Source organism: Pseudoalteromonas sp. SR45-6, assembly GCF_014163545.1.
Classification (GTDB): domain Bacteria; phylum Pseudomonadota; class Gammaproteobacteria; order Enterobacterales; family Alteromonadaceae; genus Pseudoalteromonas; species Pseudoalteromonas rhizosphaerae.
Genome location: NZ_JACJDM010000020.1, coordinates 1 through 57,671, shown reverse-complemented (window position 1 = coordinate 57,671; position 57,671 = coordinate 1). Strand labels below are relative to the sequence as shown.

The 57,671-nt window shown below is 41.0% G+C and carries 45 protein-coding genes and 1 pseudogene (1 of these 46 running past the window's edge); 30 read left to right on the top strand and 16 right to left on the bottom strand.

The window, feature by feature from the left end; genetic code table 11:
• Positions 1 to 467: the 3' portion of a uracil-DNA glycosylase family protein gene (locus tag H5158_RS10655; protein WP_182718232.1), read on the top strand. The gene continues 124 nt to the left of window position 1, outside the view; 467 of the gene's 591 nt are visible here — the last part of the coding sequence; its start codon lies off the left edge, out of view; its stop codon occupies positions 465 to 467.
• 4 nt (positions 468 to 471) lie between these two features.
• Positions 472 to 1,227 (top strand): phytanoyl-CoA dioxygenase family protein, encoded by a 756-nt coding sequence (locus H5158_RS10650; RefSeq protein WP_145239853.1) that lies wholly within the window; start codon positions 472 to 474, stop codon positions 1,225 to 1,227.
• 71 nt (positions 1,228 to 1,298) lie between these two features.
• Here the strand turns inward: H5158_RS10650 and H5158_RS10645 are convergent, their stop codons facing one another.
• Positions 1,299 to 5,360, bottom strand: coding sequence for a DEAD/DEAH box helicase (locus H5158_RS10645; RefSeq protein WP_182739994.1), 4,062 nt, complete (start codon positions 5,358 to 5,360; stop codon positions 1,299 to 1,301).
• A 104-nt stretch (positions 5,361 to 5,464) separates the two neighbouring features.
• Entirely contained in the window at positions 5,465 to 6,025 is a 561-nt protein-coding gene (locus tag H5158_RS10640) for a short-chain dehydrogenase (protein ID WP_182739993.1), read from the bottom strand.
• Positions 6,026 to 6,156: 131 nt separating this feature from the next.
• On the opposite strand from H5158_RS10640, the gene arfB reads away from it, so the two are divergent.
• Positions 6,157 to 6,570, top strand: a complete 414-nt coding sequence (gene arfB / locus H5158_RS10635) for an alternative ribosome rescue aminoacyl-tRNA hydrolase ArfB (protein WP_145239847.1) — start codon at positions 6,157 to 6,159, stop codon at positions 6,568 to 6,570.
• Position 6,571: 1 nt separating this feature from the next.
• Here arfB and hemH read toward each other — a convergent pair whose 3' ends face one another.
• Positions 6,572 to 7,591, bottom strand: a complete 1,020-nt coding sequence (gene hemH / locus H5158_RS10630) for a ferrochelatase (protein ID WP_182739992.1) — start codon at positions 7,589 to 7,591, stop codon at positions 6,572 to 6,574.
• Between the two features lie 96 nt (positions 7,592 to 7,687).
• Complete coding sequence (locus H5158_RS10625; protein WP_182740004.1) at positions 7,688 to 8,974, bottom strand: HD domain-containing phosphohydrolase; 1,287 nt, start codon at positions 8,972 to 8,974, stop codon at positions 7,688 to 7,690.
• Between the two features lie 162 nt (positions 8,975 to 9,136).
• Here H5158_RS10625 and H5158_RS10620 point away from each other — a divergent pair, with 162 nt between their 5' ends.
• The 8 genes from H5158_RS10620 (at position 9,137) to H5158_RS10585 (ending at position 22,855) form a co-directional block, all read left to right on the top strand.
• Positions 9,137 to 10,096, top strand: a complete 960-nt coding sequence (locus tag H5158_RS10620) for a sensor histidine kinase (protein WP_182718235.1) — start codon at positions 9,137 to 9,139, stop codon at positions 10,094 to 10,096.
• Between the two features lie 110 nt (positions 10,097 to 10,206).
• Entirely contained in the window at positions 10,207 to 10,857 is a 651-nt protein-coding gene (locus H5158_RS10615) for a hypothetical protein (protein WP_182718236.1), read from the top strand.
• Between the two features lie 286 nt (positions 10,858 to 11,143).
• The gene (locus H5158_RS10610) at positions 11,144 to 13,681 is read left to right on the top strand and encodes a TonB-dependent siderophore receptor (RefSeq protein WP_149981959.1); all 2,538 of its coding nucleotides are present in this window, start codon (positions 11,144 to 11,146) and stop codon (positions 13,679 to 13,681) included.
• A 109-nt stretch (positions 13,682 to 13,790) separates the two neighbouring features.
• Positions 13,791 to 13,991 carry an alternative ribosome rescue factor ArfA gene (arfA, locus tag H5158_RS10605; protein ID WP_182718237.1) on the top strand — a complete coding sequence of 67 codons (201 nt, stop codon included), beginning with the start codon at positions 13,791 to 13,793 and terminating at the stop codon, positions 13,989 to 13,991.
• 458 nt (positions 13,992 to 14,449) lie between these two features.
• Positions 14,450 to 17,620 carry a glycosyl hydrolase family 18 protein gene (locus H5158_RS10600; protein ID WP_182739991.1) on the top strand — a complete coding sequence of 1,057 codons (3,171 nt, stop codon included), beginning with the start codon at positions 14,450 to 14,452 and terminating at the stop codon, positions 17,618 to 17,620.
• 58 nt (positions 17,621 to 17,678) lie between these two features.
• Positions 17,679 to 19,274 (top strand): lytic polysaccharide monooxygenase, encoded by a 1,596-nt coding sequence (locus H5158_RS10595; protein ID WP_182739990.1) that lies wholly within the window; start codon positions 17,679 to 17,681, stop codon positions 19,272 to 19,274.
• A 67-nt stretch (positions 19,275 to 19,341) separates the two neighbouring features.
• Positions 19,342 to 21,969 (top strand): glycosyl hydrolase family 18 protein, encoded by a 2,628-nt coding sequence (locus H5158_RS10590; protein WP_182739989.1) that lies wholly within the window; start codon positions 19,342 to 19,344, stop codon positions 21,967 to 21,969.
• Positions 21,970 to 22,144: 175 nt separating this feature from the next.
• Positions 22,145 to 22,855, top strand: a complete 711-nt coding sequence (locus tag H5158_RS10585; protein ID WP_182718241.1) for an ABC transporter substrate-binding protein — start codon at positions 22,145 to 22,147, stop codon at positions 22,853 to 22,855.
• Positions 22,856 to 22,878: 23 nt separating this feature from the next.
• Here H5158_RS10585 and H5158_RS10580 read toward each other — a convergent pair whose 3' ends face one another.
• Entirely contained in the window at positions 22,879 to 23,829 is a 951-nt protein-coding gene (locus H5158_RS10580; RefSeq protein WP_182739988.1) for a helix-turn-helix domain-containing protein, read from the bottom strand.
• Between the two features lie 246 nt (positions 23,830 to 24,075).
• Here H5158_RS10580 and H5158_RS10575 point away from each other — a divergent pair, with 246 nt between their 5' ends.
• From H5158_RS10575 to eat, 3 genes are read left to right on the top strand one after another with little or no spacing between them, the layout of a single operon-like run.
• Positions 24,076 to 25,482: an ethanolamine ammonia-lyase subunit EutB gene (locus tag H5158_RS10575; protein ID WP_182739987.1), complete on the top strand. Its 1,407-nt coding sequence runs from the start codon at positions 24,076 to 24,078 to the stop codon at positions 25,480 to 25,482.
• On the top strand, positions 25,479 to 26,348 hold the full coding sequence (gene eutC / locus H5158_RS10570; protein WP_182718244.1) for an ethanolamine ammonia-lyase subunit EutC: 870 nt from the start codon (positions 25,479 to 25,481) through the stop codon (positions 26,346 to 26,348). The genes H5158_RS10575 and eutC overlap by 4 nt, the downstream gene beginning before the upstream one ends.
• A 51-nt stretch (positions 26,349 to 26,399) precedes the next feature.
• Positions 26,400 to 27,797 carry an ethanolamine permease gene (gene eat, locus H5158_RS10565; RefSeq protein ID WP_220491282.1) on the top strand — a complete coding sequence of 466 codons (1,398 nt, stop codon included), beginning with the start codon at positions 26,400 to 26,402 and terminating at the stop codon, positions 27,795 to 27,797.
• 52 nt (positions 27,798 to 27,849) lie between these two features.
• Here eat and H5158_RS10560 read toward each other — a convergent pair whose 3' ends face one another.
• Positions 27,850 to 29,355 (bottom strand): DUF2235 domain-containing protein, encoded by a 1,506-nt coding sequence (locus H5158_RS10560; RefSeq protein ID WP_182739986.1) that lies wholly within the window; start codon positions 29,353 to 29,355, stop codon positions 27,850 to 27,852.
• A gap of 362 nt (positions 29,356 to 29,717) precedes the next feature.
• Between H5158_RS10560 and H5158_RS23750 the strand changes: the two genes are divergently transcribed.
• The 3 genes from H5158_RS23750 (at position 29,718) to H5158_RS10545 (ending at position 31,522) form a co-directional block, all read left to right on the top strand.
• Positions 29,718 to 30,080: a transporter substrate-binding domain-containing protein gene (locus H5158_RS23750; RefSeq protein WP_182740002.1), complete on the top strand. Its 363-nt coding sequence runs from the start codon at positions 29,718 to 29,720 to the stop codon at positions 30,078 to 30,080.
• A gap of 27 nt (positions 30,081 to 30,107) precedes the next feature.
• Positions 30,108 to 30,404 carry a transporter substrate-binding domain-containing protein gene (locus H5158_RS23745; RefSeq protein ID WP_182718247.1) on the top strand — a complete coding sequence of 99 codons (297 nt, stop codon included), beginning with the start codon at positions 30,108 to 30,110 and terminating at the stop codon, positions 30,402 to 30,404.
• A gap of 143 nt (positions 30,405 to 30,547) precedes the next feature.
• Positions 30,548 to 31,522, top strand: coding sequence for a transposase (locus H5158_RS10545; protein WP_182718248.1), 975 nt, complete (start codon positions 30,548 to 30,550; stop codon positions 31,520 to 31,522).
• Positions 31,523 to 31,926: 404 nt separating this feature from the next.
• Here H5158_RS10545 and H5158_RS10540 read toward each other — a convergent pair whose 3' ends face one another.
• Positions 31,927 to 33,231, bottom strand: a complete 1,305-nt coding sequence (locus tag H5158_RS10540; protein WP_182739985.1) for an NAD(P)/FAD-dependent oxidoreductase — start codon at positions 33,229 to 33,231, stop codon at positions 31,927 to 31,929.
• Positions 33,232 to 33,498: 267 nt separating this feature from the next.
• Between H5158_RS10540 and H5158_RS10535 the strand changes: the two genes are divergently transcribed.
• The 3 genes from H5158_RS10535 to H5158_RS10525 all read left to right on the top strand — a co-directional run bounded on the left by H5158_RS10535 (position 33,499) and on the right by H5158_RS10525 (position 36,291).
• Positions 33,499 to 35,448, top strand: a complete 1,950-nt coding sequence (locus H5158_RS10535) for an ATP-dependent DNA helicase RecQ (RefSeq protein ID WP_182739984.1) — start codon at positions 33,499 to 33,501, stop codon at positions 35,446 to 35,448.
• Between the two features lie 47 nt (positions 35,449 to 35,495).
• Positions 35,496 to 35,822 carry a YkgJ family cysteine cluster protein gene (locus H5158_RS10530; protein ID WP_182718251.1) on the top strand — a complete coding sequence of 109 codons (327 nt, stop codon included), beginning with the start codon at positions 35,496 to 35,498 and terminating at the stop codon, positions 35,820 to 35,822.
• Between the two features lie 88 nt (positions 35,823 to 35,910).
• Positions 35,911 to 36,291, top strand: a complete 381-nt coding sequence (locus H5158_RS10525) for a VanZ family protein (protein ID WP_149981943.1) — start codon at positions 35,911 to 35,913, stop codon at positions 36,289 to 36,291.
• A 553-nt stretch (positions 36,292 to 36,844) separates the two neighbouring features.
• Here H5158_RS10525 and H5158_RS10520 read toward each other — a convergent pair.
• From H5158_RS10520 to H5158_RS10510, 3 genes are read right to left on the bottom strand one after another with little or no spacing between them, the layout of a single operon-like run.
• Positions 36,845 to 38,209: a TrkH family potassium uptake protein gene (locus tag H5158_RS10520; RefSeq protein WP_182739983.1), complete on the bottom strand. Its 1,365-nt coding sequence runs from the start codon at positions 38,207 to 38,209 to the stop codon at positions 36,845 to 36,847.
• Between the two features lie 2 nt (positions 38,210 to 38,211).
• On the bottom strand, positions 38,212 to 38,865 hold the full coding sequence (locus H5158_RS10515) for a TrkA family potassium uptake protein (RefSeq protein ID WP_182718253.1): 654 nt from the start codon (positions 38,863 to 38,865) through the stop codon (positions 38,212 to 38,214).
• Between the two features lie 12 nt (positions 38,866 to 38,877).
• Positions 38,878 to 40,332 carry a TrkH family potassium uptake protein gene (locus H5158_RS10510; RefSeq protein WP_182739982.1) on the bottom strand — a complete coding sequence of 485 codons (1,455 nt, stop codon included), beginning with the start codon at positions 40,330 to 40,332 and terminating at the stop codon, positions 38,878 to 38,880.
• Positions 40,333 to 40,537: 205 nt separating this feature from the next.
• Here H5158_RS10510 and H5158_RS10505 point away from each other — a divergent pair, with 205 nt between their 5' ends.
• Both H5158_RS10505 and H5158_RS10500 read left to right on the top strand, forming a co-directional pair.
• Positions 40,538 to 41,869 (top strand): DUF4118 domain-containing protein, encoded by a 1,332-nt coding sequence (locus tag H5158_RS10505; protein ID WP_182739981.1) that lies wholly within the window; start codon positions 40,538 to 40,540, stop codon positions 41,867 to 41,869.
• A complete protein-coding gene (locus tag H5158_RS10500; protein WP_149981938.1) occupies positions 41,862 to 42,530 on the top strand; it encodes a response regulator in 669 nt (222 codons plus the stop codon). Before H5158_RS10505 ends, H5158_RS10500 begins: the two co-directional genes overlap by 8 nt.
• Positions 42,531 to 42,546: 16 nt before the next feature.
• Here the strand turns inward: H5158_RS10500 and H5158_RS10495 are convergent, their stop codons facing one another.
• The 4 genes from H5158_RS10495 to H5158_RS10480 form a co-directional block, all read right to left on the bottom strand.
• On the bottom strand, positions 42,547 to 44,169 hold the full coding sequence (locus tag H5158_RS10495; protein ID WP_182739980.1) for a methyl-accepting chemotaxis protein: 1,623 nt from the start codon (positions 44,167 to 44,169) through the stop codon (positions 42,547 to 42,549).
• A gap of 277 nt (positions 44,170 to 44,446) precedes the next feature.
• Complete coding sequence (locus tag H5158_RS10490; RefSeq protein ID WP_182739979.1) at positions 44,447 to 45,064, bottom strand: glutathione S-transferase family protein; 618 nt, start codon at positions 45,062 to 45,064, stop codon at positions 44,447 to 44,449.
• 41 nt (positions 45,065 to 45,105) lie between these two features.
• Positions 45,106 to 46,137, bottom strand: coding sequence for an NADP-dependent oxidoreductase (locus tag H5158_RS10485; protein ID WP_182718258.1), 1,032 nt, complete (start codon positions 46,135 to 46,137; stop codon positions 45,106 to 45,108).
• 352 nt (positions 46,138 to 46,489) lie between these two features.
• Positions 46,490 to 47,617, bottom strand: coding sequence for a zinc-binding dehydrogenase (locus tag H5158_RS10480; protein WP_182739978.1), 1,128 nt, complete (start codon positions 47,615 to 47,617; stop codon positions 46,490 to 46,492).
• Between the two features lie 242 nt (positions 47,618 to 47,859).
• Between H5158_RS10480 and H5158_RS10475 the strand changes: the two genes are divergently transcribed.
• The 3 genes from H5158_RS10475 to H5158_RS10465 all read left to right on the top strand — a co-directional run bounded on the left by H5158_RS10475 (position 47,860) and on the right by H5158_RS10465 (position 50,200).
• The gene (locus H5158_RS10475; protein ID WP_149981934.1) at positions 47,860 to 48,768 is read left to right on the top strand and encodes a LysR family transcriptional regulator; all 909 of its coding nucleotides are present in this window, start codon (positions 47,860 to 47,862) and stop codon (positions 48,766 to 48,768) included.
• A 147-nt stretch (positions 48,769 to 48,915) separates the two neighbouring features.
• Positions 48,916 to 49,341 (top strand): hypothetical protein, encoded by a 426-nt coding sequence (locus H5158_RS10470; protein WP_149981933.1) that lies wholly within the window; start codon positions 48,916 to 48,918, stop codon positions 49,339 to 49,341.
• A 13-nt stretch (positions 49,342 to 49,354) separates the two neighbouring features.
• Positions 49,355 to 50,200, top strand: coding sequence for an SMP-30/gluconolactonase/LRE family protein (locus H5158_RS10465; RefSeq protein ID WP_182739977.1), 846 nt, complete (start codon positions 49,355 to 49,357; stop codon positions 50,198 to 50,200).
• A gap of 355 nt (positions 50,201 to 50,555) precedes the next feature.
• Here the strand turns inward: H5158_RS10465 and H5158_RS10460 are convergent, their stop codons facing one another.
• Positions 50,556 to 53,300, bottom strand: a complete 2,745-nt coding sequence (locus tag H5158_RS10460) for a TonB-dependent receptor domain-containing protein (protein WP_182739976.1) — start codon at positions 53,298 to 53,300, stop codon at positions 50,556 to 50,558.
• Positions 53,301 to 53,501: 201 nt separating this feature from the next.
• Here H5158_RS10460 and H5158_RS10455 point away from each other — a divergent pair, with 201 nt between their 5' ends.
• Complete coding sequence (locus tag H5158_RS10455; RefSeq protein ID WP_182739975.1) at positions 53,502 to 54,707, top strand: anhydro-N-acetylmuramic acid kinase; 1,206 nt, start codon at positions 53,502 to 53,504, stop codon at positions 54,705 to 54,707.
• On the opposite strand, the gene H5158_RS10450 is transcribed toward H5158_RS10455, so the two are convergent.
• A complete protein-coding gene (locus H5158_RS10450) occupies positions 54,704 to 55,198 on the bottom strand; it encodes a hypothetical protein (RefSeq protein WP_182739974.1) in 495 nt (164 codons plus the stop codon). The genes H5158_RS10455 and H5158_RS10450 overlap by 4 nt on opposite strands.
• Before the next feature lie 302 nt (positions 55,199 to 55,500).
• Between H5158_RS10450 and H5158_RS10445 the strand changes: the two genes are divergently transcribed.
• From H5158_RS10445 to H5158_RS10430, 4 genes and pseudogenes are all read left to right on the top strand, one after another.
• Entirely contained in the window at positions 55,501 to 55,977 is a 477-nt protein-coding gene (locus tag H5158_RS10445; RefSeq protein WP_182739973.1) for a thioredoxin family protein, read from the top strand.
• A gap of 4 nt (positions 55,978 to 55,981) precedes the next feature.
• The gene (locus H5158_RS10440; RefSeq protein WP_182739972.1) at positions 55,982 to 56,446 is read left to right on the top strand and encodes a mechanosensitive ion channel family protein; all 465 of its coding nucleotides are present in this window, start codon (positions 55,982 to 55,984) and stop codon (positions 56,444 to 56,446) included.
• Positions 56,447 to 56,517: 71 nt separating this feature from the next.
• Positions 56,518 to 57,111, top strand: a complete 594-nt coding sequence (locus H5158_RS10435) for a DUF4202 domain-containing protein (RefSeq protein WP_182740001.1) — start codon at positions 56,518 to 56,520, stop codon at positions 57,109 to 57,111.
• A gap of 41 nt (positions 57,112 to 57,152) precedes the next feature.
• Positions 57,153 to 57,557, top strand: a pseudogene (locus H5158_RS10430) (zf-TFIIB domain-containing protein); the annotation flags it as partial.
• Positions 57,558 to 57,671 lie beyond the last annotated feature (114 nt).

The following is a 57,671-nucleotide window of genomic DNA, read 5'->3' as shown; positions in this document are numbered from 1 at the left end:
CGCCGGGGCTTAAAGTACACCAAAGTGGCATTCCATTTGATGATGCCAGTGGTAAGCGGCTGCGCGAGTGGTTAGGGCTTAAGCCATGCGATTTTTATGATGCAACTAAGGTTGCTATTTTGCCGATGGGCTTTTGTTACCCAGGTAAAGGTAAGTCAGGCGATTTAGCGCCGCGTAAAGAATGCGCACCTGCATGGCGTTCCCAGTTTTTAGCGGCACTGCCCAATATTAAGTTAACCATAGTGCTGGGTAAATATGCCCAAGCGTACCATTTACCACACACAAAACATTTACCCCTCACTGAGTTAGTAAAATCATGGCGTGAGTATTGGCCAGATGTTTTGCCATTGCCACACCCGAGTCCGCGTAATAATATTTGGCTAACTAAAAACCCTTGGTTTGAGCGTGATGTGGTGCCACAGTTGGCGCAAACTATTCAAGCAATTTTGCAATGTGAGGATGATTAGTTTGATGATCAATACCCAATTTGAGCAGCATGGCTTTTTTCATGTAAAAGGTTTTTACACTGAACGTGAACTTGTGCATGAGCGCGAAGTGATCAATTGTTTTCATCAGCAATGGATCGCAGATAATCAACAGTTTTATCAAACCAAGGCGGTTAATAGTGCCTATTTAACTGCAAATACCTATTTAGATGAGGCCCAGCGCTTAGTATTATTTAAGTTTATTGCCAGCCATAAGTTAATGGCTCAAGTTGATTCGATACTTGAATCAGCGGCCTTTATGAATACCCAGTTGTTTTTTAATCCGGTTAATCCTGAGCAAGAAAATTATTGGCATCGTGATATGCAGTACCATTTAAGCTTGGCGGAGCAGCAAGCTGCGCTATCGGGTCCTGAAGTGATACATTGTCGGGTTGCGCTTGAGGATGAGCCAGGTATTGAGTTAGTACCAGGTACCCATCGACGTTGGGATACCCCTGATGAGCTGGCAACTCGGTTGGCTATTGATCACAACAACACCAGCGATGATTTAGCCACCGGCCATGTGATAGAAATGCAAGCAGGGGATTTATTAATTTTCTCGGCAAATATGATCCACCGTGGTTTATACGGTAAAGACCGCTTAGCGCTGGATATTCTTTTTGGTGAGCCACAGCCCCATGTACTGCATTTTGTTCAGGATATCTGTTTGCCTACTCCAGCGATGCTTTCGACATTAGAAGATGCCAGTGCCTTTGCGGTTACTTTGGCACACCAAGAATAACCGCGCTACATAGACCTGCCTAAAAACCACATGGGCTGCTGTAATAATCTCGAAAGATAAACAGGTCTGAGCTACATTTCGCTGTTACTTAACAGCGCCAGTAGTTGATCTTTAGACATTTGCCCAGCATCACCACTGCCGGCGAGTACTTTATCTGCGAGTGCTTGTTTATGTTCGTGCAATTGCAGGATTTTTTCTTCAATGGTATTTTGTGCTATCAGTCGGTACACAGTAACGGGGCGTGTTTGCCCTAGGCGATGCGCGCGATCTGATGCTTGTTGTTCAACCGCAGGATTCCACCACGGATCGAGATGCAGTACATAATCAGCCGCCGTTAAATTAAGCCCCGTGCCGCCTGCTTTTAAGCTGATCAAAAACAGTGGTGCATGACCTGCTTGAAATTTATCAACTTGTTGTTTGCGTTTGTTAGTACTCATGCTGCCGTCAAGATAACAATAATCGATGCCGCGTTTTTGTAAGCGCTTTTCAACCAGTTTTAACACATCGACAAATTGGCTGAAGATCAGCGCTTGGTGGTTGTTTTCTAGTAATTCTTCAATAATCGCTTCTGCGGTGTCGAGTTTACTCGATGGCAACTTACTATTTTCTAATAACAACTGCGGGGCAATACAAGCGCGGCGTAATTTAGTTAATGACGCCAAGATAGTAATGTATTGGCTATCTTCCTGATTTGCTTGTTCAAGTGCGTTTAAACGGGTTGCTTCGTACAGTGCTTGCTCTTTTTCACTTAATGCGAAGGTTAAGTTTATTTCGGTTTTTTCTGGTAACTCGGTCAATACCGTTTGTTTGGTACGGCGAAGTATAAACGGTGCAATGAGAGTTTTTAGGGTATCGGCTTGTTGTTGGTTTTTATCGGCGTTACCAAAGCGCTTTTTAAATACTGGCAGGGTGTGTAAAAAGCCCGGCATTAAAAAGTTGAATAGACTCCACAGTTCCCCTAAATGGTTTTCGATTGGCGTGCCTGATAGGGCAATTTTAAATTGACCATTGAGTGCAAACGCGGCTTTCGCCCTTAAGCTCAAGGGGTTTTTAATTGCCTGTGCTTCGTCAAAGACAATATTAGCAAAAGAAAATTGCGCCAGTTGTTCACCAATTAGTGGCAGTAAACCATAACTGACGATCACTAAATCGTGTTTACCAGCCGTTGCCAGAATATCAGCGCATGCAGTGGCGTTTTCAATGATTTTTACATGCAAAGCCGGCGCGAATCGCTCGGTTTCGACTTGCCAGTTATGACACACAGATTTTGGCGCAACCACTACACTGGCACCTAAACTACTGCGCATTTGTAACACGGTTAAGGTTTGTAAGGTTTTACCCAGCCCCATGTCATCGGCTAAACAAGCATTGAGTCCCCAGTTGGCCAGTTGCATTAGCCATTTAACCCCGACTACTTGATAGTCTCGTAAAATATGGACTAAATGTGCAGGTAAGGTAGGGTCGATAGTTTGCTCAAATTTAGCTAAACGCGTTTTCCAGCTGTCACCAAATGTGACATCACCTAAGTCGGCAATGCTTTGGTGTAAAGGCAATGCACGCGCGTTGGCAATCCGTAGTTCATCACTTGGGTTGTGCTTATCAATATTTTGCATCCCTTCTAAGCGATTTAATAAGTTAGTTAAACGCTGATCCAATAATAATGAATTGCCTTCCGAAAACTCTAAAATGCTGCCACGGCGCGGGGCTTTAAGCAGGGTTTGTAATTCGTATATTTGGCCGCTAGGGAGTGAGATTTTACCACTGACGCTTAACCAATCGTTATCATCATTTAAGTTAAGAGAAAGGTGCTGGCTTTTGGCAACTCTCATGCCTTGGCTCGTTTCGTCCCAACTTAATACCAGAGACTGTGCTTTTTGCGCAGCTTCAAGTAACTCAATTGCTTGGCTAATATCTTCAGGTAAATAAAACTGCTGTTGAATTTGATTATGTTGCGGTGATTGCCGATCAGCAAATAATCCGGCCAGACTTTTCAGTAATTTTCTAAACGCTTTTTGCTCTGCTTTTAAATCACGTTTAATAACAATGCTGTCGGTTTGATCATCATCAGTATGTGCCAGTGTCAAAGCACCAATGCCGGGCTCAACCCAAGGGCCATCTACGCCATTTGGCATGGCATAAAAGTTAATGTTGATACCTAATTGGGTAAGAGCGATCACTGCGGCAAATTCACACAAGCCTTGGCGTACGTTGTTGATATGAGCAAACTCGGTACGCTGGCTGCTAATATGATGCTCGTTAGCCAGTACTTGTAATGCGGCATTTAGTTGTGGCAGTTTTTCTTCGGTTAAATTATTGGGTTGTTGCTCAAATAGTTGCAGTAATTTGAGCTGTTTGTCATCAATGGCGAATACTTGGTAACAATTTGCGTGACTGTGGATAAGTAAAAAGTCACAGTCCGGATCGCTGATACTCGGTTGCATTACCAGGCGATAGCAATCATTGCTGTCTTGTGCAATTTCAATGACAAACTCGCCTTTGATCAGCGTAAGTGGCTGTCCATTGTGATCTTCAAGCCCTTTAAACCCTATTAGTGCTTGTAATACCGCGGCCGTTGCATGTATTTCGTGATAACCAAATCCGGCATGGTTGTTGAGCACTTGTACTAAGTTATGATCGGCGCTGGTTAATGCATCTTGATACTGGTTATAAGCAAGTTCTTGGGCGTTTACTTTACGACCTTTGGTCCATTCGCCTTTGGCATTGAGTTGCTGTACTTTGGCTTGTATGAGCGGTAAATCTAAATGGGTTAAATCCAGTTGCCATACAATTCGTTGCTGCGCAGTGGGCGTATCAATTTGGCTAATATCATTAAGCCAACGCTGCCATTGTGGGACGCGGGTAAAGTGCTGTAATAAACCAGTATTGGGTAATGGTGTGTCATCGCTAAGCCAATTAACTAAGTGCTGGCATTGCTCAGCTAACCAGTGTTGATGCGCACTAATTGCGCTATTGAGCTGTTCTAACAGTTCAGTATCACCCCTTAGATGATTTACCTGTTCGTCTGTGGCGTTTTTAATAATTGCCAGTAATAAGCAAAATAATGGCGCTAATGCATTCGGGTTACCAAGTAGATGACTTAAGCTGTTGCTTAAACGATGGTTTTGATAGTTAGCTAAATCCTCTTCCAGCAAATAATCAATCGCTTGGCTTGGGTGGCTTAATTCCCCAAGATTTTTTTGATACCATTTTCGACAGGTATTTAGTTGTTTAATATCTGCAGCGGTTGCACTGATAAATAGGCATATAGTGTAAAGTAATCCGGTGATCTCGGTCGGATAGATGCCTTTGCCAAAGTTTTTTCTAAACGCTGTTAAAGCGCTTTTATACTGTATCAAAGCAATATCAATAAACTCACCCTTGATGGCATTGGTATTTGCTTCATAAAAAGTGGCTAAAACACGGTCTCTTTTATCATCTAACAATTCAGCAAAATTATCTTCTTGTAATAATATGGCTAAATTCTCATTCAGATAAATGCGTTTTCTCAGCTCTGTTGTTGGGAGCGCTTTGGCAATCAGAGTCGGCCATGCACGCTCACTGGTGAGGTTGAAAAATTGACCGCGGATAAAGTTATCCAAGCAAAGCTGTTGCCATTGCTCAGGAAGGCATTGCCACAGTTGCTCGCTGTATGGTGATTGCGCGAGCAAATTAACAAAAGCGCTATCAAGCTCAAGTGATAAATCACTAGGGAGCGGTTTTTTTCCGCTTTTTGCGCGGTCAAGATCATTAAATAGCAGGTGCAGAAAGTGCACGGCTTGATCGTGGTAATAATAGCTTTTTGTAGCTTCGGTTAAAAAAGCATGCAATAAAACTGGCTGATGTTTTATAGCATTAATAGCTACATAAGCAACTGCGCTAACTGATATACGAAAGTTTGGTCCGTAGGGGAGCTTCCAAATTAAATCTTTAGATTCGAGTTGTTTAGTGTATTTAGCGACTTCAGCTTGAGAAAACGAATAGCCATTTTTAATGTGACTATAAAGACGTTTAGTGAGCTGCTGGACAGAGTTCTCATAGCCATGCGATGAGCCACTTATTATCAGTGCAAGTAATACACACAGTTGTTTTTGGTCGTTATCAGTTGTGGCGGGCGAAAAAGTACTTAATGGCATAAAATCAATAATTAAAGTCGCTAATGATTGCAGCCAGTATAAGTTTCAGCTGGGGGAGTTACAACTATAAAAAAGCGACCCTAAGGTCGCTTTTTTATAAAAACCTATTGCACTCTGGCAAATAGTTTTTGTAGTTGCGGCATATATTCTTTAATTAGTTTTAAATTACTTTCGCTAACAACCGGCGCATCTGTATTAGCAGCATTAGCTGAGTTACCAAGTGTGCCCATCATTGAACTAGCGCTGTTATGCTTCGAGCCGCCCATACTTTGCAAACCGCCCATTAACTGATTTACTTTATCTTTGTTTTCTGGCGATAAATTACCTTTGATGTTTTCAAGGTAAGCCATCGAGACTTCAGAACCCACAGTAATTAGTTGTTCAGGCGTGAAACCATATTTATTGGTAAGGGCTGCAAACTCTTTGTATAAATCATTATCTTTGATTGTACCAAGGGCGCCTAATGCCATTGCCGTCGAGCCCCCTTCAGAGCCACCTAACATACTACCCAAATCCATGCTTTTTAATGAATCTTGATTTTGTGACCAATCAACAACCGCGGGTAATGCTTGCATATAACCTTGTAAATCTTTTTCTGTGATATCTGCCGCAAGGCTTGAAAAACTCATTGCTAACAAACTAAGAGATAAAATTATTTTTTTCATGTCGAGCACCTTTATTCAATTGTTAGTTGCATTAAAGACTATTAATTAGATAACCGCTATAAATTAAAGAGGGTTTTAGTCTGTTAACATCAGATGATATACTACATTTTTGCCTGATGTAGCTGAACCACATGTTAATTATTTCAAATACCGTAACAATCGATGAATGGGAAGTCGAGCTGTCAGCTATTCGTTCACAAGGAGCGGGTGGTCAAAATGTTAATAAAGTGGCCAGTGCGATCCACCTTCGCTTTGATATTAATCGCTCAAAGTTACCAGAGTTTTATAAAGAGCGGTTGTTGGCGTTCAATGATAGTCGTATCACTAAAGAAGGTGTGATTGTTCTCAAAGCGCAAAGTCATCGAACTCAAGAGCTAAACAGGGAAGATGCGTTAAAGCGACTAAAACAGCTTATTTTATCAGCCACTAAGGTTGAACGTGCTCGTCGTGCTACTAAGCCAACACGTAATTCACAGCGCAGACGCATGGATAAGAAAACCAAACATGGTAATACCAAAGCGCTGCGCGGCAGTGTTAAAGTTTAATTTATAAGTTTGGTTTAAGCACCTCAAATAACGCGTTAATATGATCGTCTCTATCATTAAGCGCAGCTATATAACGGTATTTTTCACCGCCAGCTTGTTCAAAAATCTCTCGGTTTTCACCTTCTAATTCTTCAAGTGTTTCAAGGCAATCAGCGCTAAATGCAGGGCTGATAATAGCCACGTCTTTAATCCCTTCGTTTGGTAAGCTCTCAAGGGTTGCATCTGTGTAAGGTTTTAACCACTCGGCTTTACCAAAACGGCTCTGAAAGGTGCTGATAACTAAATCTTTATCGAGTCCGAGCTTTTCGACCACTAAACGGGTGGTTTGTTGGCACAGGCAGTGATAGGGATCGCCATTATCTAAAAACTGTTTAGGCATACCGTGGTACGAAAACACTAATTTTTGTGGCATACCGTGTTTTTCTAAATCTTCGCTAATGCTGTTAGCGAGTGACTCTAGGTAGGTTGGGTTTTTGTGATACCCATTTATAAAGTGAAGCTCTGGCACCCAGCGCCATTTTTTTAATACATTCGCCACGGCATCAAATGTTGAGCCTGTGGTTGGGCTTGAATATTGTGGGTAAAGTGGCAACACAATAATGCGGGTTAAGCCTTTATCTCTAAGCTCTTCAAGGCCGGCTTCGATTGATGGATTACCGTAGCGCATCGCCATAACCACTTCGGTATTGGTATAGCCATGCTGTTTTAATAAGGCATTTAATTTAAGGCTTTGCTGGCGTGTAATATGGGTCAGTGGCGAGCCATTTTCAGTCCAAATACTTTTATATAGTTTAGCTGAGCGTTTTGGGCGAATACGCAAAATGATGCCATGCAGGATGATCATCCACACAATACGCGGTATTTCTACGATACGAGGATCTGACAAAAACTCACGTAAGTAAATGCGCAATGCACTTGCTGTTGGGGCATCGGGGCTGCCTAAGTTGGTCAGTAAAATCCCTGTTTTTTGATTAAAACGCTGATCATGAGGGTTATCGGTAACGGCTGAAAATCGCGACACGCAATGCTCCTAAAGCAAAATAGACGGTTATGGAATATAGGCTATTAATATTAATAGCCTATTGTAACGAATGAAAGGGTTAATAGGATCACTGATTTACAATGATTTGATCATGATCCTAAATGGAGTCGGTTTTTTAGCTTCTAGTTGCTGTAACTTTTCAATGGATTTAGCACTAAATATATGCCCCTTTGGCAGCAACATAATCCCCGTGTGACTATGCAGTGCATGGCTAAGTACCATATTGATGGCTAGCTCTTTGGCCGTTATTATTTTCATCGAGCCTACTTTTGCTTGCTGCTTAATGCATTTAACTCGGCAAGCCTCCAAAGCTTGCACTAATTTAGGATGGTAAAAGTTACCGCTGTACATTTTTACTGTTTCGAGTGCATGTTGGTGCTTTTCTTCATCTTTTAAATTACTTTGTTCAAATGCATCCCAATAGTCACGTGCAAGCGCGAGTATCATTGCACTAAGAGGAATATCATTACCTTTTAATCCTTTAGGTAGGCCATTTCCGTTATAGCGTTCGTACTGGTGATAAATGGCGTCAGATACTTCATGCAGATGAGTCGCAGGCATTAACATCAATTGTGCTGTACTTGGATGCGTATAATAACTTTTGCGTTGCTGTTCATTAAGCGCATGCACGGGTTTTTCATAAAGTGCGGGATCCATTGCTAACAGCCCTATCTGAGCTAAGTAACCAGCCATTGCCGCCATTTCTATATTTTTTGGTGGTAGCTGCAACTGTTTTGCTATTTGCGTACAGGTATTGGCAATGTTCTGCGCTTTGGTGCCATCTAAATATGGATTGGCATTAATGAAGTTATAGAGCAACTCAACTGTTGAACTATGTTCGTGTTTTTCATGGGCGTTGGCAATTTCGAGTTTTTTAAGTACTTGTTTTATTTGTTTGGTTCTTTTTTCAACGCGCTGTTCAAGAGAGCTATTAAGTTCTTTGAGGACTTCATTATGGCGATTAATTTGTTGTTGGAGTTTCAGGTTTTGTTTTTTAAGTTGATATTTTTCAATACTGTCGGTGATGGAACGTAGTAATAAGTCATTTTGCCATGGTTTTTGGATATAGCCATGGATCTTGCCTTGATTAACAGCTGCTAAGGTGATTTCTATATCGGCATAACCAGTAAGTAAAATACGCTGAGTATCAGGTGCTAATTTTTGCGCTTGTTGAAAAAGTTCAGCGCCATTCATTTTTGGCATCCGCATATCGCTAATAATTACATCAAATTCATACTGTTTGATTAATTTTAGTGCATCTATAGGTGAATCACTGGTAAGTACCGTAAGTTGCTGCGTTTTGAACAGCCGCGATAAAGAACGTAGCACAATCTCATCATCGTCAACGCATAATACTTGCATGGTTGGTAGGTCTGCTGATTGACTCACGATTTTACCTATGGATAAACAATATTATTAACCATAGCCTGTCTGCTATAGTTTTTCTAATTAAACCGTGTCATTGGCATCAATTGTGCTAATTTTAATGACAAGATAATCGTTTTTAATTGCTGGTTAATTAAGATGGATGCGATAGATGAAGACTACAAGCAAGCTTATTTTCGTGAACGTACCGCGCGTATAAAGGCTGAGCAGCTGATTGAAGATAAAAGTCGCGTTTTATATGCACTAAATGAAGAGTTAATAAAAAAAGTAGCTGATCTTGAGTATCAACAGCAGTTATTTATTCAAGCAGAAAAAATGGCCACTTTAGGTACCTTATGTGCTGGGGTTGCCCATGAAATTAATAATCCCTTAGCTTATGCAATGAGCAATGTAGAAAGTTTGCAACAGAGCATGCATGGCTTTTGTGAGTTACTTGATTTAAACCAGCAATATTTAGCTAAGAGGATTAGTGAAACAAATTTTCAACAACAGTTAGCATCACTTAGTGAGCAGCAATCATTTGCTGAACTGCAGCAAGATATTCATCAACTAGTGGCTGATAGTGCTGAAGGCTTAAGGCGCATTAATCAAATCGTGGGCAATTTGCTTAATTTTGCGCGACCAACAACTAACAAGAAACAATTGGCTGATATGACAGATGCTGTGAAAAATGCGCTTAAATTGCTTAAAAATCAATTAAAAGGTTGTCAGTTAACCACATCAATAACGACATTGCCGCTGAGTTATTGTGATTTGGCAACCATCAATCAAATAATGGTTAACATACTTATTAATGCTTCACATAGTTGCGAAGCATTAATTGATAGACAAGCACATATTCACGTGCAAGTTGATAGCGACGACCAGCAAATAATTATTAGTGTTAATGACAATGGTTGTGGCATGAGTGAGCAAGTGCTTGCAAAAGTTTTTGATCCATTTTTTACTACTAAACCAGTTGGCAGGGGGACCGGTATGGGCATGCCATTAGTGTACACTATGGTTAATGATCATCAGGGAAAAATTGAAATTGAGAGCACCGTAAATATAGGTACATGTGTGCGATGTATATTTCCAGTGTTGAGTGAGCGACCTTAACTCAGGCAAAAACCATTTAACCAGAGTTAGGTTAAGTAATAATTTGCTTTTAAATTAGCCAATTGTTGGTTAGTGTAGGTATGAATTTTATAATAACTTGAGGGTGAATAATGCTTAATGAAAAAAGTGAATTGGTTCTTAGGGATTATCTAAGTCAGCACCCTGAACTAAAAGTGGTGAGTTCTGACAGCGTGATTGGTTTTATCAGTGGGTTATTGGCGTGCTCGGAATTTTATGGCGAGTCAGAAATTGCCAATTATATTGCTGATAAAAATGACCCTATTTATACCCAATTAATGACAAGTTCAGCGGAGCATGACGCAATGATCACGCTGCTGGATAATGTGACCGAAGCTCAGGTAGCGCAGCAGCATATACTGGCAAGTATTTATCCTCATGGTAAAGATGCTAAAGCGCCGAGTGAGCAACTACAACAATGGTGTGTAGGCTATTTAGCTGCTTATATGGTGAATCAAGAAGTATGGCAGCATGACTTTAACTTTTTACTCAGTGCCGATAAACAGGTCGTTGAGAATCAGGCGGATGGACAGTTATTTATTGATAACTTTGAAGCGACGCTTAATTTACTAGCCACTTTTGCGATGTGGCCAGATTCGCTCAAAGAGCATCCAGAACCTGCGGTACTTAGTGAAGGCTTTGCGCTACTGTATACCGGATTAGATGAAAGTCTTACTGGCATTGCATCCATGGCATTGATGCTAGAAGATGAAAAACTGGCTTTGTGGGAAGAAGAAGGCTAGAAAACATAGTTTTAACAACCAGCATGATTTGAATAATCATGCTTTTTTTTGTTTAAAATTCAATCAAAAACATGAAATAGGAGAAAATTTAGCTAACTTTTGCATATATCGACCATTGTCGCAGTTAAATATGTTTCTTTTTATATGTGTATGTTGCTAGGATGTTTGCCAAAGCGCAATTTTGTAAATGACGCTTGATCACACTAATTATAACTTTTATTAATTTACCTGTTTACTACTGCAATTGAGTAAACAGGTGAAGAGTCAACAGGGTCGAACAACACACATGACAACACTTCGTTTAAATACATTGGCTATCGCCGTAGGACTTGCATTTAGCACCTCTTCAGTTATTGCTGAAGAAGCAACAGTTCAAGCAGAAAAAAATATAGAACAAATTTCCGTTTTAGGTTCACGGGTTTCTAACCGCACAGCAACTGAATCTTCGTCACCCATTGATTTAATTGACGCTGATGATTTAAACAAAGGTGGCTTTACCGAGCTTGGCCAAAGCTTACAAGCTACAGCGCCATCGTTTAATTTTTCGCGTACTCAAGTATCAGACGGCTCTGATTTATTCCGCCCAGCAACATTGCGCGGCTTACAGCCAGACCAAACGCTGGTTTTAGTAAACGGTAAGCGCCGTCATAATCAATCTATTTTTGGCCTTAATGGAACAGTTGGTGCAGGTGCTGCGGGTACCGATATGAATGCTATTCCACTGACTGCACTTAAAGGGGTTGAAGTATTACGTGATGGTGCAGCAGCGCAGTATGGCTCTGATGCTATTGCTGGGGTCATTAACTTATCACTGAATAACTCAACAGGTATAACAACTGGTTATGTACAATATAGTGAAACAGCTGAAGGTGATGGCGAGACTATTTCAGCGGGTTTAAATCGCGGTTTTGATTTGGGCACTGAAGGCGGTTTTATTAATTTATCTCTTGAGTATCGTGATGCCGATGGTACTAACCGTGCAGAGCGCGATACCGGTGGTTCGCTTGATGTAGAGCCAGGTACGTTATCTGACAACGTTCGTTGGGGCCAAGGTAATTCGGAAAGTGAATTTACCTCGTTATTTTATAATATGGCATTGCCAATGGGCGACGGTGAGCTTTACTCGTTTGGTGGTTACTCTGAGCGCACTGCACTGGGTAACGGCTTTTACCGTAACTTTAACGAAGCATCTAAAAATGTTACTCAAGTATACAGTGATGGTTTTTTACCGCGCATTTATAACGAAGCACAGGATATTTCTATTGCGCTAGGTTTTAAAGGTGATATTAATCCAGATTGGAATTACGATGTATCGGCAGTTTATGGTGAAAACCAATATGACTTTACATCACGCAATACATTAAACGCTTCTTACGCGGCGGAGTATTTATTTAATAATCCAACGGCAAGTGATGCTGAGATAGCAGCAAATGCAGGCCCAAGTGGTGGTTACTCAGGTGGTTTTAGGTTCGATCAAACAACAGTTAACCTTGACGTAAATGGCATTGTGGACATTGGTCGCGGCGAACCGCTCTATGTAACAATTGGTGCAGAGTATCGTAAAGAAAATTACCAGATAGTGCCTGGTGATGAAGCATCGTACGCATGTGGTTTAGCAAACATGGATACATCGTATCCATCAGTGAACGACCCTGAGCAATTTGCACAATGTGGCTTTCAAGCTTATAACGGTTTGCGTCCAGAAGCTGCAAATCAGAGTGATCGTAACAGCTACGCATTTTACGTAGATGTTGAAACTATGCTTACTGATGCATGGAACGTCAGTGGTGCACTTCGCTATGAAGATTTCTCTGATGCTGGAGATGACTTAATTGGTAAGTTAGCAACGCGTTATGAATTTAACGATGACTTTGCAGTACGTGGTGCGGTATCTACTGGCTTTAGGGCCCCTTCGCTGCAGCAAAGTGGCTATACAGCATTTACTACTAACTTAGGATCCGACGGCACGTTAACGCAATCATTTACTGCAAATACGGGCACTGCTTTCCCAAGTGCACTAGGTGTAGATAGCTTAAAGCTTGAGACATCGACAAACTACAGTGCTGGTTTTGTTTACGATGTAACAAGCGAACTTTCGTTAACGGTTGATTTTTACCGCGTAGAAATTGAAGACCGTATTACACTTGGCAGTTTATTAACGGCTGACGATGTATCGTTTAGCTCTGAGGCTGTTGCTGCTTTACAAGCAACCGGCGCTGTACAAGCTAACTACTTTTCAAACTCAGTTGATTCAACCACTCAAGGCGTTGATATAATTGCATCATATCGTACAGATGTAGAAGGCGGTAACTTTGGTGTTACTTTTGCGGGTAACTTAAACGATACTAAAATTGATGGTGTAAACGCAGCGGACGGCATTCCAGAATCGGTTGCATTTGATGATTTACAACGCAGCTTTTTTACCGACGGACAGCCTAGTGAACGAGCAACACTTACCTTTGACTACGAACGTGATGCATACACTTCAACAATTCGTTTTAATTACTTTGGCGAAACCGATGTAAAATATTTTGGTAACGATCATATACCATTACCGGGTGAGCTTTCGCCAACAGGTTCGTTTAAACCAACAAGTACGGTTGAATCTGCAGTGTTAGTTGATTTAAACGTGAGTTACCAAATTAACGATATGTTTGTGCTTTCGGTTGGTGCCGATAACGTATTTGATGAAACGCCAGATGAACTAGGCGATGACGAAGTACTAAACTTTATCACCAATGGCGCATTTAAATACCCTGTACGTGCATTGCCTTATGGCTTTGATGGCAGAAGTTATTACGCAAAAGTAAGCTTTAGTTTCTAAATTTATAGTTGTTTATTAAGCCCGCAAATAAGCGGGCTTTTTGATTTAAAATACTTGTATTTTTTTATATCAAGCATACAATCGCAAAACTTTTAAAGAGGAAAAATAAATGAGTAAACGTCGTTCTAAAGTGATTAAATCTACAACATCAGTAGATACAGGTCGGGGTGTTATTCGCGATAATGCATTAGCGGCATTAGTGACATCGAAAATTTTTAAACCACAAATTGTAGCTGCTAAAAAAGGCAAAGGCGCTTACAAACGCAACAAAAAACACGCAGGACAAGAGTCCTATTTAATCGCCGCTTAATGACGTTGTGATCAAATAGGGCTTTTATTTAAATGCTATTTTTTACAAAAAATAGCAAGCTCCGACATTTTTTTAAAAACCTCGCTTAGATAATTTTTTTCTAAGCGAGGTTTTTTGGTTATATAGTCTACCACCTTATTGTTTATATCTATTCCCACTCTCATTTACGTTTTCGTAAAACTTGCTAGAGCCCGCGAAGATACTCGCAAATAAAACTTAACCATAAATTAACCTTGTATTCATATTCTGTATGCGAAATTACCCTTTCTTTAAACGGGATGGCTCTAATTTAGTTCTAAATAACGATAAAAAATATATTTTATGGTCTTTTTTTATTAATAAAGTGGCTGTTTTATATACATCATATATCCAAATTAAGTTGACGTATGAGTTAACTGTGGTAGTTTTTAAACTGAGTTGTAAATTTAATGTTATATTTAACCCTGGGCGGAGGAGCTATGAGCTCACAAATGACAATAAAAAATGCTTTTAAGCTAAGTGCGGTATCGCTTAGTTTTGTAGGCTTAAGTACGCATGCAGCAGTTGACTGTAGTGTATTAACACAATGGCAAACGGGTCAAACTCACAGCGGTGGCAGCCAAGTACACGCACAAGATAATGCGTATGAGGCAAAATGGTGGACACAGTCAAATCCAGTTGAAAATGCTGGTGACTGGCAAGATTGGAAACTTTTGGGTTTGTGTGACAGCGCTGTCACAGAAAATCAGGCGCCAAATATTACAGTATTAACCCCCGCAAACAATTCTCAACTTGCTGATAAAGACAGCGTTGTCATGACTGCGCAAGCAACCGATGACGATGGCTCTGTGACAAAAGTTGAGTTTTTTGTTGATGGTGCATTAATCGCAACTGATAGTAGCGCACCGTTTAGTACTAATTGGCCTGCAGTTGTCGGCACACATCAAGTGAGTGCTGTGGCAACCGATGACGATGGCGCGCAATCTACGCAAGTGATCAATACGATCAGTGTTACTGAGATCGTGGAGCCGGTTAATCAAGCACCGGTGGCAACAATTAGTTTCAGCAGTTTACCAACAGAATTAACGGTTGGCTCACAAGTGGTGTTTGCGCTTGCTGGTACTGACAGTGATGGTCAAGTAACGGCACTTAACTTTGCGGTTAATGGTGCTGATGTGCACCAAGCAAGTACGGCATCAAGCAGTTATGCTTGGCAAGCAACAGCGCTTGGTCAGGCAACCTTTACGTTAACGGTAACTGATAACGAAGGCGCAACAGCCCAAGTAACAAAGCTGCTTACTGTTGTTGAAGAAAATACCGGACCAGTGACTGGAACTGATTGTCATCCGCAGGGGTTATATCAAACACCAGGTGTAAATACGCCGTATTGTACTGTGTATGATGCAGATGGTCGTGAGATAATGGGTGTTGATCATCCGCGTCGTGTAATTGGTTACTTTACCAGTTGGCGCAATGGCGCAAATGGCCAACCGAGCTATTTAGTAAATGATATTCCATGGGATAAGATAACTCATATCAACTATGCGTTTGCCCATGTTGATGCCAATAATAAAGTATCGATTGGCGATCCAAATGCTGCAGGTAATCCAGCTACAAATATGGAATGGCCAGGAGTGGTAGGTGCCGAAATGGACCCAAGCTTCTCGTATAAAGGTCACTTTAATCTTTTAAACAAATTCAAAAAACAACACCCACACGTTAAAACATTAGTATCTGTAGGTGGTTGGGCTGAAACGGGTGGTTTCTTTGATGAAACGGGCCGCGTTGAAAGTGGTGGTTTTTATACCATGACGACCAATGCAGATGGTTCAGTTAATCAAGCGGGTATTGATGCCTTTGCAAAAAGCTCAGTCGAGTTCATTGAAAAATATGGTTTTGATGGTGTTGATATTGATTATGAATACCCATCATCAATGAAAGATTCAGGTCATCCTGATGATTTCCCAATTTCAAATGCACGTCGTGCAGGTTTAAATGCATCTTACCAAGTACTAATGAAAAAGCTGCGCGAAGAGCTAGACCGTGCTGGTGAAAAAGCGGGTAAACATTATTTACTAACAATTGCATCGCCTTCTTCAGGTTATTTACTACGTGGTATGGAAACATTCCAAGCGGTTAAATACCTCGATTACGTTAACATCATGTCTTATGACCTTCACGGTGCATGGAACTCGCATGTTGGCCACAATGCGGCCTTGTTTGATACCGGTATTGATTCTGAACTAGCGCAATGGGGGGTTTACTCAACAGCTGAGTTTGAAGGGATTGGTTATTTAAATACTGATTGGGCGGTACGTTATTTTCGTGGTGCAGTATCGGCAGGACGTATCAATATTGGTATTCCTTACTACACCCGAGGTTTTAAAGATGTCAGCGGGGGTACTAATGGGCTGTGGGGGCAATCTGCACTACCTAATCAAGCAGATTGCGCAACAGGTACCGGCGTTGGTGAAAAGAACAAGTGTGGTAATGGCGCATTAGGCATTGATAATCTTTGGCATGATAAGAACGATGCAGGACAAGAAATGCCAGCAGGTTCTAACCCGTTGTGGCATGTTAAAAATCTTGAGAACGGCATTGTTGGTTCGTACTTAGGTGTGTATGGCTTAACACCAGAGACTGATGTTGATGATCAATTAACGGGTACTTATACACGTCACTATGACAGCGTTGCTGTTGCACCTTGGTTATGGAACTCAGAGAAAAAAGTATTCCTATCTATTGAAGATGAGCAGTCTATGGCAGCTAAAGTTGATTACGTAATTAACAATGGCCTTGGCGGTATCATGTTCTGGGAACTTGCTGGTGATTATGATTTTGACTCAGCAAAAGGTGAGTACTTCATGGGTTCTACCTTAACAACTTTGGCTTATGACAAGTTTAACCAAAGTGGTGTGGCGTACGACACTCATCCAGGTAATCCAAACTTTGTTGTACCAACTGAAGCGGTAGATGTAACGTTTGCAGCAAAAGACTTCCCAATTGGTGATGATAACTACCCAATTAGCCCAACATTTGCGTTCACTAATAACTCCAATATTGATCTAAGCGGTGCGAAAATTTCGTTTGATGTACCTGTATCAACATCGGCTATTTTTAAATCTAACTGGAACGCACAAGAAAAATTGGGCATGGCAGTTGAAGTAAATGGCTCAAATGCGGCAGGTAACAACATTGGTGGGTATGAAAATGAATTCCACCGTTTTTCAATCACTCTGAACAATGAATGGGGCGGTCAACCGAAAGACTTCAGTGGTGGCAAAACAGTCAATGCGCAAGTTATGTATTATATGCCAATTACCGGTCCTAGTAACTTTACTATAGAAAAAGATGGCAAAGTTTACGCGTTCAAATTTGAATACCCACAATTGCCTGATGGGACTACCGGTGGCGGCGACACCACGGATCCTGGTAATGGTGGTGGCGATACATCTGGTATGTGTGAAGGTGTGGCTGTGAGCTCAATCCCTGTATATCCAAACTTCCCTCAAAAAGACTGGGCAGGCAATCCAAGCCATGCCGCAGGCGGTGACTTAATGGTTCATAACAGTGCCGTTTATAAAGCGAAGTGGTGGACAAGTTCTGAACCAGGAGCAACAGCTGACTGGACTAAAAGTTGTAGTCTGTAAGTAAATAATAGGGGCAAGTTTGCTTGTCCCAAAATTTCAGCTTTTCAAGGACAAAACAATGAAAGCTATTAAATTTAAAACTTTATCACTCTCGGCAGTGGCAAGCAGCGTATTACTAACAATTATGCCAGCGCAAGTGAACGCCCATGGTTATATGGATAGTCCAAAAGCGCGGCAAGCTTTTTGCCAAGCCGATGGTGGGTATTGGTGGCCAGAAGATGGCACTAATATTCCAAACCTTGCTTGTCGTGCCGCATTTTTAGAGTCGGGTACAGTGCAATTTGTACAAGATATTGAGTTTTCAGTTAATACACCGGACTACTTAAATCAAGCTGCGGTAGAGGCTAAGGTACCAAATGGGTCGTTATGTGCCGGTGGTGACAACGCAAAGCGTGGTATGGATTTATCTTCGCCGCATTGGCAACGCAGTGATGTGGTGCCTAATGCCAATGGTGAAATTCAAATTCGTTACTTAGCAGCAACGCCGCATAATCCCAGTTTTTGGCAGTTTTATTTAACTAAACCAAGCTTTAATGCAGCAACAGATGTATTGACGTGGGCTGACTTAGAGCTAGTTCAACAACATGAAAATATTGACGTTATCAAAGATACCGATGGCAAGCGTTATTACGAAATGAATGTTGCTATTCCACAAGGGCGCAGCGGCGATGCTATTTTATATAGCCGTTGGCAACGTATTGATGTGGTGGGGGAAGGTTTCTATAACTGTAGCGATATCAATATTGTGACAGACGCAGGGCCGACGGATCCGAGTGTTTGGTCAAGTGTTGGTTACTTTGTTCGTCAAGGACAAAGTGCCATTGCTGGTGACACTGTTTGGGCACGTTTATTTGATGAAAATGGCCAAGAGGTTATCAATCAGCAATTAAAAGTGACCGCTGCGAATCAAGCGAGTTGGCAGCAAGCACTGGCACAACAACTGAACTTAGATTATGCCCACTTAGTACAAGTTGGCGTGCAAAATCAAGCCGGTGACGTGGTTTATAACAGTACTGATGTACTGACTAATCAAGTGTATAGCAGTAATGAAAATTACACTTATAGCTTAAGCGTGCAAAGCGCTCCCACTAATACTGCGCCAATTGTACATACTTTGGATGATTTAGTTGTCGATGAAAACACCAGCACAGCCTTACACCTTCATGCTTTTGATGATGAACAAACGCAATTGAGCTACAGCTGGTTAGTGCCAGCACCACTGAGCTTTACCGGTGGTGACGCAAACGTGGTGATTAGTGCGCCAGAGGTATCAACAAGCACAGATTATACCGTGTCAGTGTCGGTTTCGGATGGTCAATTAAGTACTCAAACTAGTTTTAAAGTCACCGTAAATGACAGCGTTATCACTGATCCTGATGTTGTAGCTTGGAGTAGTAGTGCAGTTTATCAAGCCGGTGACAAAGCCAGTTTTCAAGGAGTTGTTTATACCGCGAAATGGTGGAGTCAGGGTCAGCAACCTGATAGCTCTAATGCATGGCAAAGCGATTCACAATCGGATGTGAATAACGATTGGAATGCAAGTAAAGCCTATCAAAGTGGCGCTGAAGTAACCTATCAAGGACAGCGCTATAGCGCTAAGTGGTGGACTCAAGGTGATACACCTGGACAAGCCAATGTATGGACCAAACTTTAATCAGAAGCCTAAGTTTTGTAGTTCAAACTTATTAAATAATTAAATAAATAATGGATAAGAGAGAAATATGAATATTAAACAGTTAACAGCAGCCATTGGCGTTGCTCTATTTGCAAGTACAGCCGTTGCAGCACCGTCTACACCAAGTATTAATTGGGAACCGCAACAATATTCGTTTGTTGAAGTGAACTTAGAAGGTAACGGTTCTTATAAGCAACTTGTTACCCGTGTGGATCTGGTGAGCATCAATATTCAATGGAGTGCATGGAGCGGTGACGGTGGTGACAGCTACAAAGTTTACTTTGATGATATGTTGGTAAATGAAGGTACACTTGCTGCAGGTTCTAAGAGCGGGACTATTTCTTTCCCTTATGACAAAGCTGGTCGCCATACATTGTATGTAGAGCTATGCGAAGGTGGTACTACTTGTGCACGCAGTGCCGGTAAGCCAATCGTAATTGCAGATACCGACGGCGGACACTTAGCGCCACTGCCGATGGATGTTGATCCTAATAATCGTGATATTGGTACCAAAGCAGGGTTAGTGACCGGTGCGTATTTTGTTGAGTGGGGTATTTACGGTCGTGATTATGATGTAACAAACATTCCAGCACAAAACTTAAGTCACATTTTATATGGCTTTATTCCAATTTGTGGTGAAAATGCATCATTAACTGGCAGCCCTAAACAAGCACTTGAAACAGCCTGTGCAGGCTCTGCTGATTATGAAGTGGTTATCCACGATCCATGGGCTGCTGTACAAAAAGCATTACCAGGTGTGGATGCAGCGGATCCAATCCGTGGTACGTATTCACAGTTAATGGCACTTAAGCAGCGTTACCCGGATCTTAAAATCTTACCATCAGTAGGTGGCTGGACGCTATCTGACCCATTTGGTGGTTTTACTAATAAAGCTAACCGCGACACATTTGTAGCATCAATGGAAGAGTTTTTAAGAACCTGGAAGTTTTACGATGGTGTTGATATTGACTGGGAATTTCCTGGTGGTGACGGCGCTAACCCAGATATTGGCGATCCGATAAATGATGGTCCTGCATATGTTGCGTTAATGCAAGAGCTGCGCGCTATGCTTGATAAGCTTGAAGCTGAAACAGGCCGTACTTATGAGCTTACGTCAGCAATTGGCGCTGGTTACGATAAAATTGAAGACGTTGACTACCAAGCCGCTAGCCAATACATGGATTATATCTTCGCTATGACTTATGACTTTTATGGGGCATGGAGTGGCGTAACTGGCCATCAAACTGCGCTTTATTGTGGTGAGCATATGAGCGTAGGGCAATGTAATGGTACGGGCGTAGATGAAAACGGTGAGCCACGTAAAGGCCCTGCTTATACAACAGATAACGCAGTACAGTTATTATTAGCACAAAATGTAAACTCGAAAAAAATTGTTGTTGGTACTGCTATGTATGGCCGTGGTTGGGAAGGTGTTTATCCAACAGGCACCACTATTGATGGTAACCCTATGACAGCAACAGGCTCCGGTCCATTAAAAGGCTCAACAGCACAAGGCGTGTGGGAAGATGGCGTTATTGATTATAAAGGCATCAAAACTCATATGATTGGTGCTGCAGGTACTGGTGTTAATGGCTTTGAAGTAGGCTACGATGACCAAGCGCAAGCGGCGTATGTGTGGAATCGCGCCACAGGTAAACTAATCACTTATGATAGCCGTGAGTCAGTGATAGCTAAAGGTGCTTATGTTAATCAATATAACTTAGGTGGGTTATTTGCATGGGAAATTGATGCAGATAATGGCGATATTCTCAATGCTATGCACGATGGCTTAGGCGGAGTTGTTACACCACCAAGTAATAAAAAACCAGTGTTATCAGTATCAAGCACTGTAACCGTGAACGCTGGCGAAAGTGTTTCTGTCAGTGCTTCAGCAACAGATGCCGATAATGATCCACTGACGTTTAGTTGGACTGCATCACCTGAGTTAACAGTATCTGGCAGTGCAACAAGCACATTGGCAATTACTGCACCTAACGTAACCCAAGACAGCCAGTTTACCGCAACCGTCAGTGTAACTGATGGCAAAGCAACGGTAAGCCAAAGTGTTTTGGTTAATGTCATCGCGCCAACAACTGGTGACAACACTGCACCGACAGTTGATGCGATTGCTGATATCACTATTGAAGAAGGCGCTTCTGCAGCAGTAACGGTTGTTGCCTCTGATCCGCAAAACGACGCACTGACTTATACATGGTATGTCCCTGCAGGTCTTACATTAGTTGGCAGTGGTGCCAGTGTTAATCTTACGGCCGGCGCAGTAGCTGCAGATACAAACTTAACAGTATCTGTGGCAGTAAGTGACGGCCAAGTTGCTACCACTCAAAGCTTTACTGTAACGGTAACTAACACCGATACAACGCCTCCTACAGGTGATACGTGGGATGCCAGTAAGGTATATGTTGGTGGCGATACTGTTGTTTATAACGGCGTAACATACAAAGCTAAATGGTGGACTCAAGGTGATCGTCCCGACTTAGGTGGCGTTTGGGAAGCAATTACGCAACCAACAGATGATACAGGTGCTCTGATTTGGCAGTCATCAGCAACTTACAATAGCGGTGACCAAGTTTCTTATGGTGGTAACAAATACCAAGCGAAGTGGTGGACTCAAGGAAATGAGCCCGGCGTAGCAGACGTATGGAAATTACTTTAATTAGCCTATTAATCAAGCCTACTTTTAGGTAATAAATTAAAGTGTAATTTACTCACATAAAGCAGCTTTCGGGCTGCTTTTTTTGTATTTCGAGTCAGATGCACCATACTGTACAAAGCGTCTATAATTTTACTAGGCTGTAGTTATTAAATACATTTACTTATTTTTGATATTGTTGAGTCCAATTAGTAGCGGCTGCGAAAAAACTCTGCAAGTAGGGGTGGTGTTACCTTGGCCACCGTTTGTCTTTGATGGTGAGCAGGCTCTTACAGGAATAGATGTAGAGATCAGCCGTTTGGTGTTAACGCATGCTGGATTCTGTAGTCAGTTTGTGTCTTTACCGTCATCAAAGCGCGGTTTGGTCGAGCTTGAAAAAGGCCGCGTGGATATATTAACTGCTGCGAGTTTCAATCAACAACGTGCCCAATATAGTCACTTTTCAACCCCATATAGACGTGAGAAAATGCGGCTGTTCTGGTATGAAGATGCTAAGTACCTAACACACGATTTAGCCAGCCTGTTGGCGCAACAAAAAACCATAGCCGTAAATAATGGTGGTTATTATGGTAAAGAATTTGAGCAGCTAAGCAAAGTCACAAACAATAAAGATTTACTTGTACGAGTACCTTTGCTCAAGCACCGGCTATATATGTTAAAAGCTAAACGCGTCGATTTTATGATCGATGATGAAATATCTGGGTTATACCTCATAAGCCAAGAAAAAATCCCCGGTATTACACTGCATCCTTATGTTATTCATGATAATCCAATCCATTTTATGCTCAGTAAAAAAACGGTCACGATGGACAATGTGCGCTCAATTAATGCAGCGATCATTGATATGCAATCGAATATCAAGCAAATAATTGCCAGCTATACCTATTAATTAACTGGCTATAATTGATACCACTAAAGCTGCGCACGTTTTACTGTGTCTGAAGGGTTTTCACCAAATAGTTGTTTATAGTCTTTAGCAAACTGGCCCGGATGCCAAAAGCCCCAATTGGCGGCAATCATTGAAATGTGTTTATTTTGTTGCGGATCACTGAGTTCACGGCGTATTTGGTTAAGCCGGGTCATGCGTAAAAAACGCAGCGGATTGATGCCTAAAATACTTTCAAAGCTGTATTGTAAAGTCCGTCGACAAACGTAGGTAAACTCACATAATTGGGTGATAGTCACTATGTTGTCTGGGTGATCGTGAATAAATTCTTTCGCTTTATCAACAACGTTTTTACGGTGTTTATAACTTGGGGTTACTTTTTGCTGGGGGAGTTGTGATTGCAGTAAGTGCAGCACTAAATTTAATAAAATATCGTGTTGTAAAGCCGCACTTGCTCCACCGCCATTAGCATAAATGATTTGTTCAATGCATTCACGAGCACGTTGCAGTGCTTGTGGTGATGTTGTAATACGCGGTGATCCATGCTCACAAATGCCCTGAAGCGACAACCCTTGTTGCTGAGCAATTTGATGAAGGGTATCTTGATTGATCACCATGCCATAAATATTAAATTGCGCAGGGGTGATCAGCTCAAAGTTGCAATCACTTGGGCGGCACATTAATTGATTATCAGCGATGGTGAGACCGTTAATTTTACTGTTTAGTGCGTTTACCGGAATGCCAAGCCATAACGCATTTGGCCATACTTTACACTGTTGTCGTAATGCGCACTGTGTATACTCTTTAAACACTTGCAAACCATCATAAGCCACTTCATCAATACAGCCATAAAAGCGGCCATCACTGACTTGATCATATTTTTGTTGCCAGTTTGTTAGGTTTCCCGCCTGCTGGTCCACATCGGTTGTAGCTAAAGTGCACTTACTTGGTGCATTTGTCGGTAAATTATGTTGCATAGTTGCGTATTACACCTCAGGCTAATTATTACAAGTAAACAGTAGTTGTCCGATTTTTAATTTTAACTATATGATTTTTATTGTTTAAGTAACATTTGCCAAAACTTGATAGTTGCTTGGTACGCTATAAGCTACCTTAAAAGAATCGTTGTACTGTTTATTGCTTTATTTATTGTTTTTTATTGTAGTAAAAGCAATAGCTGTGCCTATCCTTTTTAACACACATTTTGTCAGCAAGGTAAGTTTATGAGTAAATCGTATCGATACACGTTAGGAAGTAAAACCTACCAGTTTAACAATCTCGCACAGTTAATGGCTAAAGCGACCCCGCAGCGCTCTGGTGATAGCTTGGCAGGTGTTATTGCCAGTTCTGCCGAAGAGCGAGCCGTGGCACAAATGACGCTGGCAGAAGTCCCTTTAAAAACATTCTTGAACGATGCCTTGATCCCTTATGAAGACGATGAAATTACTCGGCTAATAATAGATGAACATGACACTAACGCATTTGCAGCAATCGCACATTTAACGGTAGGTGATTTTCGTAATTGGCTGCTGAGTGATCACGCAACAAGCCATGTTTTAGCGACAATCAGAGCGGGTATTACCCCCGAAATGGCTGCTGCTGTTAGTAAAATAATGCGTAATCAAGATCTGATCTTAGTTGCCAAAAAGTGCCATGTTACGACTGCATTTAGAAATACCATTGGCTTACCTGGCCACTTATCAACACGCTTACAGCCTAATCATCCAACAGATAATGTAAATGGCATTGCCGCGAGTATTTTAGATGGGCTGCTGTATGGCAGTGGCGATGCCGTAATTGGTATTAACCCCGCCACTGATAATGTTGCACAAGCGATTAAATTAATGCGGTTAATGGATGATGTGATTGAAAAATACCAGATCCCGACTCAAAGCTGTGTTCTCACGCATGTAACTAACACCATTGAATGTATTGAGGCCGGTGCGCCGGTTGACTTAGTGTTTCAGTCTATAGGGGGGACTGAGGCGACTAACTCAAGTTTTGGTTTTAATTTAAATACACTTGCTGAGGCGCAAGATGCAGCACAAAGTTTAAAACGCGGAACAGTAGGCAATAATGTGATGTATTTTGAAACGGGGCAGGGCAGCTCGCTATCAGCAAATGCCCACCATGGGCTTGATCAACAAACGTGTGAAACCCGTGCTTATGCCGTAGCGCGAAAATTCAAACCGTTACTGGTCAATACCGTAGTGGGTTTTATTGGCCCGGAATATCTATTTGATGGCAAAGAAATTACTCGAGCAGGGCTTGAAGACCATTTTTGTGCCAAATTACTGGGTGTGCCTATGGGCTGTGATGTGTGCTACACCAACCATGCTGAGGCAGATCAAAATGATATGGACAACTTACTGACCTTACTCGGTGTAGCAGGGTGTTCGTTTGTAATGGGGATCCCCGGATCTGACGATATTATGCTTAACTATCAAACCACCTCATTTCATGATGCTCTGTATGCAAGGCGGGTATTAGGTTTGCGTCCAGCACCTGAATTCGAACTTTGGCTGGCAAAAATGAACATTATGACAGATACCCAGCAGCATATTTTGTCTGACACGTTACCGTCACAATTTGCACGTTCTTTGAAAGCTTTAAGTGGTGGACAGCCATGAAAAACTCATCTCCCAAAACGGCACAGCAAATACAGCAACAACATCAAGATAATGGCAAAGTGGTGCATAACCCATGGCGGCAACTACGCAGCTTTACCGATGCACGCATTGGTTTAGGGCGCGCTGGGATCAGTCTTCCGACGGCTGAAATGTTGGCGTTTCAACTCTCCCATGCGCAAGCACGAGATGCGGTTAATTTTCCATTGGATTTAGCTGCGTTAAGTGAACAGCTAGAGGATTTTTGCGCGTCACCACTGCATTTACATAGCCAAGCCGTGGATCGCAATCATTATTTACAACGCCCTGATTTAGGTCGAAAACTAGATCAAGCATCGCGCGATCAGCTAAGCAACTATATGAGGAAAGCGGCTATAGCCACTGAGTTACACCATGATATCGCAATCGTTATTGTTGATGGTTTATCGTCTTTAGCTGTACAAAAAAATGCCCATCCTTTTCTTGTTCAGTTACTGACGATACTGCGTGAACAACCAGAGCCATGGCGTTTGGCACCGATCAGCTTAGTTGAGCAAGGTAGAGTGGCGATAGGCGACGACATAGGTGAGCTCCTTAATGCCAAGGTGGTGCTGGTATTAATTGGTGAACGGCCTGGGCTAAGTTCTCCAGATAGTTTAGGGCTGTATTTAACTTGGCAGCCAAAAACAGGACTGAATGATGCTTGTCGTAATTGTATCTCTAATATTCGTCCTGCGGGGCTGTCATATCAGGATGCAGCACAACGGACTTTATATCTTTTACAAGAAGCGAAACGTTTAAACCTGTCAGGGGTGGGGTTAAAAGATCGCAGTCAAGACGATGTGATAGAGCATCAAACGCAAACAACAAACTTTTTACTATCAGAATAATCAACAACGAAAACATAATGTAATTACAACAATAAATAGCAGGAGAAGATAATGTCAGATAATAAAGAGTACCTTGCAAAAAGACAGTTAAAACGAGGCTCCGCGGGATGGATTTTATTGGCGGGATTAGGAGTATCGTATGTTATTTCTGGGGATTTTGCAGGTTGGAACTTTGGTATTGCAGAAGCTGGTTGGGGAGGCTTTGCTGTCGCCACAGTATTAATGGCGGTAATGTATTTAACTTTGGTTTTGTCATTAGCAGAAATGTCGGCGGCCATTCCGGCATCGGGTGGTGGCTATAGTTTTGCGCGTCAGGCAATGGGCCCTGCTGGTGGTTATTTGACCGGCTTGGCCGTGTTAATCGAGTATGCATTAGCACCCGCTGCGATTGTTATTTTTATTGGCTCGGCAGTCGAAGCGCTACTGGGTTTTAATGGCCCTTGGGTGTATGCGTTGTTCTATATTGTGTTTATCAGTATTCATTTAGCGGGAGTGGGTGAAGCGTTAAAAGTGATGATGGTGATAAGTGGCTTAGCGGTTTTTGCCATTATAGCCACTGCGATCGCATTATTTACACATTTTGATGTGTCGCGATTGTTTGATATTGCCATCACCGATGCTGCTGGAGCCTCCGAGTTTTTGCCCTTTGGTTGGTATGGCGTGTGGGCTGCATTGCCGTTTGCAATGTGGTTATTTTTAGCCGTTGAAGGCGTACCATTAGCGGCAGAAGAAGCCAAAGAACCAGCTAAAGACGTGCCAAAAGGAATTATAGGTGCAATGTTGTTTTTATTGTTTACTGCTCTGTTAGTCGTAGTATTGATCCCTGGTGCCGGTGGTGCCAGCGCAATGGGGTCTAGTGCCGTGCCGTTAGTTGATGCGCTAAACGTAACAGGGAATGCAAGCTTAGCAACACTCGTTAATATATTAGGTTTAGCGGGTTTAGTGGCGTCGTTTTTCTCGATTATCTATGGGTATAGTCGGTTAGTGTTTGCGCTCTCTAGAGCGGGCTACTTTCCAAAAAGTTTGTCGGTTACAACTTCACGAAAAGTGCCGGCACGTGCCTTAATTGTGCCGGGTATTTTTGGCTTCTTAGCATCATTAAGTGGTGAAGGTGATTTAATGCTGGCGATGGCCGTGGTAGGCGCTACGGTTTCGTATGCATTGATGGCATTGAGCCATATTTTACTGCGTATTAAACAGCCTGAACTCGCACGACCTTATAAAACGCCAGGTGGCATGATAACCTCAGCAATTGCGCTGGTCTTATCTTTGGTGGCTTTAACTGGGGTATACGCGTTTGATCCTCGTGCATTCTTGTTTACTGTGGTGTTATTTGTGATCGGAGCGATTTATTACTTTGCATACAGTAGTAAGCACTTAGTCGCACACAGTGCCGATGAAGAGTTTGCTATGTTGGCTGAAGCTGAAGCCGCTTTAAGTGCAAAATAGTGATAGTTTAATGTTATCAATAGGCCGTTAGCACGGCCTATTAATAATGCAATTAACCAAGGCGGGTCACGTTTATTTTTATACGCCCAGCATTAGCGCCATAAAAACGCACCAAATCATTTGCAAAAGGCGTAAATTCTCCTGAGTGAGTCATTTTAAATTCATCCCCATCGGCAATCTCAAAAGCATCATTATCGCTATGGGCAATAGCACCAATTAAGGCAAACCAGTTTGCATGTGGTAAACGACGAAAGGGTTCGAGCAATGCCATGGGGAGCTCTTTTACACCCAACTGTAGGTTATCTCGGTGCCAACCTTGTGGCCCACATTTTACGCCATCGTCATACCAAAGTTGTTCTGGGTAAGGGCTAAAGCGATAAGTAGCCCCTTGTTCAAGCATTAGTCCTGTTGCATTGTATTGCTCTGCGGCATAAACCAACACATCTTGGCTTTGGCCAATTTGTAACACTGACATGTTTTGATTTTTTAAAGCTATATGGGCAGACAAACCGTTAAAACTAAGCGTAGTTTGATCTGCATACAGCAGTTGATAACTAAGGTTTTTTAAAGACTCGGGACGATAACTGGTTAATTGATTGATACGTGTAGCAACACTGTGGTGGATAATGGGTAACAGCTTACTTTGTTCGTCATCAACCAGCACGGTACATTCACGATCAATCAGTTTAAATAAAGGATTAAACCAAAAATAATTCTGTTGATGGCTTAACGCGAGAGGATCTGGGGTGATGGTCATATCATCTTGGGCGATAAAACTGTTTTGATCCGCAGGAAATAACGATGAATACTCGATTGCTTGACTAGTTAAAAAGGATAAAGCCACAGGCAGTTCAAGTAACCACTCCATTGCAAAGCGTAAGCAAATATCCGCCAGCCCATCTCGATAATAGCCACCACCGATATCGGAATGTGCGCCTGCAAACCATATTTCATGTACATTGTTTTGATGATTTATAAGGGTAGGCTCAAAAGCTCGACGCTTTTCATCCAGTGCCACACAATGCAGAGCCTGATTTATGTTGGTCGCTAAAGTATGGTTTTCAAAAATAACATGCTCAGCGCCTCGGGTGGCCTTGGTGACTTTGGATAAACCAATGGATGCCACAGTATCAAATACGCATAAATAAACGTTATTATCTATGAGCGGCTCTAAGCACTTTGCAAAACGTCGTGCTAACGCAGCGCCGCGACTAAAGCCAGTGAGTAACAATGTATCGCCAGTTTTGTAGTAGCGCTTAAAATCATTTATAGCATGATTTAAAATACTGGCAACATCGTCATCGCGTGGTGCGAAAGATTGATTGAGGAATCGCTTTAAACGACTTCCTTGAGTTCCAATACCTTGGTAATAGAAGCTAAGTTGATTAGTAAAAGGAGTAACGGGCTCGTTATTTAATTGGCCACCCATTAATAAATGAAGTTTGAGAATATTCGAAATGCTTGCATCTTCCTTAAAATGCGCAGAGCTGAACTGCTCAGCATCACGTGGCTCACTACCTGTGCCATCAAAGTTGAAAATCAGCGTTTTCGCGGTCATAGCATCATTCCTTTATGTGGTTTTTTATAACTTACAGGTAAATTATTTAAATTTGAAGACAATCCACTCAAATATGCTATAAGGATTTTTTGTTATTAATTTTAGGCAATACTTTTTTATAGATTGAAAATAATATAGTCAAATGTAGTCTAAGCTTAAACAGTTGAAGCTCTGGTTTAGTAACAAAGTTCAAGTTGCCATTAAGCCTTAGGTTAAATAGTTAAGTTACGCAGATTTGCCTAGAGCAAATGTATTATTGTGTATCTTTAGATAGGCATGATAAAAGGTATCGTGTTGCTATGACTAAATTTTTTATTATTTTGCTGTTATGCATATAAAGTACTGCTGCGCTTTCTAATTCAATAACACAGCCTTTAGTAGGATCTCATAATGAATGGCCTCCCTACATATTTGCTGATGGAACGGGTATGACTACTGAGCTTGTACGTGCTGCATTTTTTAGCCAGAATATTGCATTCGATATTAAAATAGCGCCATTTAGTCGTGCAATGCGAATGTTAGAAAATAATGAAATAGATTTGATCCCTGCATTATGGTGGACAGAAAATCGTGCTAAAACAATTTTGTTCAGCCAGCCCTACTTTACTAATGAACTTAGCATAATTAGTAATACTAAGTCGCAGCTTGATTATCAAGGGCCTCACAGCCTAGAAAGCTTAACAATCAGTACAATCAGAGGTTATGGATATCATGAGTATTTATAGTCTATTGATAGGCTTACAATCGTTCCTTTGCTTAATGTCCATAGTTGTCTTGAGCATGTAAAAAAGCATCGCGCTGATATTGCTCTGGTTGATAAATATGCAGCATGGTTTGAAATGAAAAAAAATGGTTACTCAACAGAGCTAACAATTTGGCAACCAGCTTTAATTAAGCACCCTCTTCATATAGGGATCAGTAAAGAGCATCCCGATGCTGAATATATAATAACCTCCTTCAACAAAGGGCTAGAGCAAATAAAGCGCTCAGGTGAATATGATGAAATATTAGCCCGTTACGAACATCTAGCCTCAGCACAGCCAGAGTAACTAATAAAAAAAATAAAGACACCCACCTAATAAATGGCGATTGTAGTAATTCAAACTTAAATGACACCCATAATAATGACTATATTTGCAGTATTACCATGAGGAACTAGTATTTTATAAGGAACGTGATATCTGAGATATTTATGGCTACTGCAAGAAATCGACAAATCAGTTTAACGGACACTCGTTACTATCATTGTATATCACGATGTGTAAGACGTGCCTATTTGTGTGGTGTGGATGAATATACGGGTCAATGTTATGAACACCGCAGAAAATGGGTTGAAGATAAGCTAATGAGTTTGGCATCTCTCTTTTTTATAGATGTGTGCGCTTATGCAGTAATGAGTAATCATACTCATATTGTAGTGTACGTAGATAGTAAAAAGGCGGAAAGAGTAAATGATAGAGCAGTTGCAATTCGCTGGCATAAAGCCTTTAAAGGTTCTGAATTAACACGACGTTTTGCTAAAGGTGAAAAGCTAGCATCTTTTGAGATGAAAATAGTTACAGATAGTATTGCGCAATATCGTTCAAGGTTAATGGATATTAGCTGGTTCATGCGCTCTTTAAATGAATATATAGCGCGAAAAGCAAATAAAGAAGATGACTGTAAGGGGCGATTTTGGGAGGGACGGTTCAAATCCCAAGCGTTACTTGATGAAGCCGCATTATTAGCATGTATGGCGTATGTTGATTTAAACCCAGTTCGTGCAGGTATTGCTGACAAACCAGAAAATTCAGATTTCACGAGTGTCAAAAAGCGTATTATTTCGGTCGCAGCAGGGAAACAGCCCAAATCATTACAACATTTTTCAGGGATGGCAACACAGCATATGGTGAAAGGTTTACCTTTTGAGCTAACTTCCTACCTTTCTCTTGTTGATGCGACAGGGCGCTGTATTCGTCCTGATAAAATAGGTTATATAGCCGCCGATCTAACCCCTTTGCTTGAAAGGTTGCAAATAACCCCCGAAAACTGGTTGAAAGTTACCAGCAAATTTACCACCGTTTTTCACGGTGCTGTTGGAAGACCTGAGTCGTTAAATATGTTTTGTGAACATCAACACTTTAAGCGACGAACGAATCTAACGAATTGCGAAAAATTACTAGCGTGATAACGTAGCCAACCAATAATACATAACTTATTAATTCAGATTTTTTTGACGCCTAAAAATGCAAACGCCTGATATTTATCTGCCATTTGTATAAAAGTCCTTTTTGAAAATAACTACGGTTTTTAATTGTTTCGTTTATTGCCCTAACCTGGATGTTTGCAATTTCATTCTTATTTTGAATGGGTGTCATTGCAATTTTTAGATGGGTGTCTTTTTTATTTACCTTCAATCCATTGCTTTAAAATGTAAGTTTGCATTTTTTTAGATATATATGGATGGGTGTATGGATGGGTGTCAATTTTAATTTTAATGGGTATCATTATAATTTCTAGATGGGTGTCATTTTTTATTTTATTTCTAGGTGTGTAAGTGAAGCGGCGGCTCCACTTACTCTTGTTAGTTGCTTAATGTAATTTCATCTTTGGCCTAACGACCCGGAGCACTTTTTCGCTGATCCATAATGCAAAGGTTTTGGCGCTGCCGTGGATAGCGCGTTGATGCATGCGATAGAGCGAAATATACATAAAGCGGGCTATCTTGCCTTCAATAAAAAAGCTATTACTAGTGAGGTTGCCCATTAAGCTCCCCACGGTACTGTAGCGTGACAAATTGACGAGCGAACCATGATCGCTGTATTCAAAGCCAGTTAACGGCTGTTGGCGCAGTGTCGCAATTAGGTTTTTTTCAACACATTGTGCCATTTGATGGGCTGATTGCGCACGGGGCGGTACTAATTTGCCATCTTTTTGTGTAAACGCGCAACAGTCACCTAATACAAAAATGGTGTCATCGCTATTACTTTGCAAATAGTCGTTCACCATGATTTGGTTATTACGAGTTAGTTCAAAAACCCCGAGATCTTTTATAAAATCGGGGGCTTTTACACCCGCTGCCCATACCATAATGTCGGCATCGATCTGTTCATCATCTTTAGTGATGAATCCTTGATTTGTTGCCTGCTTTACTTGGGTGTTTTCTCGAACGTTAACACCAAGCTTTAGTAGCTCTCTTTTCGCTGAGTTTGCTATACGCTCTGGTAGGGCGGGTAAAATACGCGGGCCTGCTTCGATTAAGTGAATGTGTAAGCGCTTTGCCGACATATTTGTCAAACCATAAAGTTTTAATAAGTCAGAAACATGATACAGCTCAGCTGAGAGTTCAACGCCTGTTGCGCCACCGCCAACAATGGCAATATTTAATGCATGCTGTGGGTCGTCGTCTTGATGTAGCCGAGTAAAGTTATCGAGTAGCGCGTGCTGAAAGCGTTCCGCTTGTTGGTTTGAATCAAGATAAAAACAATGTTCTTTAATACCGGGTGTATTGAAGTCGTTACTGACGCTGCCGATGGCAATCACCAAGTAGTCATAATGAACGGTGCGTTGTGGTAAAATTTGATGGCCAAGTTCGTCATTAAAGGCACTGAGTGTGATGGTTTTATTAGCGTTATCAAGGTTGCAAAAAGTGCCAAGTTGAAAGTTATAATGATGTTTTGCTGCGTGTGCTGAGTAAACTACCCCATCTAAATCGGCATCTATAGAACCCGTTGCCACTTCGTGCAGCAAAGGTTTCCAAATATGGGTGCGATTTTTATCAATTAATAGAATGTCGGCGTGTTTTTTCTTCCCTAGTTTATGCCCTAATTGCGTTGCGAGCTCAAGGCCGCCGGCACCGCCACCGATGATCACGATTTTAGGATGTGTGGTTATCATTTCATTGCCCTCAAAAGAATTATACCTAAATGCTCTTATGATGATGAAACGTATAGAACACTTAGGTATTGAGCTGAACAAAAATGTTCAAAATACCTTTTCAAGCAACGCATTTATAATGCGCCTTTTCTCACGATTTGTCAGTAAAATTTAATAGGAACAAATAGATAAGCCAAGAAAATAAAGCAAAAAAAAGTTACCATGGCAAACATTGCATTTTCAAACTATGATTTCCTTTATTAGGGAATATGAATAAAGGGAAATATTATGAGCGGATCGATACTTTCTTCACTTGAGCAACACTTTGGGTTTAGTCAATTTCGCCAAGGTCAGCAGCAAACCATAAAGCAACTGCTAAATAACCAATCATCATTGGCAATTTTCCCCACTGGATCTGGTAAGTCATTGTGTTATCAGTTAACTGCATTGCATTTACCTAATCTAACGCTGGTTGTTTCGCCATTACTTGCGCTGATGAAAGACCAAATTGGTTTTTTAAATAACAAGGGAATTTATGCCGCAAGCCTTGATTCAAGCCAAACTACAGAGCAAAGCCACACTGTAATGAGCGATGTGCGTGCCGGTAAAGTGAAAATCTTAATGGTGTCGGTAGAACGTTTTAAAAACGAGCGATTTCGTGAATTTATTAATCAAGTGGCTATTTCAATGCTGGTGGTTGACGAAGCTCACTGTATTTCCGAATGGGGCCATAATTTTAGGCCTGATTATTTAAAACTGCCGCGCTATCGTGATGAGCTCAATATTCCCTTGGTATTATTATTAACGGCCACCGCCACTAAAAAAGTAAAGCGTGATATGAGTGAACGTTTTGCAATTACCCCAGAATGCATTGTACAAACTGGGTTTTATCGGGCTAATTTAGACTTATCGATACTCAGCGTGAAAAGCGCTGATAAAGCAAGTACATTGGCTAATATTGTGCGCGAGCAAACGGGCCCAGGGATTGTTTATGTGACCTTACAACATACTGCAGAGCAAGTCGCTGAAGCGCTTAGCCGCCAGGGCTTACACGCTGTGGCTTATCATGCTGGGCTTGAAGATACCCTGCGTTATGGTATCCAAGATGATTTTATGGCGGGTAAAATTAATGTCGTAGTGGCCACGATTGCGTTTGGTATGGGGGTTGATAAATCAGATATCCGTTTTGTTATTCATTATGATTTACCAAAGTCGATTGAAAACTACAGCCAAGAAATTGGTCGTGCAGGGAGAGACGGACAACTATCGCAGTGTTTTACATTGGCTAATTTAGATGGCTTAAACACGGTTGAAAACTTTGTTTATGGCGATACCCCAGAGCTTAGCGGTATTGAGCATGTGATCAACGATATTCGCCAACACCAAAGCGATCACTCAAAAGAAAGTCAACAGTGGGAAATGCAAGAATACAGCCTTTCAAGTGATAGTAATATTCGCCAATTAGCGCTTAAAACCTTGTTAGTACAATTGGAAATGCAAGGTGCAATAACACCACTTTATGCTTATTACGCCGACTTTAAATATAAGTTTTTGGTTGATAAAGCCGCTTTACTTGGTCACTTTGATGCTGATAGACAAGCATTTTTACAGTTAATATTTAACCATACCCAGTTTAAAAAAATCTGGGGCACACTAAATTTTGACACGCTTACCCAAGCCGCTCAGGTGGATCGCAAACGCGTTGTTGCAGCGCTTGATTATTTAGCAGAGAAGAATTTAATAGCACTTGAAACAAAGCGAATCACCCAAGTCTATCAAGTACATAATGAGGTAATTAATAACCCTGAGCTGGCTAAGCAATTACACAGCTATTTTGTTGATAAAGAGCAAGCTGAAATTAAGCGTATTGCGGCACTTATTCGCTTTTTCGAGCTTAAAACATGTTTGAGCTATAACCTTGCTCGTTATTTTGACGACCATCAAGCGCCACAGCAATGCGGCCATTGCTCAGTATGTAGAGGCCAAGCTGTAACACTTGAATATTCACTCGCTCATAGCTTTGCTAACGATGCTGTAATTTATCAAAAGGTTGATGAGTTACTTAGTCACCTCGCCAGTAAAGGTATACATAATATAGGTATTGAAACCCAATGCCGCTTTTTAGCGGGAATGAGCGTACCGTTATTTGCGCGTAACAAAGTGCGTCAACTCAGTGGTTTTGGTTTGTGTGAGCAGCAGCGTTACAGCGAAATAAAAGCGAAACTACTGGCGCGTTAGTTTTGCTCGTGTATGCTAAGCGGCTAACATTATTTTAGTAAGCCGCTATGCCTCAAACCGTTATCCCCATCGACAATATAATTCCTATTGAAACAGTTACTAACGCCCCTGAGCCGGTTACCTGTGCTAACTGCCAAGCATGTTGTTGTCAGTTAGAAGTGCGTATTGTGACCGACACCGGTGTGCCATTTCATTATATTGAGTATGATAAATGGGGCAGCGAAGTGATGAAACGCGCCGATGATGGTTGGTGCCAAGCACTCGACCGCAATACCTTAATGTGTTCAATCTACGAAAACCGCCCGTTAGTATGCCGCGAATTTGAAATGGCATCGGACGAGTGCATCACCGAGCGTGACCTTGCAGGGATCTGATGGTTGCTTTAGCAGTGGAACACTAAGTGATTGAATTATAATCACTATTCGGCTATGGTTGGTAACTCAACAATAACATTAAACAATCATGCATAAATTAATCACTATTGTGTCAGTTACTTTTCTTAGCTTTATTATATGGGTCATATATCAAGCTAATACGGGGCAACATAGTATTTTCTTTGAGCTTGTTAGAAGTATCCCTTATGGCGATAAAGTAGGGCACTTTTGTTTATTTGGTTTGCTTACTCTAGGTGCTAATTTTGCGTTTAAGCTAAAATCATATTCAGTATTGTCATGCAATTTGTATATTGGTTCGAGCGTCGTGTTTCTATTCGTTTTATTGGAAGAGCTAAGCCAATACTTCATACCTAGTAGAACCTTAGACATCGCTGATCTACTTGCTGATGCTTTTGGTATCCTCACTTTTAGTTTGATAACCAAGCTGATAAATAAAGGTTCGCGATGACGAGTTTTGTTAGCTTACATTAGTTGATTACTGCAAATGAACAGCTTTTTCTCCTGCATAGCAAGCGCTGGTTTGAAGGTTTTTTTGTCGTTAGTTTATTAATGTATCGATAGTTAAATTTTATTCAATTCAATTCAGAACCATTAACCAACCTCATATTCGTTATGCAAGCTCTTAAACCATCATGGTTAATTTTTGGCTGTATTCCATAAATTAACAATGGGTGTCTTTGTTATTTTCCAATCAATTTTTAGTTTACACATTACGAAATTAAGATGGGTGTCTGTGTTATTATCTTTATGCAAGCTCTTAAACCATCATGGTTAATTTTTGGCTGTATTCCATAAATTAACAGTGGATGTCTTTGTTATTTTCCAATCAATTTTTAGTCTATATATTACGAAATTAAGATGGGTGTCTGCGTTATTATCTGTGTTTTTAACCTATGAAAATCGTCTGTTAGTATGTGGCGAATTTTAAATGGCATCAGGTGAGTAAACCACTGAGCGAGCATTAGCTGGGATTTAGTTTGAGATTCTCCCAGCTCTGCTATTTAGCCAATCGATAATTGTGCGCTTGGATACCTTAGTTTCCTACTGCGAGGACTCGCTAAAAAGTAGGCAATGGTTAAGGGACCAATCCTTCCCATAAACATTAAAAACATAATGATAAATTCGCCCAGCGGAGAAAGAGAAGCAGTTAAACCCCGCGACAATCCTACAGTGCCAAGTGCAGACACAGCCTCAAAGGCGACATCTAAAAAAGGCGCATCTTCAACAATCAGTAAAGTAAAAATAGCCAGCCATGTTATACCCGCTGAAACAAGGGTTAAAGCCAGTGCTTTATATACAGATTCTTTGTCGATTTCTCGGCGTAACACAGTAACGCCTTTATCGCGGCGTAAGTAGCTGTAAGTTGCTAAAATCAACACCACAAAAGTCACTACTTTTATACCACTTGCGGTACTGAGTGAGCCTCCACCAATAAACATTAACATCATTGTTAATGCGGTACTGGCATTTCTCAGCTCTTCTATAGCAATGGTATTAAATCCAGCCGTACGCGGTGTTACGGCTTGAAACCAAGCAGCTAGCCATTTACCGACTTCTGACAAGGGTTGCAGTGTTTTTGGATTGTCATATTCAATAACGTAAATCAGTACCAGCGCTACAATATTGATGATAACCGTGCTGATCAGCATTAACTTACTATAGGTGCTAAGGGCTGCCCAACGTTTTGATTTATACACATCCATGAGTACGGTAAAACCTAGGCCACCGATAATAAACAAACCAGTAACGGTAAGATTGATCACAGGATCGTCAACATACTGCATTAGGCTGTTGGGGCTAAGCGCAAATCCCGCATTATTAAATGCACTAATGGTATAAAACAACGCATGGAAAAAGCTGGTTTGTAAGCCCAGCTCAGGGAGCCAGTACAGCGTTAAAATAACAACACCGAGTGACTCAACAATGATGGCAAAAAGCAACACTGATTTTGCCGTACTCAAAAGTGTTGATGTATCTGTTTGATTAAAAGCTGCTTTAGTTACTGTTTTTTGAATAAAGCCAACTTTGTTACCCAATGCCAGCAAGGTTACCACTGCAAATGTCATCAAACCCAAGCCACCAAGTTGAATTAATAGCGCGATCACCCCTTGGCCAAAAGGGGTAAATGCGGAGCCTGTGTCTACCACAACTAATCCGGTGACGGTTACCGCCGATGTTGCAGTAAAGGCACTTTGTATCCACGAAATAGGTTCATTGGTGGCAAAAGGCAGCTTTAATGCTAAAGCCCCTAGTGCGATTAATATCAAAAAGCTGCAGCATAAAATAAGCGGCGGTGCAGCATTGATTTTTTTATGCCCACTGACTTTGCGCTCAATAGGCGTTTTGAGAGGGTGCCATAAAACCATGGTTATAACAGCCTTGGAGCTAGATAGTTTAATTCGACTCGGCTACCTGATAGCAGTAAGGTGTCGTGGGTATGTAACTCAAAGTCGTCATCAAGCTTGACAAACGTTTGCTTGGCGCGCTTTACCAATAGAGGGTCTACAGTGCCTTTTATTTCTCTGAGTAGATGCCCTAGTTTTGTTTTATGTAGGTGAGCTTTTATACTTACTTCAACAACGTATAAGCCATTGCCTAATGAAATATAGTCGTTCACTATCGGGTAATTAAGCGCTTGTGCAACGCGCACACCCATTTCTTCTTCTGGGTGAATAATACGCGAGACACCCAACTTTGATATAATCGTATGATGCGCTTTGGTGCTGGCTTTAACCCATATTTGTTTAACCGCTAAATTTTTTAGTGCTAAGGTACACAATATGCTGGACTGCATATCTTCACCGATCGCGACTAAGACCGCTTCACTATTTGCTAAATCGAGCTCCTTTAACGCCGCTTCATCTGTTGAATCGCATACCACTGTCTCTGATAAGTGCTCAACATACTTTTCGGCGAGTTTTGGGTTGCTATCAACGCCAGTCACTGTGTGTCCTAAATGGATCAACTCCAAGCTTGCTGCAATGCCAAAGCGGCCTAAACCGATAACTGTAAAATGTGCCATAGTATTCCTTCGTTATTTTTTCCAAAAGCTATGAGTAAAAAGTGCAAAAACAGTAAAATATTCTAACCGACCCACGATCATAGCGACCGAGAGTATCCAAATACCGGTGTCTGAAACGGGTTGAAAGTTAGCGCCAACTTCACCAAATCCAGGGCCAAGTACATTGACGCATGCAGCTACTGCAGTAAATGCGCTCCAAAAATCCAGACCCGTTGCCATAAGCAACATTGTAAACAGTAAGCTTGAACCAACAGCAAAGGTCATAAATGCCATAATTGCATGGCGTACATCTTCTTTAACGGGCGATCCTTGATACTTCAGTGTAAATATCGCTCTTGGGTGAAGCAGCTGTTTAATATTGTTATTAATCATTTTGCCAACAATAATGTTACGAATTATTTTATTTCCGCCAGCCGTTGAACCTGCACAACCACCAAGATAGCCGGCAATAACCAGTAAAAACCCAGCCTCAGCTGGCCAGTCAGTAAAGCTTGCTGCGCCATAACCGGTGCTGGTAATAAAAGAAATAATATGAAATGTAGAGAAACTAAATGCTTCAAGTACATTTGAGTAGCTGTCTTTAAGCAGTAGCATGGTGGTTAAAAGAACCGATAAAAGCACCACTATATAAATAAAATAACGCGTCTCTTCATCATGATAATAACTAGTAATGGCTCTTTTGTGCGCTACTTTGAAGTGCAAGGCAAAGTTAATCGCTCCTGCAAGCATAAATACATTAGCTATCCACAGCAGTAAGTGGCTGTGGTAATACCACATACTGGCATCATGGGTTGAAAAGCCCCCAGTTGAAACCGTGGTAAAGGCATGTGCAATCGCATCGTAAAAACTCATTCCGCCAGCATAATAGGCTAAAGTACAAAGTACGGTGATTGCTAAATAAACGCCCCATAAATAATGAGCGGTACTGGCAACGCGCGGAGTTAATTTTTCGTCTTTAATGGGGCCTGGTGTTTCTGCTTTTAATAATTTCATGCCACCAATATTCAACATAGGTAAAATAGCCACTACAAAAATTACAATGCCTAAACCGCCCATCCATTGTAAGAATTGTCGATACAATAAAAAGCTAGCAGGCATGTTATCGAGCCCGGATAACACCGTTGCGCCAGTGGTGGTTAAGGCGCTGATTGACTCAAATACCGCGTCGCTAAAGTTAACGCCAGTGACGACTAGAATAGGAATGGCGCCTAACACACCGGCTATAATCCACGTTACTGTGGCGTAAATAAGTGCATCTCTGAATGTTGCGGCGGTTAGATCAGTTTTACGTAAATTGATAAGTAGCACTAAAGCGACAGAGATCATCGTTGCGCCAGGAATAAGAAATGCGCTAATAACTCGGTCTTTAAAAATAAATAATGAAAGCGCTGCAAAGACCAGTTGTACCACTCCCATCCAAATAATAGGAAAGGCGAGTAGTCTTAAGGTGATTTTCCAATTTATCATCAATACGCCTTATCAAATACCTATAGCAGGTAACACGCAATCACTAAAGTTGAGTTGAATATACGGGATCAAATAGTAAAGTCAGCGCTGCACTGCAAAGCTTTATAAAGATTTTATAAATGAGATAAAAAACTTTATAAAAACTTTATAGAGGCAATATTGAAAAGGCAGTAACCTATGTAGTTAATTGTCAGAGGAATCGTTAATGAATCAAGTGCAGGGCAAACCAAGCAAATATAAAGCATTTTTTTTGGCGGTGATAATGCCGATCATTGTAGTTATGGCGATTTATCCGTTACGAGATTGGTTTTCGACCACCGACATTGTGATGTTACAGCTGTTATGGGTCGCCTGGGTTGCAGTTCGCAGTAACCGACGCGTTGCAGCCATTACCACCTTGGTCAGTGTAGCGTGTACCGATTGGTTTTATGTTACCCCGTATTTTACTTTTCATATTGAAAATATTGAGTATCTAGTTACTTTTATCGTGATGCTCATTGTGGGACTGATGATCAGCCAGTTAGCGGGCGAATTAAACACTAAGGTGCGAGATGTACAATTACACGCGAGTAATAGTCGAACACTGTATGAGCTGGCTAAAGGATTAAATAGTTTAGACGCACTGGATGAGCAAAAGCAGTACTTTCAGCAGCTTATTAGCGAGCATTTGGCCATTACTTGCCAATTTCAACAAATGCGTCAGCAAGTGGCAGGTGAATTTATGCTATTAAGTGATAAAGAGCAAAGTATGGGGGGGTTTGCTTTTGCAACGTTACTGTCTGAAGGACAAAGGAGCTTCGTAAATACCGCAATTTCATTGTTGTATCAGGTACATGAGAAAACCTTACTGAGGCAGCAGTCGGCGGCAATTTCAGTTCAAGCTGAACTCGAGCGTGCTAAAAATGCATTATTACGCAGTTTATCTCATGACTTGCGCACGCCACTGGCAACTATTATGGGCGCCTCAAGCATGTTGGCCGATGATGAGATCACACTCAGTGAAGCGATAATAAAAGAGCAGGCCGGTAATATTTATGAGCAAAGTAAAATTCTTAATCAGCATTTTGACAAGGTGATGGAGCTTAGCCGAGTAAATAAAATGGGCGAAAACCTGTGCTGGCAAACAATTAACTTGCAAGCTTTGCTAAGCGAAGCAAAAGCACGTAGGCAGCAGCAATTAGCGCATTTTGTGGTAACAACAAATATTGATGCCAATTCGAGCTGCCAAGGCGATGTGACACTGTTAGAAATAGCACTGGCAAATATGCTCGAAAATGCATGGCGTTATGGTGATGGTGATGGTGAGGTGGTTGTTGAATTTACCCAAAGCCGTTACGAGTCAGCGGTGAGTTATCAATTACTATTGAGCAATAAATTAATTAGCAAGCCACAGGCAAGTGCTGATGAAGGTGTAGGGCTTGGCAGTGTAATTTGTGATGTGGTTGCTAAGTTTCATCAAGGCACATTTTCACTGACGATAGATAACGATACAGAAATGGCCTTGGCAAAATTAATCTGGATAAAAAATAATGACTAAAATCTTAATACTTGAAGATTCTCCGCCGTTGCAAAGCTTTTTAAAAACCTTACTGCAAGCCAGTGGCTATGAGCTGAGTATTTGTGATAAAGGGCTGGATGGTTTTGCACTTTTAAGTGAGCAAAGTTATGACCTTGTATTATTAGATTTAGGGCTTTTGGATATGGATGGTCAAGACTGGCTAGTGGAGTTTAGGCAATGGAGCCAGTTACCGGTATTAGTGCTTTCAGCTCGTGATGGTGAAGTGGAAAAAGTCACTGCGCTTGATAATGGGGCCAATGATTTCCTTACTAAACCTTTTAGCGCCAATGAACTATTAGCGCGTATTCGGGTGTTACTGCGTACTAATAATCAAGTCAGTTTTGCGTTGCAATGTGGCGACATTTGTATTGACCCAAATAAGCATATTGTGCGTGTTGGTGACAATGAGGTTAAGCTGACTAAAAAGGAATATGCAATCTTACTGTTATTATTTCAAAATAAAGATAAGGTACTGACTCATAATGCAATATTAAGCCATATATGGGGAGAGCAATATATAAATCGTCCTGAATATGTGCGTGTGCATGTAGCGCAGCTAAGGCAAAAATTAGAGGCAAATCCCGCAAGCCCAAAGTATTTACTTACTGAGCCTGCGGTAGGATATAGATTAGTAGATTAAAGTATTAAAGCGCTCTTTAGTTCACTTTGAAATAGCTAATGTACTGCTTCAGTGTTTTTGATAACTCAGCCAATGCGACTGCTTCTTGTGCATTGTTTTTTAAGGATAAACTGGTTTCCTTAGACATGTTAGCGATTTCCTCTACACCAGAACTAATTTCTGACACAGTGGCAACTTGCACTGATGTTGAGTCGACAATTTCAAGCACTTTTTCCAAGGAATCATTAGCTTGTTGTTGTATCTCTTGCAGTAGTTGATTGGCTTCATCCATCAATAATAAACCACTTTCTACTTGTGGTACTGTGGTTTCCATCGCAGTGACAGATGCTTGGGTATTATCTTGGATCTGTAAAATCATTTTCTCAATATCACCGGTCGCATCACCTGTACGTTGGGCGAGTTGCCTAACTTCATCAGCTACAACGGCAAAACCACGTCCAGATTCGCCTGCACGAGCGGCTTCAATAGCTGCATTTAGCGCTAGTAAGTTAGTTTGATCTGAAATACTACGTATCACACTTAATATATCACCAATGTTTTTAACATGATTTTGTAGTATGTTTACTTGTTTGACTGTTGCTTTCACTGTAGTTGATATGCCGCCAATTTCGGTTGCTACTTTTTGCACCGATTGACTACCTTGTTGTGATAATTGTGCGGTAATTTTTGAATTATCTTCAGTTTGTTTTACTGCACTGGCAACTGAGTGAATGCTATGGCTCATATTGGCTAAATTGGTGACGGCAGAGTTAGTTAGCGTAACTTGATTATCTGCGGCATAAAGTGCTTGTTGTGAGCCTGAGGCGACACTTGCTGAATGAGATGAAAGCTCTTGTGAAGAATCAATAATGCTATTGACGATAGCTTTCAATTCTTTTTGCATTACTTGAACTGATGCCATCATACTATTAGGGCTGCAGGAATTTATTTCAGTGGTTAAATCACCTTTAGCGATACGTGCAATTACTTCTGCTGCTTCTTGAGGTTCACCGCCTACTGCATTTTTAATTTTTGAACTAATAATATAGGCAATTACAGCGCCAATAATAACAGCCAGTGCAGTTAATGAAATCATACATAGCTCAAATGAGCTGGTTATCTCACGTGTTTTATCCGTTAAATTATGATTTGTTTGTTCTTGCAGATTGATGAATTGATTAATGCTGTCCAACCATTCTACAAATGAGGGACGCGCATCGGTTAGTAATAGCATAGTTGCGTGCGTTATATTATTAGCACGTTTAGCGGCGATAATATTTTCCACTAAGGGGAGGGTATGCTCTTCTATCTTATCAATTTTTTTCATTAGGGAGCGCTCGTGATCAGTCATTTGATCAACCAAGCTCGCCATTTTTTCATGCGATATTTGGTAATTGTTATTGAGCTCATTTATTAAGCTAATCGTATCGCTTAAATCACTAGCATTTGTTAATAGCACCACATCCCGTATTGCTATTGCCCTATCATGTACTGCGCCCCTAAAATCAATAGCATAACGCTGCTTAACAGAATTTATATCGTTAATTTCAGTTATATTATTGTCAATTTGACTTACTTGAGATGTGCCAATAATGGTTAATGTGAGCATCATTAATAAGATCACTCCAAAACCAGTGGCGAGGCGCATATTTATGGTCATATGTTTTCCAGTATTATTTGGTGCGATTTTATATTGGCTGATTATAACTCAACGTAATTCGTTAAGTGGAATGACTTACAAAACGAATTTACTTTTCTAATAATCAGTTATGTATCAATAATGTTAATGTTGAACAATTAATGTGCAGTAGTCAAGTTAATGAGCAACTGCACTTTTGAATTGTAAAGCTTAAAAAAATCTATCTCGATAGACCGAACCGGAATGAGTGCATCGCTTAGCTGTAAAACCACCTTAAACAGCCAAAACGAAAACTAACTTAGTCGTACTTTGCCTCTAACTCGTTAGCGGAATGAAATTTCTCGTGAGTTTGTAATTGCTCATCGTATTTAACGAGATTTTTAAAATGTGCTAGTTGACCTGCATTTTTAACAATTTCAACAATAAACGACATCATAAAATCAGCACCGGTTAGAGAGTCTCCCACTAAGTAACGTTTACCTTCTAAGCGGTCATTAAAGTAACTAATAACTTTGGCGGTTTCTGCATCGGCATAGCCTTCTAAAAATTGCGTTTTAGCGCCATCTTTTTGCACAAACATTTTTAATAATAGCGGTAAAATTGCTGAGCTTTCAGCGAAGTGCAGCCATTGCTGGTAGTCAATATAGTCTTTACTGTCACGGCTTGGCGCAAACTTACCGTTACCGTATTTACTGATCAAATAGTCGGTGATCGCACCTGATTCAGCAATTATTTGGCCATTGTCCTCAATCACTGGTGATTTGCCTAGTGGATGAATCGCTTTAAGCTCATCAGGAGCTAAAAAGGTTTCACTGTTGCGTTGATAAGCCACAATTTCGTAGTCAACGTCTAGCTCTTCGAGTAACCAAATAATACGTTTAGAGCGTGATTTATTTAAATGATGTAACTTGATCATAGTTATCCTTAAAAGCGCAGCCGTTGCTGCGCAGGGTAAATTTAAAGCGGTTTATTTACTTGTACTACCGTTTTGCCAAAGTTCTTGCCGTCAATCATATCGTTAAACGCTGATACGGTATTTTCAAAACCTGTTACTAAATGTTCACGGTAATGAATTTTTCCTTCGCTGAGCCATTTTTGCATATCAGTGGCGAACTCATCATAACGATGGCCATAATCATCAAAGATAATAAAGCCTTGCATACGAATACGCTTAGAGAGAATTTGACCCATTAGAGCCCCCATGCGATCAGGTCCTTGTGGTAACTCAGTCGCATTATATTGCGACACTAAACCACATAATGGTACGCGCGCAGCGGTGTTTAATAGTGGTAATACGGCATCGAAGACTTTTCCGCCCACATTTTCATAATAAACATCAATACCTGCATCACATGCGTCAGCTAACTGTTTGGCAAAGTCATCGCTGCGGTGGTCAATACAAGCATCAAAACCAAGCTTTTCGACTGCGTATTGGCATTTTTCATTGCCGCCTGCCACACCGACTACTTTACAACCTTTGAGTTTAGCAATTTGCCCAACAGTTGCACCTACTGGGCCTGTTGCTGCTGCAACCACCACTGTTTCACCTTCTTTTGGTGCACCAATATCAAGTAGCCCCATATAAGCGGTAAAGCCAGGCATACCCATAATACCTAATGCATACGATGGATTACTTGGCTCTTTGCCTAATGGCATTAATCCTTCGCCATTTGAAATCGCATATTCCTGCCAGCCTGTATAGGCTAGTACCCAATCGCCTTTTGCAAACTTGTCGTTATTTGATTGCTCAATTTGACATACGGTTGCGCCAACCATGACATCGCCAATCTCAACAGGGTCTGCATATGATTTTGCATCACTCATGCGGCCACGCATGTATGGGTCTAATGATAAATAAATAGTGCGTAGTAATACTTCACCTTGTTGTAGTTCAGGCATTTGTACGCTTTTAAATTCAAAGTTATCAAGCGTTGGCGCACCATGAGGACGAGACTTTAGAGTAAATTGTTTATTTGAAATAGCTTGCATAATTTTTTCCTTGTCTGATTAAAAGAAGGCTGCATAACGGCTGTAAATCTAAATGCTCAGTCGTTATAGTCTCTGCAGCGAATTAAATGCTTAACTAATGAAATTAGGGCTGGGTCTATTAAATTCAACAGTCAGTATAGATAAGTTTATCGCTATATGGTTAATCTGTTTTGCAGCTATGCAACGATAAAATTTCTAGCTAAAATTTTGCAAAATTGCAGTTGAGGATATTTAAAATCTAATAGCTGCTCAGCGCGTTTAATTACGACAATATAAAAAAGCAGACACTACAATGAGTGCCTGTTTTATATTTATAAATCCGGTAATTATGAAAGGGCATTTTACTGCTTAATTACGCGTGCGGTTTAATTAAGTATTTTTCACCTGTGGCTTGTTTTGAATAAGCCTCAATAGATTGTAACTGTAATACTTCAGCAAGCGACACTTCATGGGTGTAATTACTGGCAAAAGTGGTCGTGATTTCATCTGCTATACGTTTGCGCATTGCTTTTACTGTACTAGGGTTCAGTTTGCCTAGTGCATTAAATAGTAAGAACCCGTTAACACCCCATGCAAAACCAAAGTTGCGATTTAGCGTAATTGGGCCGCGGTTTAAGGCACCATAAATATAAACTTGTTTGAAAGTGTCTGAGCCATAAACACTGTATTCAGTGATATCACGTGTTGCAGCGACTTCCATACAGTTAAGAATGTCACTCGTTAGTTGGCCACCACCAATTGGATCAAACGCAATCGTTGCACCGGTTTCGATAATTGCGGCTGTTAAATCAGCAAGGAACGTATCATTACTTGAGTTAACAACATACTTTGCCCCCATATCACGTAGTAACTTTTCTTGCTCCGGCTTACGTACAATATTGATTAAATCAACACCATCGGCAATACAAATTCGATTTAGGATTTGACCAAGATTAGAGGCCGCTGCGGCATGAATAATCGCTTTATGGCCTTCAGTACGCATTGTTTCAACCATTGCTAATGCAGTAAGTGGGTTAACAAAAGCCGACGCACCTTCTTTAGCCGTCGTTCCTTCTTTTAATTCTAAGCAGCTTTGCACATTTGCGCATATAAATTTGCGATACGTACCACCACCAATTACAGCAACAGTTTTACCCATTAATGCTTGTGCAGCTGGCGATGAGCCTGCGGCCACAACCGTACCTGCGCCTTCATTGCCAACGGGTGTGGCTTTACCAACACGTGTTTTAAGTGATGGCATAAATTGAGCAGGAACATCAGCGGTAATAACTGGGTTTTGCTCAGTACCAGTTTGCTTTGCACTGGACATATCAGCGGCGCTGAATAAAACGCCTAAGTCAGATGGATTTAATGGCGTAGCCTCAATACGAATCACTACTTCATCGGCACCAGGTTGTGGCATATCGATATTTCTTAGGGCAAGCGTTAGTTTATTATCTTCACTGATAGTTGAAGTAAGTTGGATATTTGTATCTGTCATAATGTTCGCTCCTGATAATGTGTATTAATTAGTGCAATAGCTAAGTGTTATTTAGCATGTGTTATCTGAATATGAGCTTGCGTAAAGCTGGCTCGACTCAACAACACATAAAAATGTAATGTAAACGCATGCGTTTAGGTTAAGTACATTATTACTTGTTTAAATTTGCTTATATATAGGAGAAAATGCGAATAACTTTTGTCTTTAAGACAATAATGTTATTTATTGAAAGGAGAGGTTAGATGGATCAACTACGGGCAATACGCTACTTCATAAAAGTTGTTGAAACGGGTAGCTTTACCAAAGCGGCGAGCACGTTTAATGTGCCGCCTTCTTCTTTATCAAGACGAGTGGTTGATCTAGAAAAAAGCTTAGGAGCAACGCTTTTAAAACGCACAACCCGGCTTGTGAAGCTGACAGAAGTGGGGCAAATTTACTATAACGACGTTCAGCAAATAGTAAACCAGTTAGAGCAAAGCCACGAAACTGTGCGCAGTTATCAAACAACACCAATGGGGCGCTTATCAATAAGTTCGATGGTAAGTTTTGGTGATAAAATATTACTACCGTTGTTAGATGAATTTAATGCGTTATACCCTGAAATTATACTCGATGTTAGCTTCAGTGATGAACTATCGACATTGGGCCGTGACGATGTTGATATTGCTATTCGCGGTGGTTATGCACCCAATGAGCGCGTGTTAGCCATAAAATTGATGGACAATGAGTTTATTCCTGTAGCGTCACCAGGTTATTTACAGCAGCACGGTGTGCCTAGTCATGCTATGGCGTTAAAGCATCACAATGGCCTTTATTTTAAGACGCCACTAGGGCCAACCCCTTGGCTATGCAAAGTAGATGAGCAATGGCATGACGTGTCAGGGCCTGCTGTGGTTATTTCGAATAACGGAGCATGGCTTAGTAAAAAAGCCTGTAATGGGGAGGGCATTTTAATGTCAACTCGCTGGGCACTTGCTCCATACCTTGAGTCGGGCGAGTTGCAAGAACTTAAGTTTGAACATCAGCTTGCGGTAACGCAAAACTCTAATATGGCTATTTATTTGTTATATCAAAAACAGCGATATTTAGTACCAAAAGTGAAAGCCGCCGTAGATTTTTTGGTACAAAAAATAAAGGTAGAAGCCGATTGAGCACAAAGTTATAGAGCTTTCTATTAGCGTCACAGCACTGTTAATAAAATCTTTTTAGTTATTAAAGAAATTGAAAAATTAAATGAGAAAGCACACAAGTTGTGTTAAAAATAACCTTTAGATAGATGTTGTTAGCGAGGGAATGAAATGAAAATACAACTGTTGGTTTTACTGCCACTGCTAGTCAGTGCTTTTGTGAGCGGTTTGGTAAAGGCAAATGATGAAGTATTGTCGGTCGATCAAGTTGCGTTACAGGGAATGCAGTTTAGTTTTGAAAATGATGCCAAAGTAAGGCCTAAAAACAGTGATTTCAGTGTGGTTAACTCTGTGCTGATGAGCAGTGAGCAAGGCCGGCGAGTCGCAGTGGTGACAATTCGTAATGACGCGTCAGGTTCACGCATTTTACAGGCTGAACATATTATGGCGTTATTTGCCGATGGCAGACGAATATCGCCTATGGCTCTGGCTGACAATATTAAACTAGACGATGGTGAGCAGCGCACATTAACGCTGTCGTTTGGCGAAGACAATTTCCCGATTTTGAGCATCTTCACCAGTAATAATTTAAATTAGGAATAATAATAAAATGAAAGCGATGATCTGTGGATTGAGCTGTGCAGCACTTTTTAGTGCCACCAGTATTGCGCAGCACAGTAAGGAGTTTGTGCCTGATAATGTGTTTACTCAAGGCGTTGAAGGACCTGTTTTTTATAAGCAGCATTTATACGCAGTTAATTTTGCTGATCAGGGCACCATTGGTAAGGTTGATAACAATGGTAAAGCCAGCTTATTTTTAAAGCTGCCAAATGACAGCGTTGGTAATGGTTTGCAATTTGATGGCCAAGGTAATCTCTATATTGCGGATTATGTAAATCATAATATTTTAAAAGTGCCTGCTAATAGTAAAAGCGTTGAGGTTTTTGCTCATAATAAAACCATGAATCAACCAAATGATATTGCCATAACTAAACGCGGTGTGTTGTTTGCCAGCGACCCTAATTGGGCTGATGCTACCGGCAAATTATGGCGTATAAATACAGATGGCAGTACTCAATTATTAGAAGAGAATATGGGCACCACCAATGGTGTGGCGGTTAATAACAGCAATAGTAAACTCTACGTAAACGAAAGCGTGCAGCGGATTATTTGGCAATATGATCTTGATAGTGAGCTAAACATCAGCAATAAGCAGCCGCTGATCACATTTGACGATCATGGTATGGACGGCATGCGTGTTGATAACCAAGGTAACCTGTATGTAGCCCGTTATGGCGCAGGTGTTATTTTAAAAATTAGTCCCGCAGGTAAGATATTGCAAACCTATACTTTAACAGGGCAGCATCCAACCAATGTGGCATTTAATGACCAGCAAACCAAGCTGTTTGTCACTATGCAAAAACGCGGTGCGATTGAAGTGATAAATGTGGAGTAAAACTGCGGACATTCTGTGGGAATTGACTTAGTTGTGATTGTTTAAAGACCCTAATTTGCACAAAGAGAAGTGAATGAGGGTAAATGAGACACCCAGAAATACGACGGGCAACGGATTAATCCTAGCACCTAGATACTTTTCTAGAACCTTTACCCATGTAGGTCGCTATTTATGGCGTCAATATTTTCCTCATCAGCGCAGCGTCTCATGACTTCTTTGTGAATAAGTTACTTAGAGTCCATCTGCAAGATGAGTAGCAAATGTTTTGATTCAACTAATCTAATATGAAAAGCGCACCGGGCAGGGTGCGCTTTAAGGGTTTAATCCTGTGTTGCTATGAGCAATTTGGGATTAACTAAAAACTCGGTGAGTAACGAACTGCAACGCCCACTGTACGGCCAATAACGCTGTAATCACTCACAGTATTAAAGTGGTTAGCGCCAATGTCAGGTGTTGGTGGTGCTTTGTCAAACAGGTTATCGATACCAAAGTTAACCGCGATAGTGTCGGTTGCTTGCCACGATGCAGCAAAGTCCATGTAGTCTTGTGCTGAAATTGTTTCTGTTCTATCTACAGCATAGTCTACTTCACCGATTCTGCGCCAGCCTAATTGGAAGTTCATGGTATCTAGCTGCCAATCAAACGTGGCGCGATGTTTATAATCGGCTTGTAAGATACTCGCAAAATCGCCTGAACACGCGCTACCGTAAGTGCCTTTACAATCAACTTCGGCTACGGTGCTATTATTTTGGCGAGTTTGTTTTGTTACAAAGTTACCTTGGTATGAGAGCCTAAAGCGACCGCCTAAATCCATTGGTGCATCAAATACATAGTTGGCTGCTAAATCGATACCAGCTTGTTCAATCGCTGCAAGGTTAAAGTCATTTACGATCGCGGTGCTAATAAAGCCCGTGTTTGGATCGCGAAGTACTGCGCCACACAATGGGTTGTTCGGATTTGGATCGTCGATATAGCAGCTTTGTAATGCTGCAGCAGGTTGAATTTGACTTACCGCATCGGTTACACGAATGCTATAGTAATCAAGTGATAGGTCAAAGCCCTCAATGTAACTTGGAGTATAAACTACACCTAACGTATCTGATTCTGCTTGCTCAGGCTTGATGTTCGGATTACCGCCATAAGTATACTCGGCTGTTGTTGAGTCATACTCAGTGCCTACTGGTGGTGCGCCAAAAGCGGCACATTGCGCTGCGTCCCCCGTACCTAGTAAACATGGATCGCCATTAAAGCGACCAGCAAAGCGTGGTACAAATTGGTCACTATTTTGGTCAAATAAAGCTAATGATAACCCCGTGATCGGACTTGCGAATTCGCCTAAGTTTGGTGCTCTAAATGCAGTGAGCTTATTAGCACGAATACGGATATCATCGTTAATTGCCCAGTTTATGCCAAGCTTATAAGTGTCTTCGGCTTCGGTGTTTGAATAATCAGAAATACGGTAAGCACCTTCAAAACTAAGTTCTTTAGCAAATGGCATATCAATTAAGATCGGCACTAAAATTTCTGCATAAAACTCACTACTGTCGAAGCTGGCGTCCATATCAAATGCGCTAACTGAGGCAAAGCTAGTGCCATTTCTAAATGCATCCCCTGGAGTTTGCTTGCCCGTTTCTTTGCGGTACTCATAACCAATTGCAAAATCGACATAACCGGCAGGTAATTCAAATAAGGCACTAGAATCGCCAGAGAGAGTTGCAGCAAATACACTTTGAGTACGTTCACGGGTGGTATATAACAGTGGATCGCTAAATTCATTTAGATCTAAATTAGGATCAAAAATATCGCTGCTATTGGCAATATTGCCAAAGCGACTATTGCCACTGTTATCATTTTTATAGCCATTGTTGTAAATTGTAGCGACTTCGTCAGTTTGACCGTATTGACCATAAATGTCGTAACGTAAATAATCGTTAATATCGCCTTTTAAACCCAGTTGAAATTGTAATGAATCACGCACGGCTTCAGTATGTTGAACGCCAAGGCCTAAATTACGCTCAACATTGACTAGCGCATTTCCATCAGCATCAAAGGTGAGTTGTTGGCGTAGTTCATCAGGAATATATTGGTTATCTTGTGTGAGGGTTACTTGTTCATTAACAAGAATAGGTGTTTGGCCGCTAGCGCCGGCGCCATTAACGGTTACTTTTGAATACATAGCGCGGCCGTAAATGATTGCGCTGTCACTGGCATCCACATCAAATAATAACCCAGCAGAAAATCTATCCATTGGCTGAGTTAAATAACGGTCGCCGGTAAAGTCACTGGTTTGACGGTCGCTCACGACTTGCCCTGCATCATTAATCGCTAAACTGTTGCCGCTGGCAACATCGGTGTAAAACCCGCCGCTATTAATCATAGTCGCGCCATTCTCTAAGGCATAATCACGTTCACCAGCAAGTAACTCTTTACGTTCAGAATAACCAAGGTAGCCAGTAATATGGCCACTACCATCAGCTATATCGCCACCAAAAATGGCTTCAAAATTAAGTTTTTCATTGCCACCATCAGCTGTTTCATAACTACTTGAAAACTCAGCGCCGGTAAAGTCATCATCAAGCACAAAGTTAACCACGCCAGCTACTGCATCGGCACCATAAACAGCAGCCGCACCGCCAGTTAAAACATCAACACGTTTGATCAAACCGGCAGGAATTGTATTGACGTCAACTGAGTTACGAAAACTAAATGGCACAGCGCGCGTACCGTCAATTAATACCAAAGTTCGGTTTTGACCAAGACCACGTAAATCAATAGTCGATGAGCCAAATGAGTCACCTACCGTTGCACCTGTACTATTAGCGCCCGCTGCGGCTTGTGGTAATTTTGCGGTAATATCTTCTACATTAACCGCGCGATCTAGGTGTATTTGTGCTTCGTCAACACTCACTACTGGGCTACTTGAAACTAATTCTGTGCGCTGAATTCGCGAGCCAGTAACAGTAATTACTTCAGGTTTTTTTTGCTGCACTTGTTGCTGTTCAGCGGCCAATAAAGCAGGGCTAGTAGTGGCAATAACTGCCAGTGCAATTGGTGATAGCAGGTGGAGTGGGCGCATTGAGTTAGGTTTGCAGTGTTTCATGGTCTGTTCCCGTGGTTATGTATTTTTTGCTATTATGAATTTTATCGTTGTCGGTACACTCAGTGTGTTGGTAAGTTTTAAAGCATTTTTAACGTATTTGCAATAATTATTCTTTCAATATTTAAAGTTAAGGTATAAAGTATTCTTGAGTTTGAAGTGAATGTACATTCATTAGTATTTTGATTTTTAAGGGTAAAAAGAATGCATCAGCATATATTACAACTGTATAACAGTGCTAAAAAACAACAAAGATTAATAATTGGTCTGATGAGTGGGACTTCATTAGATGGATTAGATGTTGCATTGTGCAAAGTCTCAGGGCATGGCATGGACACCCAAATTGATGTGTTAGCCTTTGACACCGTTGATTATGATGATGACTATAAACAGAAAATAAAAACAGTATTTGCCAAGCGCGAATGTGATTTGGAGTTAGTTACTTTACTTCACCCTTGGGTGGGGCAATTACATGGCAAAATGGTATTGCAGTGTTTAGCTAAATGGAAAGTTGCTGCAGCTGATATTGATGTGATTGCAAGTCACGGGCAAACTATTTATCACTGCCCTAAAAGTCAGCATAGCCAGAGCGATTTTAATCATGGCACTTTGCAAATAGGTGATAGCGACCATTTAGCGGTTACGACAGGTATTACCACGATTGGCGATTTTAGACAAAAGCACATTGCAGCGGGCGGAGAAGGCGCACCACTTGCGGTATATGGCGACTATTTATTTTTTAGCAGCTTAACTGAAAATCGTATATTACTGAATATGGGTGGCATTGCTAACCTGACTTTTTTACCACAATCTGCTGATGCGAGCGCTGTATTTAGCTCTGATATTGGCCCAGGTAATACCATTATGGACGCTTATATACAGCGTTATTTTGCGCCGCTTCATTATGACAAAGATAGTTTAATTGCCAACCAAGGCCAGATAAATCAGCCGCTGTTGGATGAGTTATGCCAAGATGAATTTTTTAATTTAGACTTTCCTAAGACGACAGGCCCTGAAGTTTTCAATTTGGCTTATTTACACCAAGCACAAACGACAACCAACACCCTACAGCTAAGCCACGAAGATGTGATGGCAACACTAAATCGATTTTCGGCGATGATGATTGCACAGGCTATTAATCAATGCAGTGAAAAATTAGCCGATGTTACAGTTTATGCCAGTGGCGGGGGAATACATAATCCACTGTTGATGAAGCATATTTTATCTTTGTGCCCACAGTTACATGAGATTAAAAATACCCATGCTCTAGGTATCGACCCAGATGCGAAAGAAGCAGTTTTGTTTGCGATTTTAGCGAACGAATGTTTAGCGGGTGGCCAGCAACGTTTTGGTAATCAAGCGCAGGGCATACCCACCATTACTATGGGTAAAGTCAGCTTTGCGGATTAAAATAATGATAAAAATGAACTACTAAAACTTGTCATATATTGGCGCAGTGAATGATTTTTAGAAACTAGAGCCGGCTCGTATTGTGGTATATAACCTGCGCCATATTCCTTGATTGCGACATCAAATTCAGCACTGTCTTTGAGGGTGGCATGTAAACCATGCAACATTAATTGCAGCACATATTCGTCGCTTTCATCACTGAGAGTTATTTTTTCAAGTGTCAGCGTTACCGTACCGGCTTCTATATCGCTCAGACGCAGTGTGTATTGCATAAAGTAACGTGCATCACGCGCTGCTATATGTGTTGCACTTAACGAAATAGTGTCGCCTTCATGCGCATCTTCTGGTAATACACAAAGCAGTGTAATTTCATGCTCTGCGTTTGCATTTAGATGCAGCGTATCGTACTCCATAGTATGTGCCATGGCAGCTGATAGCGGATCTTCAAAAGATTGCAGTGCAAAGTTCAAGCGCACTAAAGGAGTGGTCATTGAGGTCAGTCGTCTTTTCTAGGTTAATTAAATCGAATGGAAATTATCCTATAGTTTAATTGCAGATTTATGACTAATTGAACGTATTTTCATCATTTTTAACTTGGCGTGCTAAAACAATGCAGCAGCAGTTGTTTATAGGTAATATCAAGCTTATAAATTTTATAATAATAAATTTAAAATCCATTTTTAAATGTTTACTTAATAGCAGCAAGATTGGCTGATTTACAAACGGGTAATAGCACTCGCATTAAACTGTGATTTGGGTATAGTCAACTTAATATAAATAGCCGAGAATTATCATGTTTAAACGAATAGCGCTCTTTTTATCAGTATGTTTAGTGCCGCTACTGTCTTTTGCTGTAGATAATAAGCCGTTTGTAGGGCAGATAAGTGCGGCTGATTTACTTAACGATTATCAGCAATTTTCCAATGAATATAATAACTTTGTGCCAACTGTTGCCGATACACAAGCCATGCAAACACTCAGAGGTAAAGATATTTTGGTGTTATTTGGCACTTGGTGTCACGATAGTCAGCGTGAAGTACCACGGTTACTTAAATTACTTGATAGCTCCAAGGTGGCATTGGCCAGCTTAAAGTTGGTCGCTGTCGGTTATGATAAACGCGATCCTGAAGGGATTGCAGCACGCTACCAATTAAAGTATTCACCAACGATTATAGTATTAACAGCAGGCGAAGAGCTTGGGCGGTTAGTTGAAAAACCAAAGGCGTCTATTGCTTCAGATTTAAGTCAATTTAATCCAGTAACAGAGTAAAAGTATGAGTGATCAAATTATTGCTGCTATTTTGGTATTTGTTGGCTGTATTGTTTTAAGTTTAGTTTTTCACTTTGCACTGAAGAAGGTTGAACGTCGTTTTGATGGCCATGCCGCGGAATCGTTTCGTTTAATTTCAAACTCACAAAAAGCGATTTTGATTTTTATTGGCACTATATTAGCGCTCTCTAAGCTTGATTTTGATGTAACTGGTTTAGTCGCTGGCTTGGGTTTAACAGGGTTTGCGTTAGGGTTTGCGCTTAAAGATGCAATTTCAAATCTCGTTGCAGGGATAATGGTTGTGCTTTATAGACCTATTAAGTTGGGTGATAACATCGAGGTCGCGAGCTGTAAAGGTGTCGTGGTCGATTTAAACCTCAGATATATTACTTTACAGACCGATGGCTGTCGTCATTTAGTTCCCAATTCATTGATGCTCAGTAATAAAGTAACAATAAATAACTCGTAATATTTTCAACTAGCTAATTACAAATGAGCTGATTAAAATAGCCTATAAATCTAAGAGTGATGACTAAACTAATGTTTGAGCAAGTAATCGCGTTAATTGATGAAGCAAATAGTCAGGATCCAAATCAAGAACACTATGCAGGTAAAGTGTGGCCTAAAGAGCGTTTATATTCAGAGCGTATGACGCAGATGTTAAACCGTTTTAAACCTGATGCTGATGAGCTAATGCATATTGCTGTGAGAGCACAGCACATAAAGCGTTGGTGTTCGCCGCGAAGTCACTTTCCAATGGATAAACAAGGCTATCATCAGTGGCGCAGTGCGTTGTATATTTTTCATGCCAGTACTGTGGTTGAATTAATGCAGCAAGTTGGTTGTTCTGATGTTGATCAGCAACGAGTATATGCAGCGGTTGCGAAAAAACAAATCAAGCGAAATCCTGATAGTCAATTGGTGGAAGATATCGCAAGTTTAGTGTTTATTGAGTATTACATGTTGGCATTTGTGCAAACAAAACCAGCCTACGATGAGCAAAAGTGGATTGGGATTTTGCAACGTACGTGGCAAAAAATGTCTACTGAGGCACATGACTTTGTGTTGGCGGGTAATATTACTTTACCAGCGCCGTTAGTACCGCTAATTGAAAAGGCGCTTGCACCGAGTTAATATCTCACTGCGATGAGTAATAAAATGCAAAGGAGCTGGATATGCGCTGCCCAAGGACAAATATAGAACTCACTAAACTAATGGTCGGGGGGATCGAGGTTTTCTCATCCGCTAATGGCGGGGTGTTTTTTGATAATCGCCAGATTTTTAATTTTAGTGATCCATCTTTAAAAAGAGCGCTGGTGCTTGCTGAGCACTTGGCTGCTTTACCTGACACAGACGTTGATTTAACGGCACGAATTAATTGCCCTAAGTGCCCGAGTGTCGTGATGATGCGGCGCTTTTTTACACCTCTTCATGTGGTCGAAATTGATGAGTGCCCAAGTTGTGCGGGTATTTGGCTAGATCCAAAAGAACTTAATAAAATTCACGACAATCACTTAACAGCGAAAGAAAAACAATTACTAGTGAACCAGCAAGCCAATAATCATGGTTTTATACCAATCGTGTTAAGTTACTGACCATTTATAGCGACAGATAAATGGAGTGATAACAAGACATAAATTTTGACATGTAGTTGTTCTACATGAAAAATTTATAACGCAGTTAGCGCTTTATTT

Coding starts and splice junctions, on each gene's coding strand:
- H5158_RS10525 (WP_149981943.1), top strand. CDS start 35,911: ATGCATAAATTAATCACTATTGTGTCAGTTACTTTTCTTAGCTTTATT.
- H5158_RS10650 (WP_145239853.1), top strand. CDS start 472: ATGATCAATACCCAATTTGAGCAGCATGGCTTTTTTCATGTAAAAGGT.
- H5158_RS10435 (WP_182740001.1), top strand. CDS start 56,518: ATGTTTGAGCAAGTAATCGCGTTAATTGATGAAGCAAATAGTCAGGAT.
- H5158_RS10475 (WP_149981934.1), top strand. CDS start 47,860: ATGGATCAACTACGGGCAATACGCTACTTCATAAAAGTTGTTGAAACG.
- H5158_RS10445 (WP_182739973.1), top strand. CDS start 55,501: ATGTTTAAACGAATAGCGCTCTTTTTATCAGTATGTTTAGTGCCGCTA.
- H5158_RS10535 (WP_182739984.1), top strand. CDS start 33,499: ATGAGCGGATCGATACTTTCTTCACTTGAGCAACACTTTGGGTTTAGT.
- H5158_RS10545 (WP_182718248.1), top strand. CDS start 30,548: ATGGCTACTGCAAGAAATCGACAAATCAGTTTAACGGACACTCGTTAC.
- H5158_RS10460 (WP_182739976.1), bottom strand. CDS start 53,300: ATGAAACACTGCAAACCTAACTCAATGCGCCCACTCCACCTGCTATCA.
- H5158_RS10620 (WP_182718235.1), top strand. CDS start 9,137: ATGGATGCGATAGATGAAGACTACAAGCAAGCTTATTTTCGTGAACGT.
- H5158_RS10480 (WP_182739978.1), bottom strand. CDS start 47,617: ATGACAGATACAAATATCCAACTTACTTCAACTATCAGTGAAGATAAT.
- H5158_RS10640 (WP_182739993.1), bottom strand. CDS start 6,025: ATGAAAAAAATAATTTTATCTCTTAGTTTGTTAGCAATGAGTTTTTCA.
- eutC (WP_182718244.1), top strand. CDS start 25,479: ATGAAAAACTCATCTCCCAAAACGGCACAGCAAATACAGCAACAACAT.
- H5158_RS10610 (WP_149981959.1), top strand. CDS start 11,144: ATGACAACACTTCGTTTAAATACATTGGCTATCGCCGTAGGACTTGCA.
- H5158_RS10440 (WP_182739972.1), top strand. CDS start 55,982: ATGAGTGATCAAATTATTGCTGCTATTTTGGTATTTGTTGGCTGTATT.
- H5158_RS10580 (WP_182739988.1), bottom strand. CDS start 23,829: ATGCAACATAATTTACCGACAAATGCACCAAGTAAGTGCACTTTAGCT.
- arfB (WP_145239847.1), top strand. CDS start 6,157: ATGTTAATTATTTCAAATACCGTAACAATCGATGAATGGGAAGTCGAG.
- H5158_RS10510 (WP_182739982.1), bottom strand. CDS start 40,332: ATGATAAATTGGAAAATCACCTTAAGACTACTCGCCTTTCCTATTATT.
- H5158_RS10505 (WP_182739981.1), top strand. CDS start 40,538: ATGAATCAAGTGCAGGGCAAACCAAGCAAATATAAAGCATTTTTTTTG.
- eat (WP_220491282.1), top strand. CDS start 26,400: ATGTCAGATAATAAAGAGTACCTTGCAAAAAGACAGTTAAAACGAGGC.
- H5158_RS10455 (WP_182739975.1), top strand. CDS start 53,502: ATGCATCAGCATATATTACAACTGTATAACAGTGCTAAAAAACAACAA.
- H5158_RS10530 (WP_182718251.1), top strand. CDS start 35,496: ATGCCTCAAACCGTTATCCCCATCGACAATATAATTCCTATTGAAACA.
- H5158_RS10515 (WP_182718253.1), bottom strand. CDS start 38,865: ATGGCACATTTTACAGTTATCGGTTTAGGCCGCTTTGGCATTGCAGCA.
- H5158_RS10485 (WP_182718258.1), bottom strand. CDS start 46,137: ATGCAAGCTATTTCAAATAAACAATTTACTCTAAAGTCTCGTCCTCAT.
- H5158_RS10600 (WP_182739991.1), top strand. CDS start 14,450: ATGAGCTCACAAATGACAATAAAAAATGCTTTTAAGCTAAGTGCGGTA.
- H5158_RS10540 (WP_182739985.1), bottom strand. CDS start 33,231: ATGATAACCACACATCCTAAAATCGTGATCATCGGTGGCGGTGCCGGC.
- H5158_RS10625 (WP_182740004.1), bottom strand. CDS start 8,974: ATGCAAGTATTATGCGTTGACGATGATGAGATTGTGCTACGTTCTTTA.
- H5158_RS10590 (WP_182739989.1), top strand. CDS start 19,342: ATGAATATTAAACAGTTAACAGCAGCCATTGGCGTTGCTCTATTTGCA.
- H5158_RS10470 (WP_149981933.1), top strand. CDS start 48,916: ATGAAAATACAACTGTTGGTTTTACTGCCACTGCTAGTCAGTGCTTTT.
- H5158_RS10615 (WP_182718236.1), top strand. CDS start 10,207: ATGCTTAATGAAAAAAGTGAATTGGTTCTTAGGGATTATCTAAGTCAG.
- H5158_RS10595 (WP_182739990.1), top strand. CDS start 17,679: ATGAAAGCTATTAAATTTAAAACTTTATCACTCTCGGCAGTGGCAAGC.
- H5158_RS10465 (WP_182739977.1), top strand. CDS start 49,355: ATGAAAGCGATGATCTGTGGATTGAGCTGTGCAGCACTTTTTAGTGCC.
- H5158_RS10500 (WP_149981938.1), top strand. CDS start 41,862: ATGACTAAAATCTTAATACTTGAAGATTCTCCGCCGTTGCAAAGCTTT.
- H5158_RS10645 (WP_182739994.1), bottom strand. CDS start 5,360: ATGCCATTAAGTACTTTTTCGCCCGCCACAACTGATAACGACCAAAAA.
- H5158_RS10450 (WP_182739974.1), bottom strand. CDS start 55,198: ATGACCACTCCTTTAGTGCGCTTGAACTTTGCACTGCAATCTTTTGAA.
- H5158_RS10495 (WP_182739980.1), bottom strand. CDS start 44,169: ATGACCATAAATATGCGCCTCGCCACTGGTTTTGGAGTGATCTTATTA.
- arfA (WP_182718237.1), top strand. CDS start 13,791: ATGAGTAAACGTCGTTCTAAAGTGATTAAATCTACAACATCAGTAGAT.
- H5158_RS10560 (WP_182739986.1), bottom strand. CDS start 29,355: ATGACCGCGAAAACGCTGATTTTCAACTTTGATGGCACAGGTAGTGAG.
- H5158_RS10490 (WP_182739979.1), bottom strand. CDS start 45,064: ATGATCAAGTTACATCATTTAAATAAATCACGCTCTAAACGTATTATT.
- H5158_RS10575 (WP_182739987.1), top strand. CDS start 24,076: ATGAGTAAATCGTATCGATACACGTTAGGAAGTAAAACCTACCAGTTT.
- H5158_RS10520 (WP_182739983.1), bottom strand. CDS start 38,209: ATGGTTTTATGGCACCCTCTCAAAACGCCTATTGAGCGCAAAGTCAGT.